General features: G+C 65.6%; 47 protein-coding genes (1 of these 47 only partly in view). 14 read left to right on the top strand and 33 right to left on the bottom strand.

Annotation, left to right across the window (positions count from 1 at the left end):
• Positions 1 to 600 carry the final stretch of a hypothetical protein gene (locus AC1RKI_RS24160; RefSeq protein ID WP_492797740.1) on the top strand. It extends 1,050 nt beyond the left edge of the window, so the window shows 600 of its 1,650 coding nt (coding positions 1,051-1,650); the start codon falls outside the window, past its left edge; the stop codon is at positions 598 to 600.
• A 3-nt stretch (positions 601 to 603) separates the two neighbouring features.
• Positions 604 to 1,731, top strand: coding sequence for a CgeB family protein (locus AC1RKI_RS24155; protein WP_492797742.1), 1,128 nt, complete (start codon positions 604 to 606; stop codon positions 1,729 to 1,731).
• Between the two features lie 110 nt (positions 1,732 to 1,841).
• Here the strand turns inward: AC1RKI_RS24155 and AC1RKI_RS24150 are convergent, their stop codons facing one another.
• Entirely contained in the window at positions 1,842 to 3,002 is a 1,161-nt protein-coding gene (locus AC1RKI_RS24150) for a glycosyltransferase (RefSeq protein WP_227460543.1), read from the bottom strand.
• Positions 3,003 to 3,258: 256 nt separating this feature from the next.
• On the opposite strand from AC1RKI_RS24150, the gene AC1RKI_RS24145 reads away from it, so the two are divergent.
• Genes AC1RKI_RS24145 through AC1RKI_RS24130 form a run of 4 tightly spaced genes read left to right on the top strand, consistent with a single transcriptional unit; the run spans position 3,259 to position 8,044 of the window.
• Positions 3,259 to 4,407, top strand: a complete 1,149-nt coding sequence (locus tag AC1RKI_RS24145) for a polysaccharide biosynthesis/export family protein (protein ID WP_084003921.1) — start codon at positions 3,259 to 3,261, stop codon at positions 4,405 to 4,407.
• A 2-nt stretch (positions 4,408 to 4,409) separates the two neighbouring features.
• A complete protein-coding gene (locus AC1RKI_RS24140) occupies positions 4,410 to 4,886 on the top strand; it encodes a low molecular weight protein-tyrosine-phosphatase (protein ID WP_061955588.1) in 477 nt (158 codons plus the stop codon).
• Complete coding sequence (locus AC1RKI_RS24135; protein ID WP_061955590.1) at positions 4,883 to 7,126, top strand: polysaccharide biosynthesis tyrosine autokinase; 2,244 nt, start codon at positions 4,883 to 4,885, stop codon at positions 7,124 to 7,126. Before AC1RKI_RS24140 ends, AC1RKI_RS24135 begins: the two co-directional genes overlap by 4 nt.
• Positions 7,127 to 7,180: 54 nt before the next feature.
• Positions 7,181 to 8,044, top strand: coding sequence for a glycosyltransferase family 2 protein (locus AC1RKI_RS24130; RefSeq protein WP_061955592.1), 864 nt, complete (start codon positions 7,181 to 7,183; stop codon positions 8,042 to 8,044).
• A 120-nt stretch (positions 8,045 to 8,164) separates the two neighbouring features.
• Here AC1RKI_RS24130 and AC1RKI_RS24125 read toward each other — a convergent pair whose 3' ends face one another.
• From AC1RKI_RS24125 to AC1RKI_RS24115, 3 genes are read right to left on the bottom strand one after another with little or no spacing between them, the layout of a single operon-like run.
• On the bottom strand, positions 8,165 to 8,737 hold the full coding sequence (locus tag AC1RKI_RS24125; RefSeq protein ID WP_061955594.1) for an LbetaH domain-containing protein: 573 nt from the start codon (positions 8,735 to 8,737) through the stop codon (positions 8,165 to 8,167).
• Positions 8,738 to 8,740: 3 nt separating this feature from the next.
• On the bottom strand, positions 8,741 to 9,949 hold the full coding sequence (locus AC1RKI_RS24120; RefSeq protein WP_150981784.1) for a glycosyltransferase family 4 protein: 1,209 nt from the start codon (positions 9,947 to 9,949) through the stop codon (positions 8,741 to 8,743).
• Positions 9,921 to 11,243 carry a lipopolysaccharide biosynthesis protein gene (locus AC1RKI_RS24115; RefSeq protein ID WP_244788468.1) on the bottom strand — a complete coding sequence of 441 codons (1,323 nt, stop codon included), beginning with the start codon at positions 11,241 to 11,243 and terminating at the stop codon, positions 9,921 to 9,923. The genes AC1RKI_RS24120 and AC1RKI_RS24115 overlap by 29 nt, the downstream gene beginning before the upstream one ends.
• Before the next feature lie 197 nt (positions 11,244 to 11,440).
• Here AC1RKI_RS24115 and AC1RKI_RS24110 point away from each other — a divergent pair, with 197 nt between their 5' ends.
• Positions 11,441 to 12,559 carry an FkbM family methyltransferase gene (locus AC1RKI_RS24110; protein ID WP_157779485.1) on the top strand — a complete coding sequence of 373 codons (1,119 nt, stop codon included), beginning with the start codon at positions 11,441 to 11,443 and terminating at the stop codon, positions 12,557 to 12,559.
• Between the two features lie 15 nt (positions 12,560 to 12,574).
• Here AC1RKI_RS24110 and AC1RKI_RS24105 read toward each other — a convergent pair whose 3' ends face one another.
• From AC1RKI_RS24105 to AC1RKI_RS24095, 3 genes are all read right to left on the bottom strand, one after another.
• Entirely contained in the window at positions 12,575 to 14,431 is a 1,857-nt protein-coding gene (locus AC1RKI_RS24105; protein WP_492797747.1) for a serine aminopeptidase domain-containing protein, read from the bottom strand.
• Positions 14,432 to 14,641: 210 nt separating this feature from the next.
• On the bottom strand, positions 14,642 to 17,053 hold the full coding sequence (locus AC1RKI_RS24100) for a polysaccharide biosynthesis tyrosine autokinase (protein WP_492797815.1): 2,412 nt from the start codon (positions 17,051 to 17,053) through the stop codon (positions 14,642 to 14,644).
• Positions 17,054 to 17,180: 127 nt separating this feature from the next.
• Complete coding sequence (locus AC1RKI_RS24095; RefSeq protein ID WP_492797817.1) at positions 17,181 to 18,740, bottom strand: mannose-1-phosphate guanylyltransferase/mannose-6-phosphate isomerase; 1,560 nt, start codon at positions 18,738 to 18,740, stop codon at positions 17,181 to 17,183.
• A 302-nt stretch (positions 18,741 to 19,042) separates the two neighbouring features.
• On the opposite strand from AC1RKI_RS24095, the gene AC1RKI_RS24090 reads away from it, so the two are divergent.
• Entirely contained in the window at positions 19,043 to 20,095 is a 1,053-nt protein-coding gene (locus tag AC1RKI_RS24090) for a DUF1839 family protein (protein ID WP_492797749.1), read from the top strand.
• Between the two features lie 141 nt (positions 20,096 to 20,236).
• On the opposite strand, the gene AC1RKI_RS24085 is transcribed toward AC1RKI_RS24090, so the two are convergent.
• From AC1RKI_RS24085 to AC1RKI_RS23995, 19 genes are all read right to left on the bottom strand, one after another.
• Positions 20,237 to 20,965 carry a Crp/Fnr family transcriptional regulator gene (locus AC1RKI_RS24085; RefSeq protein WP_061955603.1) on the bottom strand — a complete coding sequence of 243 codons (729 nt, stop codon included), beginning with the start codon at positions 20,963 to 20,965 and terminating at the stop codon, positions 20,237 to 20,239.
• Positions 20,966 to 21,375: 410 nt separating this feature from the next.
• Positions 21,376 to 23,958 (bottom strand): glycosyl hydrolase 2 galactose-binding domain-containing protein, encoded by a 2,583-nt coding sequence (locus AC1RKI_RS24080; protein WP_492797751.1) that lies wholly within the window; start codon positions 23,956 to 23,958, stop codon positions 21,376 to 21,378.
• Positions 23,955 to 24,941: a DUF1839 family protein gene (locus tag AC1RKI_RS24075; RefSeq protein WP_061955607.1), complete on the bottom strand. Its 987-nt coding sequence runs from the start codon at positions 24,939 to 24,941 to the stop codon at positions 23,955 to 23,957. The genes AC1RKI_RS24080 and AC1RKI_RS24075 overlap by 4 nt, the downstream gene beginning before the upstream one ends.
• Positions 24,942 to 25,910 carry an amino acid--[acyl-carrier-protein] ligase gene (locus AC1RKI_RS24070; protein ID WP_227460550.1) on the bottom strand — a complete coding sequence of 323 codons (969 nt, stop codon included), beginning with the start codon at positions 25,908 to 25,910 and terminating at the stop codon, positions 24,942 to 24,944.
• 10 nt (positions 25,911 to 25,920) lie between these two features.
• Positions 25,921 to 27,111 (bottom strand): acyl-CoA dehydrogenase family protein, encoded by a 1,191-nt coding sequence (locus tag AC1RKI_RS24065; RefSeq protein WP_150981791.1) that lies wholly within the window; start codon positions 27,109 to 27,111, stop codon positions 25,921 to 25,923.
• Positions 27,108 to 27,359: an acyl carrier protein gene (locus AC1RKI_RS24060; RefSeq protein WP_061955613.1), complete on the bottom strand. Its 252-nt coding sequence runs from the start codon at positions 27,357 to 27,359 to the stop codon at positions 27,108 to 27,110. Before AC1RKI_RS24060 ends, AC1RKI_RS24065 begins: the two co-directional genes overlap by 4 nt.
• Positions 27,360 to 27,467: 108 nt before the next feature.
• Complete coding sequence (locus tag AC1RKI_RS24055; protein ID WP_061955615.1) at positions 27,468 to 28,871, bottom strand: undecaprenyl-phosphate glucose phosphotransferase; 1,404 nt, start codon at positions 28,869 to 28,871, stop codon at positions 27,468 to 27,470.
• A 103-nt stretch (positions 28,872 to 28,974) separates the two neighbouring features.
• Complete coding sequence (locus tag AC1RKI_RS24050; RefSeq protein WP_490714262.1) at positions 28,975 to 29,691, bottom strand: phosphatase PAP2 family protein; 717 nt, start codon at positions 29,689 to 29,691, stop codon at positions 28,975 to 28,977.
• Positions 29,692 to 30,160: 469 nt separating this feature from the next.
• On the bottom strand, positions 30,161 to 30,421 hold the full coding sequence (locus AC1RKI_RS24045) for a hypothetical protein (RefSeq protein WP_061955617.1): 261 nt from the start codon (positions 30,419 to 30,421) through the stop codon (positions 30,161 to 30,163).
• A gap of 95 nt (positions 30,422 to 30,516) precedes the next feature.
• A complete protein-coding gene (locus AC1RKI_RS24040) occupies positions 30,517 to 31,044 on the bottom strand; it encodes a response regulator transcription factor (protein WP_150981794.1) in 528 nt (175 codons plus the stop codon).
• Between the two features lie 263 nt (positions 31,045 to 31,307).
• A complete protein-coding gene (locus AC1RKI_RS24035) occupies positions 31,308 to 32,123 on the bottom strand; it encodes a response regulator transcription factor (RefSeq protein WP_244788463.1) in 816 nt (271 codons plus the stop codon).
• A 538-nt stretch (positions 32,124 to 32,661) separates the two neighbouring features.
• Positions 32,662 to 33,783 (bottom strand): porin, encoded by a 1,122-nt coding sequence (locus tag AC1RKI_RS24030; protein WP_084003927.1) that lies wholly within the window; start codon positions 33,781 to 33,783, stop codon positions 32,662 to 32,664.
• Positions 33,770 to 34,045 carry a XapX domain-containing protein gene (locus AC1RKI_RS24025; protein ID WP_061955625.1) on the bottom strand — a complete coding sequence of 92 codons (276 nt, stop codon included), beginning with the start codon at positions 34,043 to 34,045 and terminating at the stop codon, positions 33,770 to 33,772. Before AC1RKI_RS24025 ends, AC1RKI_RS24030 begins: the two co-directional genes overlap by 14 nt.
• A 73-nt stretch (positions 34,046 to 34,118) precedes the next feature.
• The gene (locus AC1RKI_RS24020) at positions 34,119 to 35,735 is read right to left on the bottom strand and encodes an MFS transporter (protein ID WP_341249525.1); all 1,617 of its coding nucleotides are present in this window, start codon (positions 35,733 to 35,735) and stop codon (positions 34,119 to 34,121) included.
• Positions 35,732 to 36,160, bottom strand: a complete 429-nt coding sequence (locus AC1RKI_RS24015) for a DoxX family protein (protein ID WP_492797757.1) — start codon at positions 36,158 to 36,160, stop codon at positions 35,732 to 35,734. Before AC1RKI_RS24015 ends, AC1RKI_RS24020 begins: the two co-directional genes overlap by 4 nt.
• A 79-nt stretch (positions 36,161 to 36,239) precedes the next feature.
• Complete coding sequence (locus AC1RKI_RS24010) at positions 36,240 to 38,111, bottom strand: amidohydrolase (RefSeq protein WP_492797759.1); 1,872 nt, start codon at positions 38,109 to 38,111, stop codon at positions 36,240 to 36,242.
• Between the two features lie 89 nt (positions 38,112 to 38,200).
• The gene (locus AC1RKI_RS24005; RefSeq protein ID WP_492797761.1) at positions 38,201 to 39,205 is read right to left on the bottom strand and encodes an alpha/beta fold hydrolase; all 1,005 of its coding nucleotides are present in this window, start codon (positions 39,203 to 39,205) and stop codon (positions 38,201 to 38,203) included.
• Positions 39,206 to 39,536: 331 nt separating this feature from the next.
• Positions 39,537 to 40,223, bottom strand: a complete 687-nt coding sequence (locus AC1RKI_RS24000; protein WP_061955634.1) for a hydrolase — start codon at positions 40,221 to 40,223, stop codon at positions 39,537 to 39,539.
• Between the two features lie 562 nt (positions 40,224 to 40,785).
• Positions 40,786 to 41,394: a response regulator transcription factor gene (locus AC1RKI_RS23995; protein WP_061955739.1), complete on the bottom strand. Its 609-nt coding sequence runs from the start codon at positions 41,392 to 41,394 to the stop codon at positions 40,786 to 40,788.
• Positions 41,395 to 43,034: 1,640 nt separating this feature from the next.
• Here AC1RKI_RS23995 and AC1RKI_RS23990 point away from each other — a divergent pair.
• Positions 43,035 to 44,702 carry a phage integrase family protein gene (locus AC1RKI_RS23990; protein WP_492797763.1) on the top strand — a complete coding sequence of 556 codons (1,668 nt, stop codon included), beginning with the start codon at positions 43,035 to 43,037 and terminating at the stop codon, positions 44,700 to 44,702.
• Between the two features lie 16 nt (positions 44,703 to 44,718).
• Here the strand turns inward: AC1RKI_RS23990 and AC1RKI_RS23985 are convergent, their stop codons facing one another.
• Both AC1RKI_RS23985 and AC1RKI_RS23980 read right to left on the bottom strand, forming a co-directional pair.
• Positions 44,719 to 45,735, bottom strand: a complete 1,017-nt coding sequence (locus AC1RKI_RS23985) for a ParB/RepB/Spo0J family partition protein (RefSeq protein ID WP_150981800.1) — start codon at positions 45,733 to 45,735, stop codon at positions 44,719 to 44,721.
• Positions 45,736 to 45,740: 5 nt separating this feature from the next.
• Positions 45,741 to 46,397, bottom strand: a complete 657-nt coding sequence (locus AC1RKI_RS23980) for an AAA family ATPase (RefSeq protein ID WP_061955640.1) — start codon at positions 46,395 to 46,397, stop codon at positions 45,741 to 45,743.
• Positions 46,398 to 46,795: 398 nt separating this feature from the next.
• Between AC1RKI_RS23980 and AC1RKI_RS23975 the strand changes: the two genes are divergently transcribed.
• The gene (locus tag AC1RKI_RS23975) at positions 46,796 to 46,999 is read left to right on the top strand and encodes a cold-shock protein (RefSeq protein WP_006159056.1); all 204 of its coding nucleotides are present in this window, start codon (positions 46,796 to 46,798) and stop codon (positions 46,997 to 46,999) included.
• Between the two features lie 115 nt (positions 47,000 to 47,114).
• On the opposite strand, the gene AC1RKI_RS23970 is transcribed toward AC1RKI_RS23975, so the two are convergent.
• Together AC1RKI_RS23970 and AC1RKI_RS23965 are read right to left on the bottom strand one after the other, a co-directional pair.
• The gene (locus AC1RKI_RS23970; RefSeq protein WP_061955642.1) at positions 47,115 to 48,209 is read right to left on the bottom strand and encodes a replication protein RepA; all 1,095 of its coding nucleotides are present in this window, start codon (positions 48,207 to 48,209) and stop codon (positions 47,115 to 47,117) included.
• A gap of 1,724 nt (positions 48,210 to 49,933) precedes the next feature.
• Complete coding sequence (locus AC1RKI_RS23965) at positions 49,934 to 50,137, bottom strand: cold-shock protein (protein WP_061955744.1); 204 nt, start codon at positions 50,135 to 50,137, stop codon at positions 49,934 to 49,936.
• Positions 50,138 to 50,459: 322 nt separating this feature from the next.
• On the opposite strand from AC1RKI_RS23965, the gene AC1RKI_RS23960 reads away from it, so the two are divergent.
• Entirely contained in the window at positions 50,460 to 51,833 is a 1,374-nt protein-coding gene (locus AC1RKI_RS23960; RefSeq protein ID WP_061955645.1) for an NCS2 family permease, read from the top strand.
• Between the two features lie 338 nt (positions 51,834 to 52,171).
• Here the strand turns inward: AC1RKI_RS23960 and AC1RKI_RS23955 are convergent, their stop codons facing one another.
• Positions 52,172 to 52,465: a hypothetical protein gene (locus tag AC1RKI_RS23955; protein WP_492797767.1), complete on the bottom strand. Its 294-nt coding sequence runs from the start codon at positions 52,463 to 52,465 to the stop codon at positions 52,172 to 52,174.
• Positions 52,466 to 52,616: 151 nt separating this feature from the next.
• Between AC1RKI_RS23955 and AC1RKI_RS23950 the strand changes: the two genes are divergently transcribed.
• Positions 52,617 to 52,940, top strand: coding sequence for a hypothetical protein (locus AC1RKI_RS23950; protein WP_492797769.1), 324 nt, complete (start codon positions 52,617 to 52,619; stop codon positions 52,938 to 52,940).
• A 128-nt stretch (positions 52,941 to 53,068) separates the two neighbouring features.
• On the top strand, positions 53,069 to 54,445 hold the full coding sequence (locus tag AC1RKI_RS23945) for a sigma-54 dependent transcriptional regulator (RefSeq protein ID WP_061955651.1): 1,377 nt from the start codon (positions 53,069 to 53,071) through the stop codon (positions 54,443 to 54,445).
• A gap of 344 nt (positions 54,446 to 54,789) precedes the next feature.
• Here AC1RKI_RS23945 and AC1RKI_RS23940 read toward each other — a convergent pair whose 3' ends face one another.
• Together AC1RKI_RS23940 and AC1RKI_RS23935 are read right to left on the bottom strand one after the other, a co-directional pair.
• A complete protein-coding gene (locus tag AC1RKI_RS23940) occupies positions 54,790 to 55,131 on the bottom strand; it encodes a hypothetical protein (RefSeq protein ID WP_061955653.1) in 342 nt (113 codons plus the stop codon).
• A gap of 995 nt (positions 55,132 to 56,126) precedes the next feature.
• The gene (locus tag AC1RKI_RS23935; RefSeq protein ID WP_061955655.1) at positions 56,127 to 56,324 is read right to left on the bottom strand and encodes a hypothetical protein; all 198 of its coding nucleotides are present in this window, start codon (positions 56,322 to 56,324) and stop codon (positions 56,127 to 56,129) included.
• 242 nt (positions 56,325 to 56,566) lie between these two features.
• Between AC1RKI_RS23935 and AC1RKI_RS23930 the strand changes: the two genes are divergently transcribed.
• Positions 56,567 to 57,562, top strand: coding sequence for a YihY/virulence factor BrkB family protein (locus AC1RKI_RS23930; RefSeq protein ID WP_061955657.1), 996 nt, complete (start codon positions 56,567 to 56,569; stop codon positions 57,560 to 57,562).
• Positions 57,563 to 57,671 lie beyond the last annotated feature (109 nt).

Genomic DNA, 57,671 nt, shown 5'->3' with positions numbered 1-57,671 from the left:
GTTTTCCTCGCGCGCCTTGCCAACTGGAAATTTGCCGACGCTACGCTCGACCTGGCCTTGCGGCAAGACGCCTCGGCGCGTGCCGAACTGCGCAGCCTCGAATGGCAGCGCGTGCTGAGCGCGATTCCCGCACCGCTGCTGGAAACGCTGGGCTTGGCGGTGGACAAGAACATGGTCACCACGTCGTCGATGGGCGACCTGATGCTGTTCACCGTGACGGGCGACACCGATGCGCTGGGCGGCTTCCGCACCGGATCGATCTTCGGCAGCGGCTACTCGTTGTTCGACTGGCTCTACCCCGGCGTGCTGGCGATGCTGGCGATCGTCACCTTTGCCCTGGCCGATGCGCAGACCACGCGCCACACGCTGCCGTCGCGCCATGGCGGCGCGACGCAGTGGCTGCCGGTGTTCAGTCCGCTGGCGGTCACACGCTATTTCACCTGGGTGTTCTACCTGACCAGCGCCGCCACCGGCGTGGAATCGCTGTCGGGCCTGACGCAATTCATTGTGCGTGGATGGATCGAGGGGGCGTTTGTGTACGCCATTGTCTATTGGGTCTCGCGCGCGATGCTGCGCGCAATCGGCAAGGGAGCTGCTTGAACCATGGCCAGAATCCTGTATCTCGGCTGGACGCTGCAAGGGGGCACCGCACTGTGCCGCGCGCAGGCGCTGCGCCGTCTTGGACACACGGTCACCATCGCGGACCCCGTTCTGGCGGTGGATCGGCAACTGAGCAACCGCTGGCTTGGTGCTGCGCATTTCCGCACCGGCTACCGCGCCCTGCAGTGGACCATGCACGACTGGGTGGCGCGCATTTGCGCGTCGCTGGGCGACCCGCCCGACATCGTGTGGGTCGATAGCGGCGAACTGCTGGGCATCGACTGCATCCGCCTGCTCAAGAGCACCGGCGCATCGACGGTGCTCTACAACCACGACGATCCCACCGGCCCGCGCGACGGCCAGCGCTTTGCCTCGCTGCGCAACGCGATTTCCGCCTATGACGTTTGCGTGGTGGTGCGCGACGAGAATATCGACGAATTCCGCGCGCTGGGCGCCTCGCAAATCCTGCGCGTGGACCGCAGCTACGACGAGGTCATGCACGCGCCGTTTGCCGATCCTGCCGACATTGCGCCGGAATTCCGCTCCGAAGTGGCCTTCATCGGCACCTGGATGCGCAACGAGCAACGCGACCGCTTTATCGTCGACCTGATCAACCGCGGCATTCCGGTATCGGTGTGGGGCGCGCGCTGGGGACTGTCGCCGTTCTGGCCCATGCTGCGGCCATACTATCGCGGCGGCAATTTGAGCGGACGCGAATACGTGGCGGCGATCCAGGGCAGCAAGATCTGCATCGGCCTGTTGTCGTCGGGCAATCGCGACCTGCACACCACGCGCACCATGGAGATTCCCTACGCCGGCGGCCTGCTCTGCGCGCAACGCACGCATGAACACATGGCGATGTTCGAGGACGGCCGCGAGGCGGTGTTCTGGGGTAACGTCGACGAATGCGCGCACTGGTGCCGCACGTTGCTGGCCGACGGCGCCCAGCGCGAGTCGATCCGCCTGGCCGGTATGCGGCGCGTGCGCGCCAACGGCGTCGGCAACGAAACCATCTGCGCGCAGGTGCTGGAAACCGCGCTGCAACTGCGCGGCCCGGGACTATCGGCGCCCCGCCCTGTCGTCGCCGCAACACCGCCATCGCTTCTGGCAGATGTGGTGACCGAATCCTGAAGCAGCTTGCGGCCCGGCACGGCCGTGCCGGAAGCTGCCTTGCACCAGCGGCGGCGCGGCTTATCCCGAATCGCCCCGGCCGACTGCGCGCGGGGCGAACCTTCCTCTGCTTATCCCACCGCCACCGGCGCGTTCACGATATCGAGCAATTGATCGGCGAAGCGACTGCTCTGAAAGCGCGATTCAAAGCAGTCCAGTGCGCGCTGGCGCATGCGGCTGCGTTCGGCGGGCGTCGTGGCGATCCACTGGCGCAGCACGCGCTCGGTGTCCGCGGCGGTGTCGTCGCAGATCATCCCCGCGCCGTCGGCTTCGATTTCGCGCCAGATATTGACCTTGTTCGAAATCAGCACCGGCACGCCACAGCCGAGCGATTCAGCCACGGCAACCCCGAAGTTTTCCTGATGCGAGGGCAGGCAGAAGGCTTCGGCCGTTTCGAACGCACCCCATTTCAGATCGCCCTGCAGCATGCCGGTCCAAGTGATCCGATCGGCGACGCCGGCGCGATGCGCAATGGCCTCCAACTGGTGCCGCATCGGCATGTCGCAGGGACCGGCCATGATCAGGTGCAGCGAGCGATCCGTGGCCGCCACGCTGGCGAATGCTTGCACCAGCAGATCGCAGCCCTTCTTTTCGTGGATCCGGCCGAGGAACAGCAGGTTGCGGCGCCCCGCTGTCTCCGGAAATGCGTGCGTGAAAGCCGCGCGCATCGCAAAGCGGTCCGCCGGTGGCGGCGACGTGCCAAACGTCGTGACCTGTTCGCGGCACTGGTACAGGCCGAACGACTCGCGCGCGCGCAGGCGTTCTTCCTCGGCGGTGAACAGGACCGCGCGTGCATCGCGCAATACCCAGTAGTCGCCAACCGCCCAGTAGAGCGATTTCTTCAGGTGTTTGAGCGGGTAGCGGTGCTTGAACCACGGATCGAGCATGCCATGTGTGAACACGAAATATGGAATGCGCCGGCGCCGCAATGCCAGCCAGGTGGCCAGGCTGTGGAACTGCCAGATGCCATGCACGATGATCACTTCGTACTCTTGCGCGTGATCGCTGAGCCAGTGCAGCAGGCGCATGTTGAAACCGTAGCGCAGCCGCGCGGGCCCCAGCGCAATGACATCGAGCCCGCTGTTTGTCACGTAAGGCGCATCGGGCGCATCGCTGCAGCAGATCTGCGCCTGCACGCCGCGCTGTGACAAATAGACGCCCAACTGCCGCAGACCTTCGATCGGGCCGCCACCCACGGGATCGATCGAATTGATGACATGTAAAAGCCGCATGAAAAGGAACCTCCGCGCACGCCGGTTGATGATGGCAGGCTAGCCCGCTGGTCCCGCGAAATCCGTACGCTGCGCCACAAACCACGCTGGCAAGACATCGCCATCGATAGCAGCGTGCATCGCGCACATGCGCTCTGCGCCAATGTGGTGAAGCGTACCGAAGACACGTTGCGGCACTTCTACTCTCGCTACATCGGTAGGCACCGCCGCGCTTTGCTTGACGCGTGCCTTTCGCATCAGCGTAGGGAGAAATGCGATGTCATCAGGTCGTTTCGCCATCCTCGTCGACGGGCAACGTCGATCCACCCTGGTTTCACTGTGCGCCGCACTGCTGCTGTCGGCGTGCGCCGCCGCGCCGGGCATGCGTATTTCCGACGCCGCCATGCAGGCGTCGGGCGGCGATACCGAAAAACCACCGGAAATACTGCCGATCACGCTGAAGCTCAACGAGGAATTGCGCAAGAACGCCAAACCTACCAATGTCGGCGTCGAACAATTGTTTGGAACGCCGCAGCCGTACCGCGTCGGCCCCGGCGACATCATCTCGGTGGTGGTGTGGGATCACCCCGAGCTGGTGTTTCCGACGCAGACCTACAGCGTGGCCACCGCGATGGAAATCCCCGTCACCAGCGGCGGATCGAACATGCCCGGCTACGTGGTGAGCCCCAGCGGCGATATTCAGTTTCCATATGCGGGCGTGATGCATGTCGCCGGCAAGACCACCAATGAACTGCGCACGGAGATGTCGCGCGTGATCTCGCGCGTGGTGCGCGATCCGCAGATGACCGTGCGCGTGCTGGGCTTCCGCAGCCAGCGCGTGTATGTGGATGGCGAAGTGAAGACGCCAGGCGCGCTGCCGATCGACGATGCGGCGATGACGCTGGTGGAAGCGTTGAACCGCGCGGGCGGCGTGCTGAACCTGACCGGCGATAACAGCCGCATCCGCGTGACACGCGGCGAACAGACCTGGTACGTCGATATGCCGGCGCTGCTGCGCAAGGGCATCGATCCATCGCGCATCCTGCTGCGCAATGGCGACATCGTGCGCGTGGAGCAGCGCGAAGGCAGCAAGGTCTTCGTCACCGGCGAAGTGGTCAAGCCGGTGTCGCTGATCATGCGCGATGGCCGTATGTCGCTGAACGAAGCGCTCGGCGATGCCGGCGGCGTGAATCCCGGCACCGCCAATGCCGGGCAGATCTACGTGATCCGCAAGCGCGAGGACGGCTCGCCGCTGGTGTATCACCTCGACGGCACATCGCCGGTGGCGCTGGCCGTGGCCGAAGGGTTCGAGATGCAGCCCAAGGACGTGGTCTATGTCGACGCCAACGGTGTGGTGCGCTGGAGCCGCGTGATGAGCATGCTGATCCAGCCGATCACCGGCACCGCCGGCTTCATGCGCTATTGAGGATGGCTGTGACGAAAATCCAGACGATCCTGGTGGTGTGCCTGGGCAACCGCTGCCGCAGCCCGATGGCCGCGCTGCTATTGCAACGCGCGCTGCCGGAATGCCAAGTCGTATCCGCCGGACTTGAGCCACCGGTGGGCGTGGGCGCGGACCCGCGCGCGGTGCGGCTGTTGTGGCAGGAAGGGCTGGACCTGCGCGGGCATCGTGCGCGCGCCATCGATCACGCACTGGTGCGCCAGGCGGATCTGGTGCTGGTGATGGAAACGGACCAGCGCCTGGCGCTCGAAGCGATGCACGGCTGCGCGCACGGCAAGACGTTTCGGTTGTGCGAATCCATCGACGCAGATGTGCCAGACCCGTACGGCGGATCGCACGGCATGTTTGCGGTGGTGCTTGGCATGATCCGGCACGGGGTCGAAGCATGGACAACACGCGTTCAACAAATCGAGAACGCACGCGGATGCAAGGAGTCATCATGAGCAATATCAGGCAATTCCGGGATCCTTCGGCGGAAATCGAGGAAGGCGGCGAAAAGCCCATCGACCTGACCGCTGTCCTGGACACGCTCGTGCGATATCGCTGGACCTTCATCCTGGTGGCCGGTCTCGTCACGATCCTCGGCATGGTCTATGCCACGCTGAGCAAGCCCGTCTACCGCGCGGACATCGTGGTGCAGGTGGAAGACACCTCCGGCAACGCGGCGGGCACCAAGCTGGCCGCCAGCCTGTCGCCGGTGTTCGACGTCAAGCCCGCGGCTTCGGCGGAAATGGAACTGCTGCGCTCGCGCATGGTGGTCGGCAAGGCTGTGGACCTGCTTCATCTCGATGTCGTGGCCACGCCGCGCTATTTCCCGGTGATCGGCTCCGCGATCGCGGCGCGCGCCAGCAAGTTGTCCACGCCGGGACTGTTCGGCTACGGCGGGTATGCGTGGGGTATCGAATCGATCAAGATGGCCAGCCTGACCGTGCCGCCGGAGCTCGAAGGCGCCGAGATCCGCGTGACCAAGCAGCAGGGCGACACCTTCGAGGTAGCCTTTCCGAAGGAAGACACCGTCGCGCAAGGCAAGGTGGGCGAGCCGCTGGTCATCAACACGCGCGGCGGCGTGGTCAACATGCAGGTGAGCCAGCTGGTGGGCAATCCGGGCGCGATCTACATCGTGCGGCACATCCCGCGCGGCGCCGCCATCGCATCGCTGCAAGGGCGGCTGATGATTGCCGAACGCGGCAAGCAGAGCGGCGTGATCGGCGTGGCGCTGGAAGACAACTCGCCCGTGGCGGCGGCCGGCATCCTCAACGCCATCGCGCAGGAATATGTCGAGCAGAACGTGCATCGCAAAGCGGAGGAAGCGGAGAAATCGCTGCGCTTCCTGGAAAGCCAGATGCCGCAGCTCAAGCAGCAGGTGGAAACGGCGGAATCGCGCTACAACGCGATGCGCAACCAGCGCGGCACCATCGACCTCAGCGAGGAATCGAAGCTGATCCTCTCGCAGTCGGTGGCAATCCAGACCAAGCTGCAGGAACTGCGCCAGAAGCGCGAGGAACTGGCCACGCGCTTCACCCCCAGCCATCCAAGCGTAGGCATCATCGACAGCCAGATCGCCAGCCTCTCCGGCCAGTTGGGCGGCGTGACCAACAAGATTCAGAAGCTGCCCGAAGTCGAACAGAACGTGCTGCGCCTGATGCGCGACGTCAAGGTCAGCACCGAGCTGTATCAGCAACTGCTCAACGACACGCAGGCGCTGAAGCTGACCAAGGCCAGCAAGGTCGGCACCGCGCGCCTGATCGATCCGGCCGATATTCCGCTTGAACCGGTACGCCCGAACCGGCCGATGATCTCGGCGGTGGCCGCTGTGCTGGGCCTGATCGCCGCGCTGATGACGGTGATGCTGCGCCACGTGCTGGACGGAGGCCTGACCGACGCCGACGAGATCGAGCAGCAGACCGGCCTGACGGTGTACGCCACGGTGCCGTTCAGCTCCGCGCAGGCCCACCTGGCGGCAACGGCCGAGCATCCCACCGCCTTGCTGGCCGTGGAGGAACCCGACGATCCCGCCATCGAAAGCCTGCGCACGTTCCGCACGGCGCTGCAGTTTGCGCTGCTGAACAGCCCCAACCACGTAGTGGTGATCACTGGCCCCGCGCCGGGCGTGGGCAAGTCTTTCGTCAGCCTGAACTTTGCGGCGATCGCGGCCAAGGCTGGCCGCAAGGTGGTTTTGATCGATGCCGACCTGCGGCGCGGCAACCTGAACCACAGCGTCGGCAAGCCACGCACGCCAGGACTCACGGAGATCCTCACGGGCACGGCGTGGGAACAGGTGGTGCAGCGCGATGTGCAGCCGGGCCTCGACTTCATCGCCACGGGCACCCAGCCGCCGCTGGCCGCCGATCTTCTCGAACATTCGGCGATGGGCGTCCTGCTGGAGGCGCTCAAGCAGCAATACGACCTGATCCTGCTCGATACGCCGCCAGTACTGGCGGCCACCGATGCGACGATCCTTGCCAAGCATGCCGGCGCGGTATTCGCGGTGGCGCGTGCCGACAGCACCACGGCGCGCGAGCTGATCGCCTCGCAGCGCGCGCTCAAGCAGGCCGGCAGCGACATCAAGGGCGTGTTGTTCAACGGCCTGCATGTCGAGGGCCGCTGGTATCGCCCGCACTATCTGTACGGCAAGTATCGGTACATGAGCCAGTACGGTCGTCAGCACGGCAAGCGCGCGTAGTTTCCACTTCCACCAATCTGACACGGGCGCCTGCGTGCGCCCGGGGGAATCATCATGAGCGGCATTTCCGTGCTGGTGCTGACCAAGAACGAACAACAGGACTTGCCCGGTTGCCTGCGCAATGTGGCGTGGTCCGACGATGTGCACGTGTACGACTCGATGAGCACCGACCGCACGCTGGAGATTGCGCAGCAGTTCGGTGCGCACGTGACGCAGCGGCCGTTCGACAACTGGTCCGCGCACCAGAACTGGGGCCTCAGGAACATTCCGTTCAAGCATCGCTGGGTCTACTACACCGATGCCGACGAACGCGCGTCGCCGGAACTGATCGCCGCCATGCAGCAAGCCGTGGCCAATCCGGGCGACCATGTGGCCTTCCGGCTCGCGCGGCGCGATCACTTCATGGGGGGGTGGCTGCGCCACGTCACGCCGTCGCCGTTCAACATCCGCCTGTTCCGGCCCGAACGCATCCGCTATGAACGCCTGTGCAACCCGGTCACGCTGGTCGATGGGCAAACCGGCGACATCGGCGGCATGCTCAATCACTACCCGTTCAGCAAGGGCATTGCGCACTGGTATGACAAGCACAACCGCTACAGCAGCTTCGAAGCCGAGCAGATCCTGCTGAACCGGGCCGAGGGCGCGCAGTTCAGCCTGTGGCGCGCATTCTTCGAAGGCGATCGCAACGAACGGCGCTTTCACCAGAAAGAGCTGTTCTATCGGCTGCCATGCCGCCCGCTGGTGATGTTCCTGCTGCTGTACGTGCTGCGCGGCGGCTTTCTCGATGGCCGTGCCGGCTTCACGTATTCGATGTTGCGCGCCTTCTACGAATACATGATCGTGCTGAAGGTGCGCGAGCTGGAACGCCCTGCCGTGCGGGAAACCGATGCGCCCGAAGCGCAGGTCGAGATCCCCTGAGCCGCGCTGGGGCCGGATGGCCCGCCGTCCAAAACAACCACCAACGCCTGCGCGACGATCATGCCGCGCAGGCGTTTTACGTTGTGTGTGGTGCCTGGTGCCTGGTGCCTGGTGCCGCGCCTAGTCGTCGCGCCCTTGCTGGATATTGCGCGCTCGCTTGCCGATGGCGCGCGCCGGCATGCCGCCGTAGACGGTCCATGACGTGGGCAGCGATTTCGTCACCACCGCGCGCGGCGCGATGACCACGCCCTCGGGCAACGCCACGCCCGGCGAGATAAACGCTTCCGCGCACACCCACGCATACGCGCCGACGGTGATCGGGGCGGCGATCAATTGGAAATTGCTGCTGTTGTAGTCGTGCGAGCCCGCGCAGAGATGGGATCCCTGCGACACCACGCAGCGCGCACCCAGATGGATATGCGCCATGTTGTACAGCGTCACGCCATCGGCCACGCCGGCGTAGTCGTCGATCGACAGTTGCCACGGCGCCCAGACCTTCACTGCGGGATAGACATGCACATGGGCACCGATGCGCGCGCCAAACGCGCGCAGCAGGAAGCTGCGCCATGCGTGCAGCGGGCGCGGGCTGGGGCGGAACAACAGCAGCCAGGTCCAGTTCCACACCTGGCGCATGACGCGGTTCTGCAATGTGAACGTGGGACCGACCGATGGGTCGTCTTTGGCAACCAGCATGATTTACGTCTCGCTTGCCGCAAGCGCGCCATCGAGCGCCACTGCGCGCGATCTGCGCCCCGTCAGTTCCTCCATCAACGCCGCCACGCGCCCACCATAGAGCGACCAGCCGCCCAGGCTGCGTACGCGGCGCAACGCCGCGGCGCTCATCATTTCACGACGGTCGGGATCGTCGGCCAGCGCCTGCATGCGGGCCGTCAAGGCATCGACATCGCGGATCGGCACGATGAAGCCCTCTTCGCCATCGACAAACAGATCCTCGCCGCCGGAGTGATGGGTGCCGATCACCGGGCAGCCGCACGCCAGCGCCTGCGCCTGCACCAGTGCCAGGCCCTCTTCCACGCTGGGCAGCACCATCACGTGCGAACGGCTCATGATGTCCTTGAGCCGCGGCTGCGGCACCGCGCCGGTCAGCGTCACGCGGTCCATCGGCAAGCCGCTGCTGCGCAACCAGGCCAGCATCTGCGGCTCGCAGGCGCCGACGATCGTCAGCCGCTTTGCGCGATGCGTCAGCTTCGCGAACGCATGCAGCAGATACGGCACGCCCTTGCGGATATTCACGCCGCCCACGAACAGCACGTCGAACGTTGCCGGATCGGGCTCGGCCACCTTCTGGAAGCGGCTCAGGTTGACGCCGTAGGGAATCAGCCGCAGCTTGCGCTCCGGCACGCCCGCATCGACAAACGAGCGGTAGCTGAAGCTCGACGGCACGGTGATCACGTCGGCAAGCGCGTATTCGTGTTCCTCGCGGGCGATGACGCGCGCATCGGTGCGCTCGCGCGGAATGCCCCACAGGTCGTGTTCCTCGGAGAGGATATCGTCCTGGACGCGGATATGCGAAGAACCGCGGTCGCAGATGTAGGCCGCGCCGCGCGCGTGCGCAATGCGCCCCGCGTCGCCGCCCGACGACGACAAGCCGGCATAGACGTCGCATTCGGGCAGATTGCGCGCCACGTAACGGCAGAACGATTCCAGGTTCCAGTGGCCCAGTTGGCGCATGAACGCCGAATCGTAGCCCCAGCGCGTGCCAAGCTGCACGTATGGCGCGTGCAGCCAGGGAAAGGTGTGGATCGACGCCTGCGGCAGGCCCTCGCCACGCAGCTTGAAGCGCGGGTAGCCGGTGAAGACCGTCAGGTCATGCCCGCGGGCATGCAGTTCTCGCGCCAGGTCGAAGGTATGAAACCTACCGATAGTGGACAGCGCTACTTTCATCAATCTCCTCCGCTTGGTTGTCCCGAGACAGGAATGTGCGGGCCGTGAGCCAGAAGCAAACGCTCATGGCAACCACTTCGCCGGCGATCATCGCCGCGACCAGGCCCATGATCTGGTAATGCGTGCCCAGCACGAACGCCAGCAGCAACGACGATGCGCTGACGAGCAGCGCCGCCACGCCAAGCCGGGCGTGCTGGTTGGTCGCCAGCAGGATCACGCGCGGGATATGCCACAGCCCCGCCAGCGCCGCGTAGCACAGGAACGCCGCCATGATCGATGCGTGAAACGGGATCTGGCCCTTGGTCCAGATCTTCAGCAGCAGCGGCGCGCAGACATAGAGCAGCGCACTGAGCGCGATGGCGCCCGCGCCGCCCAGCAGCGCCGATTGCAGCAGCAGGCGACGCAGGTTGCGATGCTCGCCGCCGCCGAACATGCGGGCAAACTCGGGCCACAGCGCATGGCTCAGCGTCGAAGTGACCTGCACGGCCACGCGCGCCACAGTGCGATAGGTGTTGAACACGGCCACCGCTGCGGGCCCCAGCAGATGCGCGGTGAGCAATGTGAAGCCCTGAAAACTCAGCGCATTGGAGATCGGAAAACTCATGAATGCGATCGACGGCCGGAGCATCGCGCGCACCTCGCGCCAGTCCGCGTCGCGCATGCCCCACGACAAGCCTGCGCCGGTGCGCGTACTGGTGCGGCTGATCCACAGCAGGGTCAGCACGCGCACTGCCAGCATGCCGAGCGCCACCGCCGAGAACGTGCCGGCCAGCAGCAGCCCGGCAATGCCGCCAAGCCATTCGGCCAGGCGCGACGTGACGTTGAGAGACATGCCCAGCGCGTAGCGGCTGGTCGACAGGAACGCCGCACCGGACAGCCCCGCGCCCAGCGACAGCAGCACGCCCGCGAGCAGCGCCGCCAGGGCCACGCGCATGTCGAGGCTGCCGAGCATCGACACCGGCAGCAGCAACGCGGCGGGGATCGCCAGCAGCGCGATCGTGGCGCACGTCAGCAGGATGAACATCTGCGCGCTCTGGAACACACGATTCGCCCCATGCATGTCGCCCGCGCCCGCCAGCATGCTCATGCGATTGCCGGCGACGGTCACCATGCCCACATCGGCCATCGACAGATACGACGGAATTGCCGAGATCACCAGCCACGTGCCATACGTCCTGACGTCCCAATGGCTCAGGTAGATCGGCAGCGACACCAGCTGCATGACGATATTGGCCAACTGGTCGTACGTATTGGCACCGACGCCGGCAATCACGCGCTTGACGATAGGAGTCATCGATCAGTGGTTTCCTGTGCGGTCGGGCGCTGGCATCGGCCCATCCATCGATATGCGAACGCGCGCATGCGGCAAAAATGCACCGCAGCGCCAATACGTGGCCGCATTCGCGCGTGCGTGCCTCGGTGTGTGGATGCGCGCGACGCATCCGTGGCTTGTCCTTATCTGTCCCGTGGACCGTGACCGAAGCTTGCCCCGTGCAGGACACCCAAATCTGTTCGCTCCCCCACACGCTGGTGGCGCGTGCGCCGCTGCGTGCGTTGCTGCACAGAGCCCGCGCCGCGCGCCGTGCCACGCTGCGGTTCTGCGTCGTCGTCCACGCGGCCGACGCCAATCACATCCCACTTGCGGAACACCCGAAGGAGCCCGTTGCCATGCGCAAAGACACCATCCCGGCCGGCCCGCCAGCGTCGTACCACTATCGGCAGTCGCCCATCAGCCTGCTGATGGAGGAATGCCGCTTCGCGCTGTTCCGCAAGCTGACGCGGCACAGCCAGAACCTGTTCCTGCGCGGCTCCGATTTGATCTCCGTGGCGCCGCAGGTCACCGGCGTGCATGAGCCGCATATCCGCCGCTTTATCGACCATTGCGCCGACACCGGCTATGGCGATTTCCTGATCGATATCGGCGCCAATATCGGTCTCACGTCATGCCAGTCGGGGCGCAAGTTCCGGCAGGTGCACATGTTCGAGCCAAACCCCGATTGCTTCTCGATCCTGCAGGTCAACACGCGCATTTCGCTGGCTGGTTGCGATTACCACCTGCATCCGTACGGACTCGGCGACGCGGACGAACGCCGCACACTGTTCGTGCCGCGTCACAACTGGGGCGGCGCGTTCGTGCGCGACGCGCACAACAGCTATCCCGACGACGTGCTGGCCGGCAAGGACGGCTTCACGGAAATCGACCCGCGCCGCTATCTGCAGATCGATATCCAGATTGCCGATGCGCGCAAGGCGCTCGGCGCGCTGTTCGACGACCTGCGCCAGGCCGGACTGGTTTCCGGCGTGATCAAGATCGATGTGGAAGGCTACGAACCGGTGGTGATCGACGCGATCGCCCGCAGCCTGCCGGCCGACATCCGCGCGATGATCGTGTTCGAGTGCTGGGACGAGCAGCTAGACCTGGAGCGGCTGCTGGCGCCGCTGGCCAGCCGCGCCTCGCTGTGGAAGATCGGCATGCGCAAGCGCTATGGCGACCACTGGCCGCGCCTGCTCAAGCTGGCCGCATTCGCGCTGTCGGACGGCCATACCTATGCGCTGTCCGATGTGCAGCCCGGCCACGCCAAGGGCGATCTGGTGCTGGAAATCCACTGAGCCAGCGCCGCGCCGCTAGCCCGCCGCTGCCGCCGCGGCACCGGGCGTGCCGGCCGGCTCGGCAGTCATCGACGTGGCGGCCGCCAGCGTGCCCTGGCGGCGCAGATTCTGCATCACGAAAGCCAGAAAGGTTTCGCGGCTGGGCGCCAGGATCATCGCGTGATCGAGTTGCGCGCAACGATGCGCGCCCACGCACGGCAAATCGTGCAGATGCTGGAATCCCGCGCCAAAGCAGCGGACCGCCAGTTCCAGTCCGTGGTCATCCACGCCATACAGCAGATCGAGATGCACGCCGCGCAGGCTCAGACGCGCCATCGCGTCGCGCGCGAATTCCGCCTCGGCGTCGATCGGCGACGCGGCCGGCTGCGTTGGTGTCAGGCCCGGCGCCGACCGCATGACCAGCCGCCGCGCGCCTCTTGCCAGCACGGCGGCCATCTGCCGCACGGGAATATCGCCGCGCATCAGGCGCTTCCAGTTGCGTGCGCTGCGCGCCGCGAACAGATAATCGCGCAGTGTGTCCGCACCGCTGTGCTCGGCTGTGTCGTCCTCGTCGCGCCACAGGAATTTCAGCGCGTTGGCCATCACCACGCCGGTCACATGCGGATTGGCCAGCGCCGCCTGCAGGCTCAGATACGCGCCGGAACACACCCCGGCCATCACGATGTGCGAATGGCCGCGTGCATGGGCCCAGTCGACTGCCGCGCTGACGTCGGCGCGCGGACGCGGCGCATAGGCGCGCGGCACACTCATGTCGCGCGCCGCGCCGGGGCTGTCGCCCAGCGTGGAGACATCGATGCGCAGCGCCGCAAATCCGCGCCGCGCCAACGCGCGCGATAGCAGTACAAACGCGCGTCCATCGCCAACATGATGACTGCCGCCGGTATTGGGAAAGATCACCAGCGCCGGCGCCGCGCCAGGCGCACTGTCGGCCGGTTCGCACAGCACACCGAACTGCCGCCCGCCGTCAAACCATAGCGAGTGTTCGACCACGCCATCGACATCATGGCTGGCAATGATTTCCGTCGGCGTCGCGTGCGGCGTGGGCAACGGGGGCGATGCGGGCGATGCGGGCGCCGCGTTCGCGGCGTGCGGCGCGAGCCACCGCACCACGCGCCGCCACGACGCTTCCGGCACGGCGGAGACCTCGGGCGATTTCATCATGAGGCGACTGTCCAGGAAGTCGCATATCTGGACCTGCGCGCCCGCCTGCTCGTAATGCCGCCCCAGCGCGGCCGCCTGCGACATGCTGCCCGGCGTATCGTCGAGCAGCAGCACATGCGGCGCCGGCGTGCCGGGCCGGCGTTCGAGCCGCAATGCGCCAATCTCGCGCATCGTCTCGGGCGCCAGCCGGTATGACAACACTTCAAGACCTTCGTCGTCGGCGGCAGGCTGCGGTGCGCTGCCGCCGTGCTCGGGCACGAAGAACGCGGTAAGCGCGCGCAGTTCGCGCAGGTAGCCGCGGCCGTTGACCACCGGCGCCATCAGCACCAGCGCGTCGGGCGCGTTGTTCTGGCGCGCGGCCATCGCGTCGGCCGCCAGCACGGCCAGCGTGGCGCCGAAGCGCCAGCCGCACAGCACCAGCCGGTCGACATCGACCATGGCGCGCAGGGTCGCGCTGGCGGACACCACGTTCTGCACTGCGCGCGCCACGAAATCCTGCTCGCCACCCGCGCCCGCGGAATCGCCGGTGCCGTAGTAATCGAAGCGCAGCACGGACACGCCGGCCGCGGCGAGATCGTCGGCCAGATGGCGCAGGCCCCGGTGCGCCCACATCGCTTCGTGCAGTTGCGGCGCACACAGCACCACGCCCGTGGTGCGGCCTGGTGCCTCGCCCACGGCTTCATGCAGCCAGCCGGCGCATCCGTCGAACATGACCCGTTTCATCTGTGTGCCCTCTTCTGTCGTGCGACCGCTTGCGGCGGGTTGCGGCGGGAATCTCCCCGGCTTCGTCGTTACGTTCGTCTGCGGCCGAACCCGCATCGCTGCGCGCTGGCCACGTCGATCATCGGTGCCGCGCCCCGGCCGCACGTCGCTCCGGGCACGCAGAAACGGGTACGCTCCGCGGTTAGCGCGGCACGATCCTCAAGCCTTGCCGTGATCGATCGCCGCCGGCCGACGTTCCAGGCGCGGCATGGAAGAAGCGCTCAGCGGCATGCCCAGGTACGGATTCATGTTGACGAAATCGGCCTGGTTGCTGCGTTTTTGCCGCACGCCGTTGAGCACGCCGCCCAGCAGCCGCGCATCGGCGCGCGCCAACCGCTTGAGCGTTTCGTCCACCTGATCGGGCAGCGTGGTGTCGGCGCGCAGCACCAGCAACGTCGATCCGGCCAGATTGGCGACGAACGTGGCGTCCGCCACGGCCAGCACCGGCGACGTATCGACCAACACCAGATCGAAGCGCTCGCGGCACATCTGCAGGCAGGCTGTCATGGCCGGGTGCATCAGCAGTTCCGACGGATTGGCCGGAGGAATGCCGGCCGGCAGCACCGACAGGCCATTTACCACGGTGCGTTGCACGGCTTCCGACAACGGCACATGACCGGCCAGCACTTCGGCCAGGCCCACATCGACGGGCAGGTCGAACCAGCTGCCCACCTTGCCGCGCCGCAGGTCGGCATCGATCAGCAGCACGCGCTGCCCGGCCTCGGCAAACAGCACGGCCAGATTGACCGACGCGAACGTCTTGCCCGCGCCTGAGGTGGGACTGGTCACGGCGACGACCTTGTCCGGCGCGGCGCGCAGCGAGAAATGCAAGGCCGCGCGCACGCTGCGCAGCCCTTCCACGGCCATCGAGTGCGGGGCGTTGCGCGCCAGCAGGAACTGGTCGTGCAGCCCCAGCCGCAGCAGACGCTCGGCGCCGTCCAGATCGTCTTCCTTGTGCTCCGCCAGTTCGTCCTGCGTGACCAGCGCATGGCCGGGCTGTTGCGTCAGCAGCCCGGTGACCTGCACCTGCGATAGCGCGGCCTGCGCGCGCGCGTCGACCAGGCGCTCCAGCGCCGCCTGTTCCTGGCTGTAGACCACATCGCCCAGCATCGGCAGCCCCAGCCGCAGTTCGGCATCGCTGACCGTTTCCAGCGTGGGCTTGAAACGCTGACGCGCGCTCACGCAGACCATCGCCAGGCACAGGCCCATCAACCCGCCCATCGCGGTGGCGGGCCACGGGCCCATGCCCACCGGGCGGATCGGCACCAGCGCGCTGTCGAGCACTCGCACCTGCCCGGTGCGGTCGAGCTGCGCCAGCGACAACTGCTCCACCTTGTTGCGTAGGGTCATGTACATGTCTTCGGCCACCTTGACGTCGCGCGTCAGGCTGACCGACTCGCGCTCGGTGGAAGACAGGTTCTGAAAGCGTGAATCCATGTCGCGCCGTTCGCGGATCAACTGCTGGATCTGGTTGTCGACCGTCTTGACCTCGTTCGCCTCTTCGGTGAAGCGCTGCAGCAGCTTGGTGCGCTCCAGCCGCAGCAGCGCGATCTGGCGCTGGTAATCCATGCTGCCCGACAGGTACGACTGCGCGTCCTGGCTGGGCGCCATGGTGCCGGCCTTCGAGCGATAGCGCGTCAGCGCCGCTTCGGCGCGCTCCAGTTCGGTCTTCACGCGCGGGATTTCTCCGCTCAGGAAGGCGAGCGTGGCGGCGGTATCGTCGCGGCGCTGCGAGGCCTGGCTGCCGATGAACGATTCGGTAATGCCGTTGACCAGCGCCGCCGCAGCGGTGCGATCGGCGGTGCGCCAGGCAATGCTGACGGTGCCCGCATCGCCGGGCTGCATGTCGATGCGCAATGCTGCGGCGACGTTGTCGACAGTCTGCAGCATGTCGTGCCGCGTCAGCACAAAGCGCGTGCCCGGGCGGCCGTCGATGCGCGACACCAGCAGCGATACGCCGTTGGACTGCGCGGTCTGGCCGACTGTGCCCGCCAGCAGCTCGCTGTCGCGGTCGTACAGCCGATAGGCGTTGTCGGCAAGCACTTCCAGCGTCAGCGGCACGTTGATCAGGCGATCGGGCACGGTCATCCTGTCCACCGCAATCTGCTCGCCGCCCCAAGCATAGCCAAGCTCCGCGGGCCACGGACCGGCGAGGCGTCCCGGCGTGGCGAAATGCGCGGCCAGTCCGCCCACCAGCGGCGCGCGCAGCGGCTGCGCGGTGATATCGAGACGCAAGCGCTCCACCACCGGCGCCACTACGGTACGGCTGCGCAACATGCCAACGTCGAGCGGCACCGACGGCGCCGCCATCGCGTTCATTGCGTTCGACGCGTTCATCGCCGACGTAGCGCCGCGCGCCGCCGCGCCCCCTTCGCGCGGCTGCAGCACCTGCACCAGCGCGCTGGCTTGATAGACGGCCGGCTGCGACACCGCGATCGCCCATGCCAACGCCGCACCGGCCGCGCCCGTTGCCAGGACCCACCCGGCGTGATCGACGATGGCGCGTCGCGCGCCTCCACTGCTCGCGGCCGGCATCGAAGCCGCCGCGCCTGCTCCACCCGCAAATGCCATCTTGCTCACGACATTCCCCCTGTTGCTCCACCTGCTGCCTGACCCGTTGCTGCCAAAACCATCGGCGATGCGATGGTTCGCGCCGGTGCACCGCCCGTACGCGTTGCCATGGTCTGCGCCATGGCCGCTATTTGCGCCCGTAGTTGTCGTCGAAGCGGACGATATCGTCTTCGCCCAGATACGCGCCCGATTGCACCTCGATGATTTCCAGCGGCGTCTTGCCCGGGTTTTCCAGCCGGTGCAGCGTGCCGATGGGGATGTAGGTGGACTGGTTTTCCGAAAGGATGCTGACGGTGTCGCCGCACGTCACGCGCGCGGTGCCGCGCACCACCACCCAGTGTTCCGCGCGGTGATAGTGCATCTGCAAGGACAGGCTCGCGCCCGGTTCCACCACGATGCGTTTCACCTGGAAACGCTCGCCGTGGTCGATCGAGTCATAGCAGCCCCAGGGCCGCCGCACCTTGCGATGGTTGACCACCTCGGCGCCGTGTTCCATGCGCAGCCGCTGCACCACGTTCTTGACGTCCTGCACGTGCGCCTTGTCGACCACCAGTACGGCGTCGGCGGTTTCCACCACCACCACGTCGTGCACGCCCACGCACGCAATCAGCCGCCCTTCCGAATGGGCCAGGCACGACGACGCGCCATCGAACAGCACGCGACCGCGCGCGGCGTTGCCAAAGGCGTCCTTCGGCGCGATATCCCAGATCGCCGCCCACGACCCCACGTCCGACCAGCCGGCGTCGACCGGCACCAGCATGCCGTGCACGTCGGGCAGCGCGTCGAGCTGTTCCATCACCGCGTAGTCGATCGAATCGGACGGGCACGCCTCGAAGGCGGCCTTGTCCAGGCTCAGCACCCCGCCCTTGCCGGCGGGCTCGGCATTTTCGTAGGCGGCGCGGCACTGGCGATACATGTCCGGTTGCAACTGGCTCAGCGCCTGCAGCCAGACCGAGGCGCGCACCACGTAGACGCCGCTGTTCCACCAGTAGTCGCCCGATGCCACGTAATGGCGGGCCAGTTCCAGATGCGGCTTCTCGACGAAGCGTTCGAGCGGCAGCGCGCCGTCGACGCCGGCCTTGCCGCTGCGGATATAGCCAAACCCGGTTTCGGGCGCGCACGGCCGCACGCCCAGCGTGACGATGGCGCCGCGGTCGGCATGCTGCACGGCCACTGCCAGCGCGGCGCGGAACGCGTCCGGATCCATCACGGCGTGATCCGCCGGGGTCGCCACCAGTACGGCGTCGCCATGATCGCCCGCATGGGCCAGCGCGTGCAGTGCGGCCACGGTCAGCGCCGGGGCGGTATTGCGTCCGCATGGCTCGGCCACGATGCGCGCGGGCTTGCCGCAGCGATTCATCATGTCGGCGATCATGAAACGGTGTTCGTCGCCGCACACCACGATCTGCGGCGCCTCCACGCCTGCGCTGCGCCCTGCCAGCATCGCCATGCCGTCGAGCCGGCGCGCGGTGGCTTCGAGCAACGTGTCCTCGGCCACCAGATTGAGCAGCTGCTTGGGAAACTGTTCGCGCGACAACGGCCACAGCCGCGTGCCGGCGCCACCCGCCAGGATCACGGGCTGGATCAACGCCTGGGGCATGGCGGCAGCGCCCGCGCCTGCATCCGCCACGTCGATCACGGTGTGGATGGCGGCGGGCGAACGCGGTGTCCCGGTTGGATTTCTCATCATGCCTCCTGCTCGTTCCTGCGTACGGGATTGCGGCCGTTCGTACCTTGCGCGGCGCGCGGCGCGAACGCCCGCGCGCGCTCCTCGGCCAGAGAGAGTGGGCCCAGTGTAGGAATGCGCAGTGCCAGACCTCTGTTCGATTCCGCACACGCTTGGGCGGGCGCGGCGCCCTGGCGCACGCGCCGGCTTTGTTGGACACCGTACCGATTGGCGCGCGCGCCTGGGCTCCAATGCAGATGGCCGCGCACGCGCCTGGCCGACCGGCGCAGGGCCGGTTGCGATCCGAACCCGGAGGACAAGAGATGGAGCACAGCACAGCGCATGCCGTGGCGGACACGCCATTCGATCCGTCTGCTTCGCCTGATCCGCAGGCGGCCCGCCCCGTCGTCGCGCCGCCCCGGCTGCTGCACGGCGATACGGCGATCTGGCAGGAAACCAACTGCTACATGGATCTGTGGATCGAACTGCTCTATGGCTGGCATCTCGATCCGCGCGCGGCGCTGCCCTTCACCGTCGCGCAGGATTACGAAGGCGATCACTTCACGTTCTTCAAGTATCCGCAGGCCGATCTGGAACTGCTGTACGGCACCGTGGTGCAGGAAACGGCGGTCTACGACACACTCGAAGGCCATATCGCCGAACAGGTGCAGCGCGGCCACGCCATGCTGGTGGAGGTGGACAGCTACTACCTGCCCGACACGCGCGCCACGGCCTATCGCACCAGCCACGTCAAGACCACCATCGCCATCGACGCGATCGAACCCGCCGCGCAGCGGCTGTCCTACTTTCATAGCCTGGGCCACTACACGGTGGACGGTGACGATTACCGCGGCCTGATGCGGCTCACGCCGGAGCTGAGCGGCAACGGCAATATCCTGTTTCCGTACGCCGAGTGTGCCAAGCGCGTGCGGCCCGCGCTGCAGGGGCGCGCACTGGCCAATGCCGTGGCGCAACTGATGCGCCGCCATCTCGGGCGGCGTCCGGCACGCAATCCGGTGTCGCGCTGGCGCACCGAATTCCCGGCGCAGGTCGACACCATCCTCGCGCGCGGCGATGCGTACTTCCACCACTACGGCTTTAACCTGCCGCGCCAGCTGGGCGCCAATTTCGAGATGCTTCAGCACTGCCTGAACTGGCTGGGCGAACACGGCTATCCGGTGCCGACCGCCGTGAGCGGCGCGGCCGAGGCCATCGCAGCCGAATGCAAGGTGCTGCAGTTCCGCCTGGCGCGCGCCGTGGCGCGGCGCCGTGCCGATGCATGCAGCGAATGCCTCGACAATCTGGAGTCCGCCTACGACACCGCCATCAGCGGCCTGGTGTCCTCTTTCGGCACGATCGATCCTGCCCATGCCTGAGCGCCGTGCCCGCTGCTGAACCGGGCCGCGCGCGGCGCGCGGCGGCCGGCGCGCACGTATCAGCGAAAACGCCTCTCGCGTCGCGCCACCGTCAGGCGGCGCGATGCGAGAGGCGTCTGCCATCGTGCGCGCGATGGCCGCTCAGGCGTGCGCCAGCGCCAGCGCCGGCAACAGGCGATCGTACTCGCGCTTGACCAGCTTGTAGCACTCGCACGAATGCTTCTCAAGCCCGCAGCGGTCCAGCACCGTGATATGGCCGCGGCTGTGGTGGATCAGTCCCAGGTCCTCCAGCTTGCCGGCCGCTTCGGTCACGCCTTCGCGCCGCACGCCCAGCATGTTGGCGATTACCTGCTGCGTGATCACGAGTTCGTTGCTGCTCATGCGGTCGATCGCCAGCAGCAGCCAGCGGCACAGTTGCTTGTTAAGCGAATGATGGCGATTGCAGGCGGCGGTCTGCGCGATCTGCGTGAGCACGGCCTGCACATAGAGCAGTGTCACGCGCTGCAGTGCCGGCAGCTGGGCCAGTTCGCCACGCAGCACACGCGCCGGAATGCGGTACGCAAAGCCGGGGCTGCGCACTTCCACACGGCTGGGCATGGTGTCGCCGCCCGTCACCACGGGAATGCCAACCAGGCCTTCGTTGCCGACGGCCGCAAATTCCACCGTGGCGCCGTCCTCCAACAGCGACAGCAGCGACACCACCGAGGTGGTGGGGAAATACACATGGACGATGCGCTGGCCGGAATCGGTCAGCAGCTCCCCTGCACGCAGGCGGACCAGTTCGAAGTGGCGCGACAGGGCGTCCCATTCATGACGCGGCAGTGCGCTGAGCAGATGATTGACATGCAAGTCCGACCGATGCGTGATCATGTTTTTCTCTCCTTACGACCCAGGAGCGACCATCGGTGTGCGCGCCAGCAGACAACGCCCGCATGGCGTGTGACCCGACTTCGCCGCCCCACCCATTGCAGATGTTGGCGAATGCCTGACAGCCTTGCGGCCGTCACCCGTGAAACTCACCGACGCCAGGCTTGCTTCGGCCGGCTGCGGTTTTGTCTTTCGTTGTTGACTGTATTAAGTGCCATGCAGAACAGAATCGACACTAGGCAGACGGATAGGTCGGGCCGTCATGCTTTGGTAGGTTGGATGGAGGGCAAACGGACGAGAAGCGCGCACCGCGGCGGAGGTGGGGATACTGGCCGGGTGGTGGAGGGAAATGTGCGGCGCCGCGCCAGGGGCGGCCTGGCGGGCGGTGCGACAAAGGTTGGAGAAGGATGAGATCAGGCGTCGTAAGCGAGCGGGCGATCCGCGTTCAACGCGGCGATCTCGCCCGAAGGGATGGCGCCGGCGCCGGCCATGCCGGCCGTATCGTGCATCAGGCGGATGCGCCGCGATTCGCCCGGGCCGAGGTGGAACCAGTCGGTCTCCGGCAGATAGGCGTGGTCGTCGATATGCACCCAGCGCGCAAAGCGCTGCGCGCTGACGGTCAGCCACCAGACGCCGTCTTCGCACGCCACGCTGGCGCGCAGGCCCGGGTCGCGCAGCGCGCTGGCGCGCCGGTCGGGCAGGAAGACGGACTGGCTGAGCAACCGGTTGCCTGGCGCGGGCGGCTCGCCTGGCGCCGCGTCATCGGGCGCATCGTCGTGCAGCGTGGCGATCACCACGTCGTGCGCGGGGGGCCCGAAGCGGTACGCGTAGGTGAAATCGAAAAAATGGTCGAGCAGCGCCGCTGCCTCCAGCCGGCGCGATTCGCGCGGCGCGAGCGTCAGCGTCCGCGTGGCCTGCGCGGCCGTGAATTCGCCATCGCGCAGGCAACGCAGCGTCAAGCGCACGGTGCGTGGCGCAGCGGTCTCGTTGATCAGATGGATGTGCAGCCCGTTCAGGCCCTCATCCGTCAGGATGACCTGCAACGGCTGCCAGATCTGCCGCAACGCATGCCACGCCGATTTCGGCCGCGCGCGCGCATCGACAATGCCCCAGCCCGGGCCCGGCAACAGGTCCTGCAACTGCCACACCAGGCCGCCCTGGCAGGTGGAGCCGGTGCGACGCCACTCGCCGAACACCTCGGTCATGATTTCTGCCACCACTGCGCGCGACAGCGCCAGATAGCGCGCGGGGCGCTCGTAGCGCAGGCGCGGCGGATCGACGTCATAGAGCGCGCGCAGATAGAAGTCGCGGATGTCTTCGAAATCCCACGACGACCCGGCATCGCGCGGCACGCGCGCCTTCCAGCGCGGATCGTGCAGCGGCTGCGACAGGCCGGCCTCGGCGAGCGTGCGCGTGCACGGCACGTTGGCAAACGCCAGGCATTCCGACGTGAAACGCACGTTGGCCAGCCGCGCATCGGCAAGCGGGCGCTGATAGGCGCCCACGCCGTAGTAGTGCGACACGCCAGTATTGGGCTGGAACGGCCATGCGCCTTCGCTTGGCGAGTTGCGCACGTAGACCACGTCGGGGCGATGCGTGCTGACGAGTGCGGGAATCAGGGTATCGAACAGCGGTTGACGCCACGCGTCGCGCGGCACGCCCATCATCGCCGCCTGCTGCTCGGCTTCGCTGCCGCCGCACAGTACGGCCAGGCTCGGATGCGCGCGCGTCGATGTCAGCCATTGCGATACTTCGCGTCGCGCATCGTCCGCAAACGCGCTGCCCAGGCTCGATTCGCCGCCATAGTCGAAGTTGGCGAACATGAAGTCCTGCCACACCATCAGGCCCAGTTCGTCGCACTGGCGATAGAACGCCTCGCCCGGATAGCAGGTGACACCGCTCACGCGGACCATATTGGCGCCGGCATCGCGCGCGAGCCGCAGCCAGCGCGCCACGGCTTCATCGGTATCCGCCAGACCGGGCAGATCGTGGCTCGACACGCAGGCGCCGCGGCAGAACACGCGCTCGCCGTTCACGCGCAACGCGAACGCGCCCGCGTCCCCGTCGCGGTCCTCGGCAATCGTGCGAAATCCCACGCGTCCGCAGGCCATCACATGTCCGCCCACGCTGGCATCGATGCGATACAGCGCCGCGTCGCCATGGGTGTGCGGCCACCAGCGCTGCGCGTCAATTACGCGCAGGGTGCCGGCAAGCGTATGCGCATCGGTGCGCCGCAGGTCGCCATGCCACACGGCGTGGTCCGGACCGATCGCCGAAAACGCGCCATGCGCAGGCGCCTCGCCGGGAAAATGCAGCTGCAGCGCCACCACGCCGTCCGCGCCCTCGATCTGGCTGGACAACTCGGCGCGCACGCCGTGCGTGGGATCGCTGCCGGCCGGATCGAGCAATTCGATGTCGCGCCACGGCCCCACCGCGTGTACGGGCGGACACCAGCCTGGCATATGCCCGAGCAGCGTGGTGCGCACCGCGCGCAAGGTGGGCGGCTGGATCATGCGCGGCTTCCATCGCACCGGGCCGCGCTGTGCGCGCAGCCACGGATGCATGGCCCGGAAGCACAGATGCAGCACGTTGTCGGCGCCGGCCAGTTCCACCTCCACCTGGTGCGCGGCGAACATGTGGTGCGTGGTCAGCACGTTCACGCCGTTGAGCCAGACCTCGGCGATGGTGGCCAGGCCATTGAACCGCAGCAGCCGTCGCCCGCTGCCGGAAAAATGCAGCCGATACCAGTAGTCATGCTGGTGCAGCGGCGGCGGCGCGGCGTCGTCCCAGCGCTTGGCCGCGCGCAGCGCTGCGGCCACGGTGCCGGGCACGATGGCGGGCAGCCAGTGGCCGGTATCGGACAGCTCACCCGGATGCGCCGCCGCGTTGGCAAACGTTTCCAGCAGGGTCCAGTCGCCTTCGAGCCGCGACGGACCGACGGCCACGCCGGGCCGCAGGATTGGCAGCAAGGCCGGTGCGGGGTCGCGCGCGGTCATGTCACGGTCTCTCCGAAGTGGGCGGCCAGCGCGGGCACCGTGCCCACGTAGGCCATTTCCAGCTGCTCCAGGCAGTCTTCGCAGGTGTCGGTCTTGCGGCTGATCACCGCGCGCATCAGGCGGAACTGCATCACCATGGCTTCGGACGCCATCGTGTAGCACGCCTCGGCGACCGAATCGGGCAGCGTCTGGCCGTTCATGACCAGCCAGCGCACGTAGCGACCCAGCAGTTCGAAATTGGCGCCCAGCTGGCGCAGCAAGCTGGCCGCGTAGATCTGGAAGTTCGGCTCGCCGCGCGCCATCAGTTGTTCGAGGTGCGCGGGAAACGCCGCGCGGAACGCCGTGATCGGGTTCTCGCGCGGGCGCCGCGCCAGATGGCCGCGCAGCAGCTCCAACGAGGTGCGCAGCAGGCCGTCGCCGCTCTGCGCGGCAAAGCGCCGGCGCACCACTTCGGCCTGCGGAAAAGTCGCCACGCCCCACATGGTTTCGTGGCCCGGCGTGCGGAAGATCGCCAGGTAGTCGTCGCCGCTGGCGGTGTGATAGCCGTCGTGGTGGTAATAGCCCACCGCCGTGGCTTCCGGCACCAGCACGTCGATGGCGATGCAGGCGCGCGCATGCTGGCGGCGATAGGTGCCGGCCGGCTGCGGCAACTGGTAGTTGTCCACCTCGAGCAGCACCGCGTTGCCGCGGTTGGTCTGCGCGGCAACGTGGGCTTCGAGCCTGCCGTAGGTCGACAGTTCGTCGCGCACGATGCCGTACAGCCGCTCCAGGTCCGCGGGCGGGATGTTCGACGACGTGAACTGGTCGCCCTCGAAATCGAGCGTGACGGTGAAAGGCAGTGCCGCGATAGGTTCGAAATCCCATCCATGTAACAACTCGACCCACAGGTCGATATGGCGATTGGCATGCGACCACACCGGGTTGCCCCCGTGCAGCGCGTGCGCACCGCCGCGCGTGCGTACCGCCTTGCCGTCACCGTACATTTACACGACTCCCAGCGTCTCGCGCACCGGTTGCGGCCACTTGGCCGGGTCCAGTCCGTGGTGCTTGAGCAGCGCCAGGACCAGCCGTTCGATTCCGAATCCCACGCAACCGGTGTGCGCCGTGCCGCCGTCGGCCAGGCCGATGTGCCACAGCGCGCCAAAATGATCCATGTGGTAGTTGAAGCTCATGCACGCGGTGGGCGGCGCGCCGTCGTTCACGGGGATCAGCAGTTCGAACTTGAGCTTCAGCTCGCGCTGGCTGTCCGCCACGATCTTCCCGCCGCGCCCGAAGAACGGGTCGTTGGCGACATCCACCTGCACCGGCAATTGCAGCGACTCGGCCAGCGCCTGCCCGCGTTCCATCCACAGCTGGCGGAACGCGACGATGCGCTCGGGCGATCCCAGGCACACGTATTCACGCTGGCGGAACAGCTGCATGCGCGTGGGCTCCAGCGAGGGCTCGTGCCGGTAGCAATACGACAGCACGTCGACCACCTTGCCGTGCGGCGGCAGCGGGCCGCGCCGTGCCACCACGGGATAGATCGGATAGCACGCGGCGGGCGTCAGCACCACGCCGGTGGGTTCCTGCTGGTCGGTCCAGTCCTGCTTGTCCTCGAGCCGCGCCAGCAGGCGCCGATGGCCGCGGTCGTCGCCGCAGAAGCTGTGGATCGTGCCGGCCAGGTTTGGAAAGCTCTTCAGGTATTCGCTGGTCTCGAAATCGTGCTGGCCCATGGCGGGCGGAAAGCGCAGGACTTCGGCCTGCTGGTCGGCGCCGATCCGCGTGATCGCGGCATTCAGCCCGTCGGCGATGCCTTCGAACACGGCGCTGCGGCCGTACAGGCCCTGCACTCCGGTGTCGATCAGCAGGCCCGCGGCCAGCAGTTTCTCCAGATATGTCGGCGACGCCGCGGCGGCCGATTCAGCCGCGCCGCCTCCCTGGGCCGCATCGGTCAATGCATGGGCGTCCATCGATGGCTCCTCAGGAACGGTCGGCCAGCAGCAGGTTGGCCGTATTGGTCTGGATGCGATCGTTGTTGATCATCAGCGGCGCGGACCACAGGTCGCGCAGATGCCGGCCCAGGCTGAACGGCGTGCCGTGCTTGTAGCCGGCCATGCCGCATACCAGCAGCGCCTGCTGCACCACCTCCAGCGCCATGGTCGACATCGCCGTCTTCAGGCCATTCATCTCGGCGGCCAGCGCGAAGGCGGCCGACACCGATGCGCCCGCGTGACGCGCGCGCTGATGCGCAAGCGCCAGATCGAGCCGACCTTCCATCATCTGCAGCATGCTGACCGCCTCGGCCACGCGCGTTGCCGAGGGCGGCAACTGACCGGGGCGCGCGCGCGCCTGGCCCTGGAAGAAGGTCTTGGCGCGCGACACCGCATCGCCAGCGATGCCAAGCCACAGCGCGCTCCACAGGATGTGCGACACCGGCGTCATGGTGGCGTCGGCAATCTCGCCGAACGGCACCGGCAGCACTTGCTCCACGGCGCCCGTCGCTTCGAGCCGGAAGCCGTTGCTGCAGGTGCCGCGCATGCCGAGCGTGTCCCATGTGTTCAAGCTCTGCAGCGTGTAATCGGGCTTCAGTGCGCACACCAGCACCTGATCCGACGGCGACGCATCGGCGTGGCGGCGTGCGGTAATCAGGATGCCGTCGGCATGCGCGCCGTACGAAATCGTCGGCGCCATCTTCAGCAGGTGAAAGCGCTCGCCCTCCACGTTGACCGCGCAACCGCTGCTGCGCAGCGCGCCGCCGATCGCTTCCTCCGAGGTGGCCGAAGCCAGCAGCAACTGCTCGCCCGCCACGCGCGACAGCAGTTGCTGGTGCCAGGCGCTGCCGCCGCCATGTTCGAGCAGGCACGCCACCTGGATCTGGTGCATCGCGTAGATCATGCCGGTGGATGCGCACATTTCGCCCAGCACCTTGCCGATGGCCGCCACCGTGGCCAGCGACGCGCCGCTGCCGCCCAGCGCGACGGGCACCATCGCGCCCAGCAGGCGCTGCTCGCGCAGCACTTCGAACGCCTCGTGCGGGAAGCGCGCTTCGCGATCGACCGCATCGGCAAAACGCTGCGCCACCGCACCGGCCTCGCGCGCGGCGTCGATCAGCGCATCGCCACCAACGGGTTCGGGATTGGCGTGCGCCAGGGCAACCTTGGCGGTGTTCATGCTGCCTCCTGCTGCTGCCGGATGACCTCGACGGCCGCCGCCAGCGAATCGACGCTGCGGAATAACTGCCGGGTCAGCATCTGATCTGGGATCTCGATATCGAAGGCGTTTTCGAGGGCAAGCATCACGTGCACGGTGGCCAGCGACGACAGGCCTGCGGCATAGAGATCATCGTTGTCGGCCAGCGAGGCCAGCGGCACGTCGAGCCGCGCCACTTCGGCGAGAATATTGCGGATGATTGCTTTCATTCGACCTCTCCGTTTGCGTTGACGGGCTCCATTCCAGGGCTTTTGCGCGCCGCGCTCGGTGCGATGTCGCACCAAGGCGGGCGGTGTTGCGTGGCGCGGACCGCGGCCTCAGAAAGCCGACGCGCCGGTCCAGCCGTGCAAGGCGGTGCGCACGATGATGCGAAGGTCGAGCAGGAACGACCAGTGCTGGATGTAATAGATATCGAACTCGATACGCTTGCGCATCTTCTCGATCGTGTCGGTCTGGCCGCGCAGGCCGTTGATCTGCGCCCAGCCCGTGATGCCTGGCTTGACGCGATGACGCAGCATGTAGCGGTCGATCAGTTCCTTGTAGAGCTCGTTGTGTTCCATCGCATGCGGGCGCGGCCCGACCACCGACATTTCGCCGCGCAGCACGTTCAGAAACTGCGGCAGCTCGTCCAGGCTGGTGCGGCGCAGGAAGGCGCCGATGCGCGTCACGCGGGGATCGCCGCGCGTGGCCTGCGTGACGCCCGTATCGGCATGCAGCCGCATGGTGCGGAACTTGTACACGTGGAACGGGTGCCCATCGATGCCCAGGCGCTGCTGGCGAAACAGCACCGGTCCGCGCGACGAACACTTGACCATCACGGCGATCGTCAGCAGCGCCGGGCTCAGGCCGATCAGCACCGCCGCGGCAAACACGCGGTCGAAGCTGGCCTTGAGCAACCCGGTGATGCCCGAGACCGGCGGCGCGTTCAGGTCGATCACGGGCAGCCCCATGAAATCGCTGAAGCGATGACCGAGCAGCTCCACTGACGACACGTCCGGCACCCAACGGATATCGATCAACTGATTGCCGAACTGCCGCACCACATCGGACAGATCGCGACACGCCGCCATCGGCAGCGTCAGCCAGATTTCGCTCACGCCCTGGCTGCGCACCAGCGCGTTGACCTCGGCCATCGTGCGCAAGGTGGTGACGCTGCCGGGAATCGACTGGCAATGCTCGTCGTAGACGCCCACCACGCGATAGCCCGCGGTGCGGATGCGCTGCACGCGCATGTACATTTCGCGCCCCAGCGGACCGAAGCCGAAGATCACCACGCGCTTAGCGTTGATGCCCTGTTCGCGCACGTTGCCAAGCATGCGGTACATGACGGCGCGCCACGTCAACAGCGCAAGCGTGGTGCTGATGAACCAGCCCATCGACCAGACCCGCGACACCGCGGCAATCTGATGAATCAGAAACGCGCCGAGCAGCCCCGCCACGAATACCGTCGCCCATGCCGAGCAGATGCGCAACGCCAGCACGGCCTGGCTGCGGCCGCGCCACGATTCGTAGACGCCAAACGCGGGAAACACCACCAGCGCGCCGATCGCGCACAGCATCGTGAGGAAGCCGTTGACCGGCGCGGCCTCGCGGATGCCGCCCGGAAAATAGAGCGCGCCCATGGCGATGCCGGCCGCGGCGATCAGCAATGCGTCGGAGAGTCTGTAGAGGAAGTGAAGCGCGCTATGCCGCTCGACGGCGACGTTCCAGTTCGATGCCATGACCGCCCCAATGCCCTTGCGGGCGACGTGTTTGAGGCATGGTTGCGCAGGGGTCCGGGAGCGTCTGTGGGCGGGCGCACACAGCCGCGGGCAAGGCTTTGCGCTATGTGGGGCGGCGCGCGCTGGTGGGCCGTAACTGGACGTCGGCGCGCCCGCCGTGCTGGCCGTGGTCGCGCGCGGTATCGTCGACGACACACGCGCGACAGGCCGGCAAGGCGGTCCATTCGCCGCGCTGGTAAGGACGCTCGCGCCCCGACAGGAACAGCGCCATCTCGGTCACCAGATTGTGCGTGACGCCGGTCAGGCCGCCTACGGGCAGCACGGGCATGCTGGCCAGCGCCGCCGTTGCCAGCAGCATCGTCAGCGGTCCGCGCGGCACGCCATGGCGCATGATGAACGGCAGGCTGACGCAGAAGCCGAGCAACAGGCCGCTGAGCACTTCGGACACCGAATGCGCATGCAGCGCAAGACGCGAGGCGCCCACCGCCAGCGCCATCAGCACGCCGGCCAGCGCGCCCAGCAGGCTCAGCCCCGGCCGGCTGGCCGGCATCGCCAGGTAGAGCAGCACCGGCAGGATCGATGCGGCCATCATCGAATGGCCCGAGAAGCCGGTGAAGTCGATCGCCTCGCTGCCGATGCCCCAGCCGATGTACGCAACCTTGGAGGCCAGCACCACTGCCGCCGTGACCGAGAACGCCACGAGCCAGTGGCGCGCCACGCGCGCCGCGCCATGCCAGCGCAGCCACACGTAGAGAAACACCGCGCACGGCAACAGGAACGCGGATTCGCCGAAGAAGGTGATCAACTGCCAACGGTGCATGTTGCGACGGCCATCAAGGGTGGGCGGCGGACAGCGTCGGCCGAGGGCAATGCGCCGACGTGGGAGCGGTCAGCGTAGCATGCGGCCCGCGCGATTGTGTCCCCCCGCGCACGGCATCCATCCCGAAGCATGAGGCCAATGCGGCCTGCCGCACGATGCGCGGCGCCCGCGCAATGACCGCGCATGCGCCTCAATGCTGGCCGCGCGGTTTTTTGGCATCGGCAAATGCAGGGATGAGATGCCGACATGGCATGCGTCTTCTGGTTGATACAGTCGCGCGTCGCGATTCGATATGGTCGAAGGGATGGTCGTTCATGCATGTGAGCGGCCATTTCAAAGCCCGCATGGTCCCCCGGTCGGCGGGCTTCTTTTTTTTCACGCCGATATGGCAAATGCGGCAAACCCGCTCTCGCAACGCCGATGCGCGATGCCGCTCATGCGCGGCGTTCGGGTTCAATGCCTCTACGCATCAAGGCAGGGATGGGTGCCTCAGCGCGACGACCATCCGCTGCGCTGCAGCCAGATGGCGCGCGGCCTCCTGCTGGCCGATCTCCTGCGCGGCCACCACGGCGGCGGCCTCGCTCACGAAGCGTCGCCCGTGCAGTTCGCCCCGATACAACAACGGCCCGCCGATGATGGCGAGCCGTATCTCATAACAACATGCCCATTTGTCCCGGCCCTCGCGCACGGCAAATCCGTGGACGACCAGAATATCGAGACTGCGTTCCATACGACCCCCTGCTCCCCGCGACGGCCGGCCTCGGCAAGGCGCCGGCTTCTGATCGCGAGCACAATCAGCATAGTCGTATCGGCGCCTGCGCGCCCTCATCCGATGGCAGTAGATCCATCCGGAGATATTCGCGGGGCGCGGGCAAACGGCGGCGGCGCGGTGTCCTGAGGATGCAGCTTGCGCAGCAGCGTCAGCGCGCTGCGCGGAAAGCATTGCCCGCCGGCCCACACCAGCGCGGCCGCGGCGCACACCAGTTCCACCGGCGCGGGCACGGCCAGGCAGCCGTTGGCGCCGAGCCGCGCAGCATGCGTCATCAGCTCGGCGTCCAGCGCATCGGACAACACCAGCCAGCGACGCGGCGCGAGCCGCGCGTGCACGCGGTCGAGCAGCGCGTGCGGATCCTGCACGCCGCTGGTGTCGACCAGCGCCAGCGCGACGGGCTGCGCGGGCAACGGCTCGGCCTGATCGGGATTGTCGACGGAATGGATCTGCACTGGCGCGGCGTCGTCACGCAGCCATTCGGGCCCGTGCCAGCGCACGGGTGTGGGGATGTCCTGTCCAGCCATGCGTCGCGCAAGGATGCGGCACATCATTTCATTGCTGGCGATCAGATAGGTCGTCATCGAAAAGCCATCCGCGCTTAAAACGCGTGTGTCCGCTTGAGGTGTGGTGCACCGGCGGTATTAGCCCTGGGTCGGGGGCATCGGATTCGAACTGGGAACGATGGCGATGAGGGATTCTTTTTTTGAAAGATGGCTGTCCCCGGCGCCGGACCTGCATAGAAAGTTAGCAAGCGCGGCCGGCCGCCGCCTCATGCTTTTGGCTGAGGGGCGGACCGGCGGAAGGAGGAGGCGAGCGGGCGGCTGCCAGCTGGGAGGTGGGCGATTCAGGCGGCCTCACATGCCTCCCGCGCCGACAGGTCCGACATCGACACGTGCGTGGATCGCACGGGAGCGGGGCCCGCCCAGTTCAGCGTGGCGCCGCGTTGCAGTGCGACGTACACGGCTTCGCCCTTGTTGCGCACATGCAGGCGCTGGTACAGCGTGCAGGCGTGGGTCTTGGCGGTGGCCACCGAGATATTGAGCAGGCGGCTGACCGTCTTGATCGGATAGCCGCGCGCCAGCAGCGCGAGCACTTCGTACTGGCGCTCGGTGATATTGAGCAGATGCGCGCCGGCGGCCGGCGTTTCCACGGCGGCCGGTGCGCTCGTCCTGGGCAGATCGACCGGCACCGTATGCAGCGGCACCACGATCGGCGCGGCAAGGTGGCGCGCCTCGGCCAACGCGGCACCCGCATCGTGCTGGCGCGAGGCCGGCACTTGCGACGGGAAGCATTCGCCGCCAGCCAGCACCAGTCGGATCGCCGCTTCGAGCGCATCCGAGGAACAGTTCTTGGCCAGCAGGCCGCGCACGCTCTCCGGCAGGCCGCTCGCGGGCAATGGCGCGGGCACCTGATCGGCCAGCACCAGCACGCGCTGCGGCTGCAGGCGGCGGCAGATATCGGCCAGCGCCGTCCAGCCGCGCTCGGCGTCCGCGGGCAGGCCGAAGATCAGCAGATCGGCATGATGCGTCCATGGATCGGGCTCGTGCGCACTGGCTGCGTCAAGTTCGACAAGATCGCCGGGGACGTGCGCCTGAGACAACAGATGGCGCAACCCAAGACGCAATAAAGGATGTGGCTCGAGCAGCAGAATGGTGGCCATGGCGCTCACTTCTTATTGGCGCAACGGCTGAACTCGCTTCAGGCGTTGCGCTGTTGGAGGCGCTCCGCTTATGGCGCGGCTACTCCCCCAATACGGTCCACAGAGCCTCCCGAGCCTCCCAGCGCTTTTTTGCGCGCCGTGCGTGCCCTCCCTCGGAGGATGTTCGACCGCCCCGTTTGCGTATGTAACGCGTTAGATACGTTTGAAGTCAGATCAAAATTAAATCTAATTCTGGTTTTGAGGATAGGAAGATCACCGTGTGAATGCAAGGGTATGGTGCAGTGCGGCGGGTTTTCCCTTGGTTGTATGGCAATGTCGGGGCAGATGTATGGCAAATGCCCGCCAGTACGCGAACGGGCGTTCGATTCACCACAAAGTGACCCCGAAATCGCTATGTTGCATAGCAACAAAAATGGAGTCGATCCGCTTTGCAAGCGGTCTGGGCAATGCTTCGGCACGGACCCGGATCGATCTGAAAAACTTCAATCGGGCTGGGCGCGCGCATCGGGCGGACGATGCGCGCGCTTGCCGTACCGGTTTAGAAGTTGTGCCGCATGCCCAGTGCAAAGGTCTGCGGATCCGCGCCGGCTTTGATGCCCAGTTCATTGATCGCGAAATCGTAGACCGCGTTGCGCTGGTTGTTGATGCGGCTGTAGAACGCAAACAGCGCGGTCCGCTTCGATAGCGGATAGTCGTACCCGACGGTGAATTGCGTGGCGCCAGTTTGCGCGCCGCTGCGGAAGAAGCCGATGGTGTCGGTGGAAGAGCCGGTGCCGTTGGCCGCGAACGCAAAACCCACGCGCACGCTGCCCGGCCCCAGCTGCTGCACCAGCGATGCGTAATAGCCGTTGCGCTGCAGGTCGCCCGTATCGGTGCGGTAATGCAGATGCTCGTAGAGCGCCGAGATGCGCGTGCCCGCAAACAGCTGGTAGGCCACGCCGAATTTCAGCGCGTCGTCGTTGCGCCCGGCCGCCTGGTAATGCTGATGGATTTCATAGGCGACGGTCGCATTGAGCGGCCCGCGGTCATAGACCAACGCCGCCGAATACAACGCGGGGTTGCGCGCCACCGTGGTCTTTTCCTCGGGCAGGCCCCAGCCCAGCCAGACGCTCACGCCGGCCAGCTGCGGCGAGCGGTATTGCACGATGTTCTTCTGGCGGCGATCGAACGAACTGGTGTCCTGCACGTTGTCCGAGCTGGACGTCGACCCATTGCCGATCAGCGCCATGTAGCCGGCCGTGGTCGGATAGTAGGGGTCGTAGGCCATCGTCGCTTCCGTGTACGGCGTGTGCCAGTGCCCCATGAACAGCAGCCCGTAATCGCCTTGCAGCCCGATGCGCGAGTTGCGCGTGGCGATGCCGCCCTGGCCGTTGTCGATCGACAGATTGCTTTCGATCTGCCACAGCGCCTTGAGGCTGCCGCCCAGTCCTTCCTCGCCGCGCAGGCCCCACACCGATCGATAGTTGGTCATGCGCGCCACGCCACCCAGGCGCGTGCCGTCGGTGGCGGTGTTGGCCGACGCATACTCGATGGCCGTGTTCAGGCGGCCATAGATCGTGACGGAACTTTGCGCGAAGGCGGCGGGCGCCGCGCAGCACGCGGGCAGTATCGCCAGCGGCATGGCCATGCGCAGGCGCGCGAGCACGTCACTGCGCCGCATCGTGCTTCTCGTCCTTTTTGGCGACCAGCGTCGGGCCCGGCGTACCGGTGATCTTCGGCACGCATTCCGAATGGAACCATGCGACCGTGACCGGCTCGCCGGCGATCATGCGCTTGATCGGCGGCACCACCTGTTCGCCGATCAGCATGCCCAGCAGACCGATCAGCGCCACCGCCGGCGGCGCGGGCGAACGAACCTGCATCAGCGCGTAGATGATGCCGACGAACACGCCGGCGCCGAGAGAAACAAGATAGATCTTCATGTTCGATACTCCTGAGACGTAAAACACTTTTGTCGCCGCGCGGCAGGCGCGACACACTTGCGGCAGCGCAGCTTCAGCTACGCCCGGCGGGAAATCCCACGCCAAGCAGATGACGCACGCGCGGGGGCTCGGTGGCGACGTGATAGCGCGCCACGTCGCGCTGCAGGTCGGCGTCGGCATTGGGCACGCGCCGGTGCTGGCGCAAGTGCTCGGCCCACGATTCCACCAGGAACCATTCGGTCAGCAATTCCGGATTGGCCGGATCCTCCATCACACCCCAGTTGAAGGCGCCATCGCGCAGGCGCTCTTCGGAAAGCTTGTGCACCGCGCGCAGGAACGCATCGCGATTGGCCGCGGGGATGCAGTACTCGATCAGGATCATTACGGGCCCGCGATCGTGCGCGATCTCGGCGGCCATTTCGGGTTCGGGCCAGTGGCCGGCCGGACCCAGGTCTTCCTCGCCACGCGGCAGGCGCAGGCGATTTAGCAGCAGCGCAGCGATCACCAGTCCAGCGGCGGCGATCAGCAGCGCATGCGGCGTGCCCATGGCCTGCGCGACAAAGCCCCACAACAGGCTGCCGCCGGCCAGCGCGCCGTTGAACACCATCTGGTACACCGCCAGCGCGCGGCCTCGCACCCAGTTGGGCAGGATGGCCTGCGCCGCACCGCCCAGCGTGGTCAGCGCCGTGATCCACGCCGCGCCCAACAGCAACAGCAGTGGTAATGCCAGCCACACCGGCGGCGCGATCGACAGCGCTGCCATCACGATCGCCGTGACGATGGCCGACAGCAACACCAGTCCATCGGCATCGAGCCTTTTCTGCAGCCGCGGCATGGTCAGCGCGCCGACGATCGCGCCCGCTCCCACTGCGCCCAGCAGCACGCCGTAGAGGCCGGCGCCGCCGTGCAGCAGTTGGCGCGCCACCAGCGGCAGCAGCGCCCATACGCTGCTGCCGAAGGCGAAATGCACGGCGGCGCGCGCCAGCACGACATGCAGCTTGCTATGGGCGCGCGTGAAGCGCAGCCCCGCGCGAAACGCGCTGAAGAAATGCTCGCGCAGCGGATCGGCCGCCTGCGCCGGGCGCTTCCACCACAACAGCGCGGCGATCACGAACAGATAGCTCACCAGATCGACGCCGTAGGTGACCGATGCACCGAACGCGGCAAGCAGCAGGCCGCCCGTGGCGGGACCGATGGCCCGCGCGATATTGACGCCGAGCGCGTTGAGCGCCACGGCCTGACGCAGGGTGTTGGCCGGCACCAGCTCGGGCACGATCGACTGCCACGTGGGGCCCATCATCGCCGCGCCGATCCCGCCCAGGAAAGCCAGGCCGATCAGGATCTCGATGGTCAGCCCCTGTTGCCACGCCAGCACCGCCAGCGTGCCGCTCACGCCGGCCAGCCCGATCTGGATCACGATCAGGAAGCGGCGGCGGTCCAGGATGTCCGACAGCACGCCGGCCGGGATCGCCAGCAGGAACACCGGCAGCGTGGCCGCGGCCTGGATCGTGGCGACTGCCGCGGGCGACGAGGACAGGTCCGTGGCGAGCCACGCGCTGGCCACATCGCGCATGAAGCTGCCGACGTTGCCAAGAATCGTCGCCACCCACAGCACCGCGAAGGTGGGCTGCGCAAGCGGCGCGAACGTGCCGACGGCGGGCTTGGCGCCAAGCGACGCGGGCTGCGTCATGGCCGGTTCCGCAGGTCATGCCAGGCCACCAGCAGGAAACCGCCGACCAGACCCAGGTGTTCGAAAAACGAGTTGGCCATCGTGAATGCAGCTTCCGGCGGCGCACTCCAGAAACGATTGGCCAGGAACGTGGCGCCCAACGTGAACACGGCCAGCGCCAGCGCGCCCAGCCAGCGATACACGCCGAACAGGATCATTGCCGAGGCCAGCAGTTCCAGCGCGATGGTCGCGGCGGCCAGCGGCATGGCAGGCGACAGGCCGAAGTGCTGCATCTCGGCCACCGCACCGGAAAAGTCGAACAGCTTGACGAGTCCGCCCTGCAGATAGGCCGCGCAGAGCAGCAGCAGCGCGATCCAGTGCAGCCAGCCCGGCAGGCGGTGCGAGGGCGTGCCGGCCGTGGCCAGCGGGGAAGAGGAAGAATGCATGGCGGATCTCCGGTATCGATGCACGGCGAGAATGGCTGGCGTGCGGCGCGAGGCGAGCCGCACGCCAGCCGTCACACGCTCAGAATGCCCAGCACGAACAGCCGAGCGCGCCCCAGAAGGTGCTTTCGTCCGAAGTCGGCGCGTTGGACGTCCACGCCTTGGCATGCGCGTGGCCATGGACGCCGCACGAGCTGGCGCAGCCGCACGCGGTGTTCAGCGCCAGCGCACGGGCCTGTGCGTCCGGGCGCGGCTGGTAGCGGCTGCCGTGGCGCGCGGGCGACCAGTCCGGCATCGCGGGCGGAATCTCGGGCGAGTGCTTGCCGAACTCGCTGTCGCCGTAGACCACCTTGCCGCCGAGCACGGTCATCACCGACGTGATGTCCTGGATGTCGTCGCCGGGCACGCTGAAGTAATCGGCCGACAGCACCGCCAGATCGGCCAGTTGTCCGGCCTTGATCTGGCCCTTCTTGCCCTCTTCGGACGAGAACCACGTATTGGCCTCGGTCCACAGGCGCAGCGCCGTTTCGCGATCGATCAGGTTGGCCTGCGGATACATCGACAAGCCACCCACGGTCTTGCCGGTGGTGAGCCAGTACAGCGACACCCACGGGTTGTACGAGGCGACGCGCGTGGCGTCAGTGCCCGCGCCCACCTTGACGCCCTTTTCCAGCATCTTCTTGATCGGCGGCGTGGCCTCGGCGGCCTTGGCGCCGTAGCGCTCGACGAAGTATTCGCCCTGGTACGCCATGCGGTGCTGCACCGCGATGCCGCCGCCCAGCGCGGCGATGCGGTCGATATTGCGATCGGAAATGGTTTCGGCGTGGTCGAAGAACCAGTTCAGGCCGTTGAACGGCACATCCTTGGCCACCTTCTCGTAGACATCGAGTGCGCGCGAAATCGTCTCGTCATAGGTGGCATGCAGGCGCCAGGGCCAGCGCTTTTCGGCCAGCAGGCGAATCACCGGTTCGAGATCGGATTCCATCGACGGCGGCATGTCGGGACGCTCGACGCGGAAGTCCTCGAAGTCGGCCGCGGTGTAGACCAGCATTTCGCCCGCGCCGTTGTGGCGATACAGGTCGTCGCCCTGGCCCGGCTTGACGGTGGAAGTCCAGGTCTTGAAGTCGGCCAGTTCTTCCTTGGGCTTCTGCGTGAACAGGTTGTAGGCCAGGCGCACCGTGAGCTGGCCGTCCTTGTGCAGCTCCTCGATGATGTTGTAGTCCTCGGGATAGTTCTGATAACCGCCGCCGGCATCGATCACGCCGGTCACGCCAAGGCGGTTCACCTCGCGCATGAAATGGCGCGTCGAATTCTTCTGATACTCGGGCGGCAGCTTCGGTCCCTTGGCCAGCGTCGCGTACAGGATCGTCGCGTTGGGCTTGGCCAGCAGCAGGCCGGTGGGATTACCCGTCTTGTCGCGGATGATCTCGCCGCCCGGCGGGTTCGGCGTGTCCTTGGTGTAGCCCACCGCGCGCAGCGCGGCGCCGTTCAGGATCGCGCGGTCGTACAGGTGCAGGATGAAGACGGGCGTATCGGGCGCCACGGCGTTCAGTTCCTCGATGGTCGGCAGGCGCTTCTCGGCGAACTGGTGCTCCGTGAAGCCGCCCACCACGCGCACCCATTGCGGCGCGGGCGTGCGCGCCACCTGATCCTTCAACATGCGCATCGCGTCGGCCAGCGAGCGCTCGCCGTCCCAGCGCAGCTCCATGTTGTAGTTCAGGCCGCCGCGGATGATGTGCATGTGGCTGTCGATCAGCCCGGGAATGGCGCGCCGGCCATTCAGGTCGATCACGCGCGTCGTGGGCGTCGCAAGCTTCATGACCTCGTCGCGCGTGCCCACGGTGATGAAGCGGCCATCCTGGATCGCCACGGCCTCGGCCTGAGGATTGGCGCGGTCCAGCGTGGCGAACTTGCCGTTGACGAGGATGAGGTCTGGAGTCGGGTTCGATGACATGGCGAAAAGCTCCGAAGAGGCGGCCGCGCCCAACGCGGCAGCCGAGGCGATAAATTGCCGGCGGGAAACTGACATGGGCGTGGCGCGGCTTAGGCGTTCAGGAAAGCCAGCAGGTCGGCGTTGACCTGATCGGCGTTGATGACACACATCCCGTACGATGCGCCGGGATATACCTTGAGCGTGGCGTTCTTCACGATTTTGGCGGACAGCCGGGCCGAGTTGTCGATCGGCACGATCTGGTCGTCGTCGCCATGCAGGATCAGCGTGGGCACCGTGATCTTCTTCAGGTCTTCGGTGTAGTCCACTTCCGAGAATTCCTTGATGCACAGGTACTGGCCCAGCACGCCACCGGCCATGCCCTGCAGCCAGAACGCGTCGATGGTGCCTTGGGAAGGCTTGGCGTTGGGGCGGTTGAAGCCGAAGAACGGCACGGCCAGATCCTTGTAGAACTGCGAGCGGTTCTCGGCAACGCCGCGGCGGATGTTGTCGAACACTTCGAGCGGCAGGCCATTCGGATAGGCGGCGCTCTTGGCCATGGTCGGCGGCACGGCGCCGATCAGCACGGCCTTGGCGACGCGCGCGGTGCCGTGCCGACCGATATAGCGCGCCACTTCGCCGCCGCCGGTGGAGTGGCCAACCAGCGTGGCGCCCCGGATGTCGAGCGCATCGAGCACGGCCGCCAGATCGTCGGCGTAGGTGTCCATGTTGTTGCCCGTGGCCGGCTGGTCCGAGCGGCCATGCCCGCGGCGATCGTGCGCGATCACGCGGAAGCCCTTCTGCACCAGGAACAGCATTTGCGCGTCCCAGGCGTCGGCGTCGAGCGGCCAGCCATGCGAGAACACCACCGGACGGCCCGAGCCCCAGTCCTTGTAGAAGATGCGCGTGCCGTCGCGGGTGGTCACGTAATGGCCTTGGCTGCCGTGGCGGCCCGCCGCAGCGCGATTTGCAGCAGTGGCGGCATCGGCCGCGGCCGGCGTAAGCGCGGCCATCGATGCCACCGATGCGGCAGCAGCGCCCAGCGTGCTGCCGACCAGCAGCTTGCGGCGCGAGGCGTCGAGTTGTTCGGATTGGGCTTGAGGGGCGGTATTCGACATGAGGCTCTCCGGCAAGAATTTATTCAGTTTGTTTGATATATCGATCCAGGCGGCGCTGGCTGGGCTGCTGCGGCTGCGTACGCTGTCGATGGACCGAACTTTAATGATCGGCATGAGGTTCTTGCCGCACCCATGCTGTACATTTCAATCAAAATTTTTCAACATTGCTGCATGCCCGGTCGCCGCTGTCGGGCAGTTGGCGTTTGATGGTGTCGTTCCAGCGTCGGCGCGGCCGTTCGGCGGCGAGCAGGGAAGCGGCAATCGCCCGCTGCCGGACCCCGGCGCGGGCGATGCGAGCGACGCCGCCCGCGCTGGATTCGACCAGGCCGGATCAGCGCGCTGCGACCGGGGCGATCGATTCGTGCGGGGTAGCCGTGCGCTGCGCGGCCTTGTGCACCATCGTGTAGGCATAGTCGACACCCATGCCGTAGGCGCCCGAGTGTTCCTTGACCAGCTTCATCACGGCGTCATACGTATCGCGATGGGCCCAGTCGCGCTGCCATTCCAGCAGCACCTGCTGCCACGTCACCGGCACCACGCCCGCCTGCACCATGCGTTGCATCGCGTAGTCGTGGGCTTCCTTGGACGTACCGCCCGACGCATCGGCCACCATGTAGATCTCGTAGTCGCCTTCGAGCATCGCGCACAGCGCAAACGTGGTGTTACACACCTCGGTCCACAGGCCGGCCACCACGACCTTCTTGCGACCGTTGGCGGCCAGCGCGTCGCGCACCTTCTGGTCGTCCCACGAATTCATCGACGTGCGCTCGAGCGTCTTGGCATTCGGGAAGACGTCGAGGATTTCGGGATAGGTGTAGCCAGAGAACGACTCGCTTTCGACCGTCGTGATGGTGGTCGGCACATTGAAGATCTTGGCGGCCTTGGCGAGGCCGACGACGTTGTTCTTCAACGCCTGACGATCCATCGACTGCACGCCGAAGGCCATCTGCGGCTGATGGTCGATGATGATCAGCTGGCTGTTTTGCGGGGTCAGCACTTCGAGCTTGGGATTGGACATGGTGAGGCTCCTGGGAACAGCGGTTGGGCGGGGGGCGGATCGCGCCTGAGCGCACCGGATCGCGGCGCGGCCCGCAGATGGGCGACGGCGACGGATGTCGTCGCCGGGACGCTTGCTGACGGCAGCACGCCGCGCAAGACGAAACCGGTCCGCGCTTGCAGGCGAAGGACAGGCATCGGTGTCGCGAACGGCGTGAGTCGACAGCGCTGTAGCGTAGTGGCGCGCCACGCGCTGCGCCATACGCTCAAGGTCTAAGTGCGCTACGACAAGTGCCGCATATTGACCGCCGCACACGGTCCTGCGGCTTGCGGCGAACATCGGCGGCCCGGGGTTTTACAAGAATTCACACGGGCGCGGCCATGCGGCGGCGGGTGCGCGGGGCGATGTGTGGCAGGGGATGTGTGGCAGGGGATGTGTGGCGGGGGATGCGGGAGGGGTGCAGCGGAGGATTGCGCGGAGGATTGCGCGGGGCTGACGTTGGGGATCGAGCGATCCTTGCGTGTAGACCGGCGCATTGCTGGCGCCGGGATTCGTAGGCGAAGGGGGCGGGTTGGGCCGGCGGTCAGCTCTCGAATTTGCAGAGGCCGAGTTCGACTGCCATCAGCACCATGTCGGCAAAGGTGCGCGCCTGCATCTTGCGCATGGCCTGGCCGCGATAGATCTTGACCGTGGCCATGCTGATGCCGAGCACATCGGCCACCTGCTTGTTCATCAGACCGCGCACCAGCAACTGCATGACTTCCTGCTCGCGCACGGTAAGCGCGGCAAAGCGGTCATGCAGCGCTTGCTCTTTCGACACGGTCCGGCGCCGCGCACGGTCGCGCTGCAAGGCTTCGTTCACTGCATCAAGCAGATCCTGGTCGCGGAACGGCTTGGCGATGAAATTGAGTGCGCCGGCTTTCATCGCGGCGGCCGTCATGCGCACATCGCCGTAGCCCGACAGGAAGATGATCGGCACATGGACGCCGGCACGCCCGAGGCGCGTCTGAAGGGCGAGCCCGTTGTCGCCGCGCAGTCGCACGTCGAGCACGATGCAGCTGGGCAGATCGGGGAGCCCGCGCGCCAGCAGGTCTTCGCCGGACTCGAACAACTCTACGGCAAGGCCGACCGAGCGAAACAGATTGGACAACGCGTTTTGCATGCCGGTGTCGTCGTCGACAACCAGCACCATTCCGTCCGACACGTCGTCCTGAAAACATGCACTGCCACCCACAGCTTCCACATCGCTCACTTTCTTGATCTGCATGTTCGCTCCTACGGCCCCGCCGCTGATCGTGTCCCCTGCGCGGCGGCGACCGGCAAGGTCGACCGCCTGGCAATCATCCAACTGCTCCCAGCGGCGATGGGCGCACGTTGCCTGCGCCAAGACGATGGTATCGGCTCGGTCAATACAGCGCTGTGAAAAGATATAAACGCGCGACTGCGTGGCGGGGACGTCGGACGCAGAGACTATCGCAAAGGTAGTCGAGGTTGTCGCTACGGTCGTCGCACCGCGCGCGGCAAATTCGTGGCGAAAATTGGGAAGCCATTTTCGGTGTTGATGATGCAGGTGGAGATCGTTTCGACTTATTCAGTAGATGAGTAATGATTTCGAACAGAATGCATCAAAAAGTCTTCCGACGAATGATCCGAAAAATGCGGTGTCCACGCGGCAGTGCCGCGGGTCCGAGCGTCCCATGGGCAAGGGGCGATATGGCGTATACGCCGTATACGTATACGCGTTGCGCGTCGGCGACCATTCGCCACCAGGCCGGAGAACAGGTGCCGAGTGCGCCGGAAAATTTGCGGAGCGTACTCAATGCTGCGTATAAATTTCCTTTTAAATCAATGCGCCAGAAAGACCGATACACATCGATGCATTTGCCCGGATTGGCGTGCCAATTTAGCCCTGATTGCGGATCGAAGCGACATCTGAGCGCACAGTGATGACGACGGCGGGGCCTGGAACTTCGACCCTCTCGAAAGTGGCGCGAATAATGTGGGCGCAGTCGGGACACTTGAAGGGATGAATGACGGGCAGGCTCAAAACGGCTTCAACATTCGTTTGCTTGATTGCCTGCGGTGCGGCGTGCCGTCGATCGCTTTGGTTGGTCGGCATTAGGTGGAGAGCAGTTGGGACGTGCGCTGGGCTGCGATGCAGGGACGGCTCCGGGGTTGCCTCGGAGCGACTAATTGGGGGCGGTGACGGGCCTGTGTGTCGCGCATGGATCGGTGAAAGGCAGTCAGCGGCGGCGACGGCGTGCCGGCTGAACGTCGGCGCGAATCCGGTACGGGCCATTCGGCGGCGTGACATCCGTTGGTTTTGGAGGGAAAGCGCATACGAGGGATTTGCGCGGTTTGAGATTTGCTCGGTCGACCAGCCCGGGTGAGGTCGGCTTTAAGTCTGGTCACAGGGATAGGAACAGCGCGGCAGGCACCCCGAGGGTTGGCGACGCAACTGGCGCGTAGGCGGTCATTGCATCGCGATCGGCCGCCGCACGGGGCCCCTTCGGCTTCGGCCCCAGTTCGCCCTTCTGTGGCCAATTTGCCCCCAAAGTCGCCCGGAGAGGCATTTGCCGGCGCGCGCGTCGGTGGTATGCTCCGCGTGCGGCACGATTACAAAATAATTTACATTGCATTTGGATATGCAGAACCGGCCGGTTGAGATCGAGCGACATTTTTTTCGGTTGTAATTCAGTCACTTACGTACAGGCGGCATGTGGCGCGGACGTTGCGCCAAACGGGCCTGCCGGGCGCCGCTTTTGATCGGGGTAGTCGCGTTGCGCGAGGCGCACGCCCTGGACTAAGTGATTTTCTAAGCACTTTATATCGATGGCCGACGAGCGCGATACCCTTGCCGCGACCAAGCTGACCCGGACGGAATTTGCCGTCGTGCGTGCCTATGCGCAGGGCATGCGCCCCGTCGATATCGCCAATCGCTACCTTGTCGATCCCGACGACGACGACGTGCTGACCGAGCATCAGGCGGTGCAGCGGATCCTGGCACTGCGCGACCGGCTGGTGCAGTTTGCGCTCCAGCACGATCGGCCCGACATCGCCGAGATGTTCGAGGCGCTTCGCGGGCGGTCCGACAGCGGCATCACCCGTCGGGTCGACGCGTTGTCGTCGATCGAACAACTCGGGCAGGGGCGCCCGCTGCCAACACATCAGGTGTCGCTGTGGTTCGGGCCGAATCTGGCGCGGCGTCTGGTCGCCGCCAACATTCGCACCATTGCCGACCTGGTGGCGCTGGCGAACCGACGGGGCACCAGTTGGTGGCGGCATGTGCCCCGCGTCGGGCAACAGTCGGCGGAGACGATTTTGCGTTGGCTGCGACAGCAACAGCCGCAGCTCGGCACGGAAGTGCGCCCGTATGTAGTTTCCCCGTCACAAATAGTGGATATTAAGCCACTTTATGCCGCCGCTTTATCGCCTTCCATGCGGCAGCCGCTGCCATTCGAGCTGATGCAGCCGCCGTCGGGCACGGCGGTATGGGAAGTAGAGTTGGCGGCTGATCTGGCGCTTGTGCAGGGGTGGCTGGGGCGCAGGCAATCCAGCCCGAATACCTGGAAAAGCTACCGCCGAGAGGCGGAGCGGCTGGTGCTGTGGACCACGCGGCAGCGACGATCGCTACAAAGTCTGACCGCCGACGATTTGCTCGCGTACCAGGCTTTCCTTGCCGATCCGCAACCTGCGGCGTTCTGGTGCGGGCCGTCGGGCGCGCGAGATCGCGAGCACTGGCGGCCTTTCGAAGGTCCGCTTCGATCCAGTTCCTGCGACGCAGCGTTGAGGGTCGTTCGCAGCCTGCTGCGGACGATTCGCGCCGAAGGTCCGGTCAGGCGAGGCCGGGCTGCACGGCGTTCTGGCGAGCCGGATGTCGGAGAATCGATCGCGGCGGTAGGCGCGGCAGGGGGCGCGTCGATGGGCGGAGAATCATCGGATTTGGCGCAAAGCGTACCCAATGCTGCGAGCGAATCGCAGGCTATCGAACGTTTTCTGATGTGGCTGGCCGACGATGGAAACGACGGCTCTCCTCGCCAGCGCGCCGCATTGGCGGCGGCGCTATTGGTAGCGCGTCATGGTGTTCGCATCGCCACGCTGCCGTTGCTGACGCTTGCGCATGTGGAAGCGGCGGATGATGGCTGGTGGTTAAGTCCAGCTGGCGAGCGTGCGTCGTCCGAAGAGGAGATCGCGCTGTCGGACGATGTCTGGACCGCGCTTTGCGCGCATTGGAAGGATCGCGGTGTCGCCTGGGATCGCCATGTCGCGCATTGGCGCGGCGATACCGCGTTGCTGGCGCCGGCGGAATTTCCCGACACGCGGCGGGGACGGGCCAAGCGCTTGCGCGCAACAGCCGGCTATGCGGCCAGCGGTCTGGATCAGTTGTTGCGCGCAAGCTGGCGGCGTTTCGCATCGCTGCACGCGGATGTGCCCAGCGCGTTCACCCCCGGCATGCTTAAGCGCGCTGGTGCTCCGTCGACCGGGTCGGCGCCGGGATAGGGCGCCGACGTCAGAGCTAGATCAGGGTCTTGTCGAGCCCAAAGCGCGACTTGAGAACTTCCACAAGATCTTCGCGTGCGTTGCGATCGGACAATTGCACGTCCAGCATCACGCGCCCCGAGTCCCACTCCTTGATCGTGCCAAGCAGCTGGCCCGATTCCGTTCGGATCTTGTATTGCCGGCTGATTTCCTTGACCTTGCGTGATTTGCCGTCCTGGGCCTGTTTGCGGATCGCTTCGACTTCGCGGCTGGAGAGCCCATCGTTCATGATCCGCGTGGCCAGATCACGGGTGCGGTCTTCGCCGGCGATCTTGCAGTACAACGTCAGTTCGTAGCCGGCAGCGATGCCGATGGCGCTCGGCCGTTCTCGCATCACCGCGATCACCGATTCCGGCAGTTTGAGCAGCGCGAGCGTCTTGTTGACCGTGCCCGCCGACATGCCCGTAAGTTCGCAAATGTCCTCTTCCTTGAGCACCTTGCCTTCGTCCAGCAGTTGGCGCCAGGCGATGGCGTTGTCGAGCGCCGACTGATCGGAGCGCTGTTCGTTCAGCAGGAACGACAGTCGGTAGAAATCGAGGTCGCTGAGATCGTCCTCGATAAAGCATTCCATATCGAGCTTGCCGGCCGAAGCCAAAGCGCGCTTGCGATAGTGCCCGTCGATCAGGATGTAGTGCCCCGGCCGCGTGGGATCCGGTGCCGCCAGACCCGGCGTCTTTTGGCCATGCGTGGCGATCGAAGCGGCTCGTTCCTGTACCACGGCGGGGTCGTAGATCCGGCGCGCATTGAACGGGTTGTCGTGCAGTTGCGTGAGCGGGATGCGGATCAACTGGCGGCCCTGCTCCGCCGCAGCGCCACTTTCAGCGCTGAAAGTGCCGACTGCCTGGCCGTTCCGCTGGTTCTGCAGCAGCCCGTTTGGATGTTCCGACAGCGCAGCTTCGGCGCGCGCAAAGCGGTCCAGGGCGTCGTTGCGGGTCTTTTCCGCGGCCATGCCGGCCAACATGCCAGCCTTCAGGCTTTTCAATTTCGTTGCCATTCGTATTACTCAATCAAGGACAGCACTTCATCCACCATCATGTCCACCTCCTGGATGGCCTCGCGCGCGCCCGGCACGCCGTGCACGGTGCAGCCGATGGCCTGGCATTCGCGGAACGCCGAGCGGGACCCAATCATCGAGTTCAGCAAGGGCACGTCGCCGTCGTCGCCCAGAATCTCGATCGCCTGACGCGCGATGGACACCCGTCGCTGAACCATATTGGCCATGACGCGGATCTGTAGCGTTTCGTTTTGCACCTGGGCGTGCTGCGCCAGCGTCTTGGCCGCGACCGCTGCCCAAAGGTCTGGCGGCGAGGGCACTACGGGAATAATCGCCAGATCGGAGATCAGCAGCGCACTGGACGGCGCGGCGGAGTGCACCGCGGGCGGGCAGTCGACCAGGATGTAATCGTAGTCGTTCACAAACTTGCGGACCTCGCGGTGCATGGCGCCTCCGGACGGCGCCAGCCCGATGACCGAAGCAGGAAACGGGCGGTCGTCGGTGGCCTGCGCAGCCCAGCGCGTAGCCGTGCCCTGTTCGTCCATATCGACCAGCATCGAGCGCGCGCCCCGCAGGCCAAGCGTGCCAGCCAGATGCATGCTGACGGTAGTCTTCCCGCAGCCGCCCTTCTGGTTGAAAACGGTGATGATTTTTGCTGCCACTACGGCCTCACTTTCAGCGCTGAAAGCGCGAATGATGATGTTCAGTTAAGGCGAAACTTTAGCCAAATCGACCGTGCGCTACAACTCATTTTTTAAAATTCAAATTGATGTAAAACATCGCCCTACGGAGCGCTGCCCAGTGCAGGAACGGCCAGATTCCAACGCGTGGACTATTGCGGGATTCTTCTTCTTGAAAAGCGGTAGAGAAAGCGCCTAAAGTAAGAGCAGTGCGCATTACGCCGCACATGACACCGCAACACAATGTGGTTATGATGCCCGCTACAGTCGAGTCAAGTCGTGTCAACCTCGTTGGCTTCCGTTCGGTATCTACGAGACTTCAGCGTGCTTGAACGGTTGTTTGCGTTGTGTAAACGAACTTGCTTCGAAAGGAAATTCTTATGGCAACCGGTACGGTCAAGTGGTTCAACGAGACCAAGGGTTTCGGCTTCATTACTCCGGATGATGGCGGTGCGGATCTGTTCGCCCACTTCTCCGAGATTCAGGGTTCGGGCTTCAAGACCCTGAAGGATGGTCAGCGCGTGACGTTCGAAGTGAAGCAGGGCCCGAAGGGTCTGCAAGCTTCGGCCATCAAGCCGGCCTGAAGCGAACCACCGATATCTCCGGGCTGTCTGCAGGCTGACTGACCGGTAGAGCGAAAAAGGCAAGCATCGTGCTTGCCTTTTTTGTTATCCGCCCACACTCGGCGCCGCCGCGGCGTCAGCCCAGCTTGCGCACGCTGGTACGGGACGGCTGCAGGATCAGCGCTTTCGAGGAATCGGCATCGACCTTGGCGCCCGGATAAACGACCAGCACGTCCTTGAGCGCCTTGCGGAACAGCGCGCGGAACTTGCGCTCGCTCTCGGTTTCGGTGCCGAACTGCATCTGCAGCGCTTCCCAGGGGATCTCGGTGCGGCGCTGGATCGTGAAGAAGCGGTAGGTCAGCCACGAATACACGTCCAGGGCGAAAGGCGACTGCTTGAGTGCCTTCAGCGCGCGCATATCCACAGGCACCGGCCGATTCACAAGCTCGTTGAAGAACGGCTCGGACAACACCACAAAGCTCTCGAACATCGAACCCTGGCCCGGCTGCATAGGGTCCCACCACGTCGAGAGCTGATCGGCCAGCAGATAGCCCACACGGTCGATCGAAAGCGGCTCGTGATTGGGCGCCTGGTTGGGCACTGGCGTCGATTTGTTCTGCACGATGGCAATCGTGGCCGAGAACAGACGGATCATCTGCTGGCGAACGAGCGTCATCGTCCCCCGCTTGCCGCCGGTGGCCATCGGAATGCCAAGGTTGTACATGAACTCGGACAAGGAATTGCCCAGCGAGATACGACGGTCCTCGACCGTTCCAGTGAACTCGCCGCGCTTTTTCTTGGCCATGATCTCCTTGCCGATCCAGGCCAGCATCAGACGCGGATAGGAGCCGTAGGGATAACCCAGCGATACCGTTTCGGATACCAGCTTCTGGCGCCCGTTCGACGCGCGTTCGGAACGCTGCTGCGTGAAGTAGCCAGGCTGAATCATCAACGAAATGTTTCCGCTGGTGCGCGTCCAGACCGGCGGCGCACCCTTGGGCGCGCGATAGGGCAGCGTCACCTGTACGCTTGCGCGGCTAAGGAAGCCGACTTCCCCGCTTTGCCAGGCGTCTTCCCGTTCCATCGCCTGGGCTTCGTCGAAGAGGCGCTGGAATTTCTCGGATGGGACGAGGACGTTCTCGTTGCCGGGAACGATGATGCGAGACGGCTCCGTGTCCCCTTCCGGGGCAGAGCGATCCTCCTCGATGGCCATAGAGCGTTTGATCGGCATATGCATGGGTTTCGGATTACCCGCCTTTTTACGCGATCACGTATACGTTGTCACGCAGAAACGGGTACGTATACGTGCTTTCGGCTATTTCTGCGCGGTTGTCAGCGCGTGCTTGCTGCCGACTTGCGTTCTGGCCCGCGCCGTGGCTGGCCGCCCGATGTCTTTTTCTTGCAAGCCGATTGTGTTGATGGCCGGTATTTCCGGCGATTGGCGAGATGGCTGCCATACGGTGGGCAACCCTGTGGGGTTGTCCACGGTTGGCGGCACATCCACTACAAGTAAACGATACCGATACGGGTTAACTACTCGTAAACCGTATACGGAGCGATCGCGCCATTGATTTGAAAGGACTTCTTACCCCTCGCCGTACCCGATTCTGCGCGCAAACGTACTCGTTTCTGCGACCGGCCGAACCTGAATCTGCGACAGACCGAACCCGTTTCAGCGACGGCGGCGAACCCTGATCTGCGGGGATAACTCACGGATTCCACAGGCTTTTCCACAGCCGGACGGGCTCCAGGCGTACCCGATTCTGCGCAGGGTAGCTCAAAGCGGCATCGATCACATGCCGTAAAGCCTTCACAGGCTTGCCGAAGGCCCCTTATCCACGCAGAAACAGGTACGGAGAAACCATTGGCAGCGGCTGCGCCGCGCCGATGCGTACCTATTTCTGCGTCACAAAGCCCCGAAACCGTACCCGCTTCTGCGGAAAATGGCTTGAACGCCCGAATCCCCCGTAAACGTACCCATTTCTGCGGCGTACCTGTTTCTGCGAAGTGTCCGGTACACCGCAGCGAACCTCGCGGCGTACCCAATTCTGCGCGCCCACAGGACAGCGGGATTCAGCCAGCCGTACCTGTTTCTGCGCCGCGTGTGCGGTCGTGGATGTCATGTCGAGATCGGCGCCCACGTATACGCGTGCGCCTGCCCTAAGCAAGCACCAACTTTCGACCCGCGCCTGGAAATCGGCTTCCAAATCCAGGCGTACCCAGTTCTGCGTGCGCTGGATGTATACCGATAGCTGAAAATTCCCGGGCCACTATTGGTCCGCTGCATAGCGTACCTATTTCTGCGCGCCAACCCGGTTAACTACCGTACCCGTTTCTGCGGCATGGTCGCGTGGCTCGCTACGTATACGTGCGCAGCGCGGCTTGCGTACTCGTTTCTGCGGGGATAACCGGTATGCCTAAATATCGCGCGGGATAAGTCGACTCGAGGGCGCTGGCCAATCTGCATTGGCAGGCAAAAACGGCTCGGGGCGTACCCATTTCTGCGGCCGCCTAAGTCACAGCAGATTGCTGCGCCGCCGCGGACGCGCCCCCAAGCGTACCTATTTCTGCGTGCCAAATCGGCTCCAGAGGCGTTGTCGCAGCGCCGCACGAAGGCGATGCGTACCCGTTTCTGCGTCGATTTGCGAGGCGCGGTTGGGGGGAGCCCGCAAACCGCATGGACATGAGCGGACGGCGGGAATGGCTGCGCGGGGAAATCCAGAAGAACGGGAACCGAAAAACGACAGGAAAGCGAAGGAAAAAAGCGTAGGAAAAAGCGGAGGGAAAACCCCGGGCGAAAGCGCTGGGATAAGCGGGGGGAAACGGAGCGGGAAAAGCGTAGGGAACGTCCCTCGGCGCGCCCCCACCTCCAACCAAACGAAAAAAAACCCGCCGGTGAGGGCGGGTTTTTGTAGCGTCGCGGCACGTCATGCAGACGTGCCGGGAGCCAGGTCTTTACACCGGCGAAATGTTCGCGGCTTGCAGACCCTTCGGGCCGTTCTTGACTTCGAACTGCACGCGCTGATTTTCTTGCAGCGACTTGAAGCCCTCAACGCGAACTTCCGAGAAGTGCGCGAACAGGTCATCACCGCCGGCGTCCGGCTTGATAAAGCCAAAGCCCTTGGCGTCGTTGAACCACTTTACGATACCGGTTTGCATGGTATTGCTTTCCAAATAAAAGAAAAAAGAAACCGATGGTGCATTCACCACCGTACTGCCAACTCAAGGAAAGGACACCATGGACAACCGAAGTACCAAGACGGTGGCTAACGAATGAACTGTTGCCTCGTCGCTTGAATCTGGCGGAGATTTATACGGGGGAATGCGATCCGAGTCAAGGCAGGGAATTCCCCCAACGTGGACTGGTCTGCGCATATCGCCTGTGGGATGATCCCGCCATCTTACGAAATGTCGGTGGGAGCGCAGCGGCATCCACTTGTCAGAAGACCGCCCGCACCGCCAACCACTGGAGACTCCAGCCATGACTTTGCCCGATCCGGCTCAACGCCCTGACGGCCCATCCGCGTCCGCCCGCCTGCACCCGGGCGCCAACCAAAACTTCGTCGAGCGGGTGTTCCGCTTGCGCGAGCACGACACCAATGTGCGCACGGAAATTCTTGCCGGCGTCACGACTTTCCTGACGATGGCCTACATCATCTTCGTCAATCCCAGCATCCTCGGCGATGCGGGTGTGCCGAAGGATGCCGTGTTCGTGGCCACCTGCCTGGCTGCCGCAATCGGCACGCTGATCATGGGCTTCTACGCGAACTATCCGATCGCCATGGCGCCCGGCATGGGGCTGAACGCCTACTTTGCCTATACCGTGGTCAAGGGAATGGGCCTGCCGTGGCAAGCCGCGCTGGGCGCGGTCTTCATCTCCGGCTGCCTGTTCCTGCTGGTCACGCTGTTCCGCGTGCGTGAAGCGATCGTCAAGGGCATTCCACAGGCGATTCGCGGCGCCATCACTGCGGGCATTGGACTGTTTCTGGCGATCATCGCATTGCACAGCGCCGGCATCATCGCGGGCAATCCGGTCACGCTGGTCACCATCGGAGACCTGCACCAGCCGCCCGCGGTGCTCGCCATCATCGGATTTTTCGCGATTGTCGCGCTGGACCGCCTCAAGGTGAAAGGCGCAATCCTGATCGGCATCCTGCTTACGACGATCCTGAGTTTCGTCTTCGCGGGCAATCAGTTCCACGGCGTCGTGTCGATGCCGCCCTCGATCTCCCCCACATTATTTAAGCTCGATATCTCGGCGGCGCTATCCATCGGCATCGTCAACGTGGTGCTGGTGTTCTTTCTTGTCGAACTGTTCGATGCCACGGGCACGCTGATGGGCGTGGCCAACCGCGCCGGGCTGCTCAAGGCCGGCAAGATGGATCGGCTGAACAAGGCGCTGATGGCCGACAGCACGGCCATCATGGCCGGGTCGCTGCTGGGCACATCATCGACCACCGCCTATATCGAAAGCGCATCGGGTGTGCAGGCCGGCGGCCGCACCGGCCTGACCGCCGTGACGGTCGCCGTGCTGTTCCTGGCCTGCCTGTTCATTGCGCCGCTGGCGGGAACGGTGCCGGCCTACGCCACGGCGCCGGCCTTGCTGTACGTGTCCTGCCTGATGCTGCGCGAACTGGTCGATATCGACTGGAATGACGTGACCGAAGTGGTGCCCGCGGTGCTGACCGCGCTGGGCATGCCGTTCACGTATTCGGTGGCCAACGGCGTGGCCTTCGGTTTCATTTCCTACGCGCTGCTGAAATTGCTGACGGGACGCGCGCGCGAAGTGCCGCTCATGGCGTGGATCATCGCGGTGGTGTTCCTGTTCAAGTTCTATTACCTGCCCGGTCACTGAGTGGTCGGCGGGGCGCGGCGCCGGTCGCTGACGAATCCGCTTCATGAAACAACCAGGGACGGCGTGGCATACCGTCCCTTTTTTCATGGGCCGGGCCGCTTCAAACATTCAAAATGAAAACGATGCCATTCGCCGCCGACGCCGATCTCGTGCGTACCCGATTCTGCGTATGAAACGCGACGACGAGAATCCAAGGCGTACCCGTTTCTGCGCAAAATGTAAGTACTCATTAACCTAGCGCTCCGGTCCCTGGGCGCTTTCCAAGTCTCATACAAAAGTATGAGACTTGGCTGAAAGCGAACATTCCGGGCTGGACAAAAGGGGTGAAATGCACTGAACTACAGGCGTGGCAAAATTTTGAGGGCGCGCACTAGCGCCCTTTGTTGACTCCGGGATAGCAGGGCGTTGCGCCGCTTCGACAACGCGCCGATCGACGGCCAGACCAGCCCGCGGAACGCAAAGGCGACGACAGAAAGCGACCCGCCAAAGAACAGACCGTCCTGCGCAAGGGCGGCTTCGCCACCACAAAACACAGAGCGCACGGAACGCACGTGCGCCGGACAATACAGCTCGAATCCAAAAGCAGAGACAGTGGTAATAGCGAACGTGTAGTGCCGGGGGATGTTGTTCAACGGGGAACAGATCATGACCGCAGGAGAAATCCGGCGTCCCGCCATCGGGCCCATCACAGAATCCGCCAATCAGTCGGGACATCGCGTCTTGGCCGCTTTGGGAGAAGCTGCCGCAGCCGTCGCGATACACGACGCGCAAGACGATTACGCCGTGACCGACGTAGTCAACGTGCTGGCCGAAGACACGGAAGTGTCGCCCCGCACGCGCGCCGCGGTGGAACGGCTGCTGCAACGCCATCGGCTGCAGGCCGAAGAACTGACGCGTCAGCGTGCGCTGTTGCAGGAATGGATCATCAGCCAGCTTACCTACAAGGCGCTCTACTACCAGTATTCCGGACAGAAGCCCGAGGCACCGAGCGTCGAGCTGATGCGCGAAAAAGACATGGTGCGTCGGCGCATCCGCGACGAGCTCTACGGCGGCCGCGAAGCACTTGCGGTGGTTGAACAACCGTCTCGCAGTCTGTCCAGATCGTGATCCACCAGACGTTGCGCGCGGGTCGGACCGCGCAGACAGCGGAACCCGAGCGGGCCCGGTGGCCCGCATCCGCATGTGCGGAGCCGGGCGCCGTTACCAACAAGAAGCCCAACGTCAGGGAGAACGTCATGGACCGATTGTGCAAGGCGCCCGCACGCTCCGCACAAATCGTGCTCGTGTCGCGCTATGAGGATTTTGGATTCAACGCCAGCCAGTTTGGATCGGGATGGGAGATCCGCCGCGTGCAACAGGTGCGAGACCTGGAACGCGTGGTGCGCGGCAGCGCCCCGATGGCCGGCATTCTCGACCTGCAGACGCCATACGGCGAGGCCGAACTGAATCAGCTAGAACAGGGCCTGCAGCATCTGCATGTGATGTGGGTGGCGATCACGTCGACGGCGATGCTCGAGGACGACCGCGTGCGCCGCCTGATCCGCGACTACTGCGTCGACTACGTGCGCACGCCGTTCTCGTTCGACGAACTGCTCTATACGCTCAAGCACGCGCATGGCATGGCAAGTCTGCACGGCGCGCGCCTGCCCGAGGCGCCCACCGCGCGCGGACCGATGATCGGCGAATGTGCGCTGATGCGCGCCATGTTCCGCTCGCTGGCCAAGGTCGCGCACAACGAGGCGCCCGTCTTTATCTCGGGCGAATCGGGCACCGGCAAGGAACTCGCGGCGCAGGCCATCCACGAGGCGTCGAGCCGCCGCAAGGGTCCGTTCGTGGCGATCAACTGCGGCGCCATTCCATCGCACCTGGTGCAGTCGGAACTGTTCGGTTACGAGAAAGGCGCGTTCACCGGCGCCAACCAGCGCAAGATCGGCTGGATCGAACAGGCGCAGGGCGGCACGCTGTTTCTCGATGAAATCGGCGACCTGCCGCTCGAAAGCCAGGTGGCGCTGTTGCGCTTCCTGCAGCAGGGCACCATCACGCGGCTGGGCGGTCATCAGTCCATTCCGCTGGACCTGCGCATTATCTCGGCGACGCACGTGGACCTGATCGCGGCGCAGGGCGATGGACGTTTTCGTCCCGACCTGTTTCACCGGCTCTGTGTGCTCACGCTGGCGATCCCGCCGCTGCGCGAGCGCGGCGAGGACATCCTGCTGCTGGCCAACGCCGTGCTGACCGAGCACGGCCACGAGGCGCACCGGCGCATCCGCGGATTCTCGGCGTGCGCGACGCAGGCGATGATGCAATACACGTGGCCGGGCAACGTGCGCGAGTTGATCAATCGCGTGCGGCGCGCCATCGTGATGACTGACAACCGCAAGATCACGGCCGAAGATCTCCAGTTGCATGGCGGCGTGGAAGTCCCGCGCAAGACGCTCGATGCAATCCGCGAAGAAGCGGAGCGCGAGGCGATTCGCACGGTGATGGCCAGTCATGGCTTCCATGTGGTGCCGGCCGCGCGCGAATTGAACGTGTCGCGCGTGACGCTGTACCGGTTGATGCACAAGCACAATATCCGCGTCGATCTGCAACCGGGCGCGCCCGCCGAATAGGTTGCGGCGGCGTTGCGGTCGCGTGCGGGAAGGATTTGTTTTGCAGCGGCCACGCCACGCATGCGCCCGGCGCAAGCCTGGCGGAAATCATGGGCCTCGATCAATGCGGCGCGGGGCCGGAATCAATGCGGCTGTCCGGGCGCAGTGTCGTGACGTCGATGGTGGCGACGCGCGCACCTCTCGCCCATGATCGGCTGGCATAAGGGCTGGCATCGAGCGCCAAGGGAGACCCGGCGACGTCCGCTCGCCGGATCCCCTTTGTCCCGTCGCCCGGACAGCGGCGGCAGGCTAGCGCGGCTTGGCCCGCGCAAGAAACCAGGAAACCAGAAACCCCTGGCCGGGCTTCAGGTCATGCCCACCTTGCCGCGCCTGCCGCGTGGCGTCGCGTTGTCCTCCTGCGGGAAATGTCCGGGCGTCAGATCGCGCGGATCGGACACACCGTCGCGTGCCTGCCGCCGTTCGGCCGGCGTCGGCGCAATCGGCGACTCGCTCTTGTCCGGACTGAACTGCAGATCGCCCCAGGCCCAGCCGAAGGCGCGCACATAGCTATCGTTGCTGACCGCGGCGTGGCTGTTGGGATTGGCCGCGTCGGGGCGGTCGAAATATGCGTAGTTGCCGGCCAGTGCCGGCGCGGCCGCGGTGGAGAGCACGGCCAGTGCGATGGCGGTGACGACTCTGGCGTACATGGGTGGCTCCCTCCCTTGCTGGAAAAAGGTGCCCGCCGGGGGACGGAGCACGTAAACCGGTTTAGGTGCGCGCCCGCGAAAAAGCAACGTGCGCGTGCCCGAAACCCTTGCCAACCCGCAAATAAAGTGCGCCCGGGATGTCTCGGCCGCTCAGCAGCCGGGATGACCGTTGCGCTGCCGGCTGGCCGACGCCATGAAGCCGCAGTTGGCCGTTGCGTAATACGTTGCGACAGGGCGTACGGGCTGCCGCGGAAACGGCAACAGCGGCGGCGAGAGCAAGTCCCTCACGGTGGAGGCGCGGCCCGCAAGTCGATGGGCGCGTCGGCGTGCCGTCATTCGCGCTGGTGGATGGCGCATGGCGTGTCTACTCCTGCGTGCAGTGCTTCTTGTTTTGTGGACTCGTGTTTCTCCCGCACGGATATAGAGCGACAAGCGTGCCAATCGACCGCAAACGGTTGTTTTACAAGGGATGCGGGCAAGTGTCGCGAGCCGGTTTGCGCGCAATGGGCCGACGGCGGCCGCAATCGGTTACGCCGCTGTAACGGCAAGCGGACGGCAGGGCGCGCGATGTGGCAAGCCGTGCCACCCCGGTCGCGCGATCTGTCTGCCTGATACCGCAGCATCGCGGGCCCAGGGTGGGAGCGGGGCCGACTATTCGCGCCCTAATGCAAACAGAGGTGTCTGTTTTGCGAAGCTTGCGGCGTGTCGGGGTGCCAAAACGATGTCGGCGTCCCAGGCCTGTCCCGATGCCGGCTCACTGGTGCATCTGGTTGCACGCCTGAAACCCGCTGACGTTCGCAGAAACGGGTACGCATACCTATGTCGGACTTCCTGCCGACAAGACAGATGGGCGAGGCGCTGGGCATCACGCGGATCGCCGTGGCGGCGCGGTCCCGTTCCGAATGAATGGCGCGCGCCTCGCGCATTACGCTCGTTACGACAGCTACGATCGCCGCGTGACCGGCGCGCCGACGTGTCCCCTGTCCCGCCCGAGGCTAGGGCCGTGCGGCGCCCTGGGAGGCAGAAGCGCCCGACGTCGGCGGTGCGGTCATCTGGCTCGAAATCGGCTTGGGGCCTGGGCCGGGCTGCTGGTTGCGCTCGCAACCGGCGATGGCCAGCAGGCATGTCATCGCGCTCAGCGTGAAGAGCGCGGACCATGCGGCGTTGCGCCGCGCGGGCAAGGTGACGATCACGGTAGCCTCCTGTTTCCGGCCGTGCGCCGCGCCAGGGCGTCCGACCCGGCATGTGCGTGTCCGGCATGGGTGTGTGAATTCACTGTAGCAGGTTGCGTGTGCGGCGCTGGGCGCGGCGACCTATGATGGACAACACACATCAGACTCTGCCTGACAGACGCTGCGAAACACGGCAGCCACGCTTTTATCGTGACAGATGCGACACTTGCGTTCCACGCGAGCCACCATCCAGGACGAACGGCATGCCCTCCGACCACGTGCACGAACCTTCCGATTCCACACCGCCGCGCCCGCAGCGCGGCCGCCTGCTGCCCGACCGGCATACCGGCACCCGCACCGTGCGCGTGGTGTCCGCCGCCGTGATGTCGTGGTTCGAGCATCGCGCCGCCAGCAAGGGCGCGGCCCTGTCGTTCTACATGCTGTTTTCGATGGCGCCGATCCTGGTGCTGGTGATCTCCATCGCCGGCCTGTTCTTCGGCGCCGAAGCGGCGCGCGGCGAGATCTTTGCCCAGCTCGAAGGGCTGGTCGGGACGCAGGGCGCGGCGGCGATCCAGGAAATCCTTGCCGCCACGCACCGCGCGGGCGGCAGCGGTATCGCGGCGATCATTGCCACCGGCATCCTGTTTGTCGGCGCCACGAGCGCCTTTGCCGAACTCAAGGGCAGCCTCGACGACATCTGGCAGGCGCCGCCGCCGGCGGGCGCGGGCTGGAAAAAACTACTGCGCGCGCGGCTGCTGTCGTTCAGCATCGTGCTGGCGCTGGCCTTCATGCTGCTGGTGTCGCTGATCGTCAACGCCGCGCTGGCGGTGATCAACCGCTTCTGGGGCCAGCTTTGGGCCGCCTCGTGGTTCGCGCCGATCGCGGACGTCATCTCCACGCTGTTCTCGTTCGCGGTCGTGACCGCGCTCTTCGCGGTGATTTTCAAGATGCTGCCGAACGCACGCATCGCCTGGCGCGACGTCACGATGGGCGCGGTCATCACCGCGTTGCTGTTCGCCGTCGGCAAGCGCCTGATCGGCCTGTATCTGGGCAACAGCGCCGTGGCGTCGTCGTACGGCGCGGCCGGTTCGGTCGTGGCGCTGATGCTGTGGGTGTATTACTCGGCGCAGATATTCTTCTTCGGCGCTGAGCTGACGCGCCAGTACGCGCTGCAATTCGGCAGCCTGCGCGGGCACGATCCCGCGCGCCAGAAAGCCGTCGATCCGGCGCATCCCCCGGCCGGGCCCGCGAACCGGTAAAATAGCGCCCCATTCGATCCCGGGACGTTTCCCGGGCCGCTTCCGCTTCCCGGCCCTTTCGTTGCGCCGCCTCATCTGGCTGGCGCCGCCGCACTGCCCGGGCTTGCCA

It is taken from the genome of Cupriavidus sp. GW822-FHT06G04, from assembly GCF_058799075.1.
The sequence above is the reverse complement of the archived record's forward strand: the minus strand, read 5'-3'. Positions and strand labels throughout refer to the sequence as shown.

What these genes read in the sequence shown, in the direction of transcription:
- AC1RKI_RS24155 (WP_492797742.1), top strand. Translation starts at nt 604, where the DNA reads ATGGCCAGAATCCTGTATCTCGGCTGGACGCTGCAAGGGGGCACCGCA.
- AC1RKI_RS24150 (WP_227460543.1), bottom strand. Translation starts at nt 3,002, where the DNA reads ATGCGGCTTTTACATGTCATCAATTCGATCGATCCCGTGGGTGGCGGC.
- AC1RKI_RS24145 (WP_084003921.1), top strand. Translation starts at nt 3,259, where the DNA reads ATGTCATCAGGTCGTTTCGCCATCCTCGTCGACGGGCAACGTCGATCC.
- AC1RKI_RS24140 (WP_061955588.1), top strand. Translation starts at nt 4,410, where the DNA reads ATGGCTGTGACGAAAATCCAGACGATCCTGGTGGTGTGCCTGGGCAAC.
- AC1RKI_RS24135 (WP_061955590.1), top strand. Translation starts at nt 4,883, where the DNA reads ATGAGCAATATCAGGCAATTCCGGGATCCTTCGGCGGAAATCGAGGAA.
- AC1RKI_RS24130 (WP_061955592.1), top strand. Translation starts at nt 7,181, where the DNA reads ATGAGCGGCATTTCCGTGCTGGTGCTGACCAAGAACGAACAACAGGAC.
- AC1RKI_RS24125 (WP_061955594.1), bottom strand. Translation starts at nt 8,737, where the DNA reads ATGCTGGTTGCCAAAGACGACCCATCGGTCGGTCCCACGTTCACATTG.
- AC1RKI_RS24120 (WP_150981784.1), bottom strand. Translation starts at nt 9,949, where the DNA reads ATGAAAGTAGCGCTGTCCACTATCGGTAGGTTTCATACCTTCGACCTG.
- AC1RKI_RS24115 (WP_244788468.1), bottom strand. Translation starts at nt 11,243, where the DNA reads ATGACTCCTATCGTCAAGCGCGTGATTGCCGGCGTCGGTGCCAATACG.
- AC1RKI_RS24105 (WP_492797747.1), bottom strand. Translation starts at nt 14,431, where the DNA reads ATGTTCGACGGATGCGCCGGCTGGCTGCATGAAGCCGTGGGCGAGGCA.
- AC1RKI_RS24100 (WP_492797815.1), bottom strand. Translation starts at nt 17,053, where the DNA reads ATGGCATTTGCGGGTGGAGCAGGCGCGGCGGCTTCGATGCCGGCCGCG.
- AC1RKI_RS24095 (WP_492797817.1), bottom strand. Translation starts at nt 18,740, where the DNA reads ATGAGAAATCCAACCGGGACACCGCGTTCGCCCGCCGCCATCCACACC.
- AC1RKI_RS24090 (WP_492797749.1), top strand. Translation starts at nt 19,043, where the DNA reads ATGGAGCACAGCACAGCGCATGCCGTGGCGGACACGCCATTCGATCCG.
- AC1RKI_RS24085 (WP_061955603.1), bottom strand. Translation starts at nt 20,965, where the DNA reads ATGATCACGCATCGGTCGGACTTGCATGTCAATCATCTGCTCAGCGCA.
- AC1RKI_RS24080 (WP_492797751.1), bottom strand. Translation starts at nt 23,958, where the DNA reads ATGACCGCGCGCGACCCCGCACCGGCCTTGCTGCCAATCCTGCGGCCC.
- AC1RKI_RS24075 (WP_061955607.1), bottom strand. Translation starts at nt 24,941, where the DNA reads ATGTACGGTGACGGCAAGGCGGTACGCACGCGCGGCGGTGCGCACGCG.
- AC1RKI_RS24070 (WP_227460550.1), bottom strand. Translation starts at nt 25,910, where the DNA reads ATGGACGCCCATGCATTGACCGATGCGGCCCAGGGAGGCGGCGCGGCT.
- AC1RKI_RS24065 (WP_150981791.1), bottom strand. Translation starts at nt 27,111, where the DNA reads ATGAACACCGCCAAGGTTGCCCTGGCGCACGCCAATCCCGAACCCGTT.
- AC1RKI_RS24060 (WP_061955613.1), bottom strand. Translation starts at nt 27,359, where the DNA reads ATGAAAGCAATCATCCGCAATATTCTCGCCGAAGTGGCGCGGCTCGAC.
- AC1RKI_RS24055 (WP_061955615.1), bottom strand. Translation starts at nt 28,871, where the DNA reads ATGGCATCGAACTGGAACGTCGCCGTCGAGCGGCATAGCGCGCTTCAC.
- AC1RKI_RS24050 (WP_490714262.1), bottom strand. Translation starts at nt 29,691, where the DNA reads ATGCACCGTTGGCAGTTGATCACCTTCTTCGGCGAATCCGCGTTCCTG.
- AC1RKI_RS24045 (WP_061955617.1), bottom strand. Translation starts at nt 30,421, where the DNA reads ATGGAACGCAGTCTCGATATTCTGGTCGTCCACGGATTTGCCGTGCGC.
- AC1RKI_RS24040 (WP_150981794.1), bottom strand. Translation starts at nt 31,044, where the DNA reads ATGACGACCTATCTGATCGCCAGCAATGAAATGATGTGCCGCATCCTT.
- AC1RKI_RS24035 (WP_244788463.1), bottom strand. Translation starts at nt 32,123, where the DNA reads ATGGCCACCATTCTGCTGCTCGAGCCACATCCTTTATTGCGTCTTGGG.
- AC1RKI_RS24030 (WP_084003927.1), bottom strand. Translation starts at nt 33,783, where the DNA reads ATGCGGCGCAGTGACGTGCTCGCGCGCCTGCGCATGGCCATGCCGCTG.
- AC1RKI_RS24025 (WP_061955625.1), bottom strand. Translation starts at nt 34,045, where the DNA reads ATGAAGATCTATCTTGTTTCTCTCGGCGCCGGCGTGTTCGTCGGCATC.
- AC1RKI_RS24020 (WP_341249525.1), bottom strand. Translation starts at nt 35,735, where the DNA reads ATGACGCAGCCCGCGTCGCTTGGCGCCAAGCCCGCCGTCGGCACGTTC.
- AC1RKI_RS24015 (WP_492797757.1), bottom strand. Translation starts at nt 36,160, where the DNA reads ATGCATTCTTCCTCTTCCCCGCTGGCCACGGCCGGCACGCCCTCGCAC.
- AC1RKI_RS24010 (WP_492797759.1), bottom strand. Translation starts at nt 38,111, where the DNA reads ATGTCATCGAACCCGACTCCAGACCTCATCCTCGTCAACGGCAAGTTC.
- AC1RKI_RS24005 (WP_492797761.1), bottom strand. Translation starts at nt 39,205, where the DNA reads ATGTCGAATACCGCCCCTCAAGCCCAATCCGAACAACTCGACGCCTCG.
- AC1RKI_RS24000 (WP_061955634.1), bottom strand. Translation starts at nt 40,223, where the DNA reads ATGTCCAATCCCAAGCTCGAAGTGCTGACCCCGCAAAACAGCCAGCTG.
- AC1RKI_RS23995 (WP_061955739.1), bottom strand. Translation starts at nt 41,394, where the DNA reads ATGGTGCTGGTTGTCGACGACGACACCGGCATGCAAAACGCGTTGTCC.
- AC1RKI_RS23990 (WP_492797763.1), top strand. Translation starts at nt 43,035, where the DNA reads ATGGCCGACGAGCGCGATACCCTTGCCGCGACCAAGCTGACCCGGACG.
- AC1RKI_RS23985 (WP_150981800.1), bottom strand. Translation starts at nt 45,735, where the DNA reads ATGGCAACGAAATTGAAAAGCCTGAAGGCTGGCATGTTGGCCGGCATG.
- AC1RKI_RS23975 (WP_006159056.1), top strand. Translation starts at nt 46,796, where the DNA reads ATGGCAACCGGTACGGTCAAGTGGTTCAACGAGACCAAGGGTTTCGGC.
- AC1RKI_RS23970 (WP_061955642.1), bottom strand. Translation starts at nt 48,209, where the DNA reads ATGCCGATCAAACGCTCTATGGCCATCGAGGAGGATCGCTCTGCCCCG.
- AC1RKI_RS23965 (WP_061955744.1), bottom strand. Translation starts at nt 50,137, where the DNA reads ATGCAAACCGGTATCGTAAAGTGGTTCAACGACGCCAAGGGCTTTGGC.
- AC1RKI_RS23960 (WP_061955645.1), top strand. Translation starts at nt 50,460, where the DNA reads ATGACTTTGCCCGATCCGGCTCAACGCCCTGACGGCCCATCCGCGTCC.
- AC1RKI_RS23945 (WP_061955651.1), top strand. Translation starts at nt 53,069, where the DNA reads ATGGACCGATTGTGCAAGGCGCCCGCACGCTCCGCACAAATCGTGCTC.
- AC1RKI_RS23940 (WP_061955653.1), bottom strand. Translation starts at nt 55,131, where the DNA reads ATGTACGCCAGAGTCGTCACCGCCATCGCACTGGCCGTGCTCTCCACC.
- AC1RKI_RS23930 (WP_061955657.1), top strand. Translation starts at nt 56,567, where the DNA reads ATGCCCTCCGACCACGTGCACGAACCTTCCGATTCCACACCGCCGCGC.